Annotated in this window: 55 protein-coding genes (2 of these 55 only partly in view); 27 read left to right on the top strand and 28 right to left on the bottom strand. The window is 57.9% G+C overall.

The features are described 5' to 3' along the window. A protein-coding gene (gene trpS, locus ACR0L9_RS14600; RefSeq protein ID WP_170423755.1) for a tryptophan--tRNA ligase crosses the window boundary here: on the bottom strand, positions 1-40 show its beginning. 989 nt of this gene lie to the left of the window's left edge; the window shows 40 of its 1,029 coding nt (coding positions 1-40); it begins with the start codon at positions 38-40; its stop codon lies beyond the left edge, outside the window. A gap of 86 nt (positions 41-126) precedes the next feature. Between trpS and ACR0L9_RS14595 the strand changes: the two genes are divergently transcribed. Then, entirely contained in the window at positions 127-813 is a 687-nt protein-coding gene (locus ACR0L9_RS14595) for a rhomboid family intramembrane serine protease (protein WP_170423757.1), read from the top strand. Between the two features lie 6 nt (positions 814-819). Here ACR0L9_RS14595 and murJ read toward each other — a convergent pair whose 3' ends face one another. The 3 genes from murJ to ACR0L9_RS14580 are packed head-to-tail and all read right to left on the bottom strand — an operon-like array spanning position 820 to position 6,309. Continuing rightward, positions 820-2,361 carry a murein biosynthesis integral membrane protein MurJ gene (gene murJ, locus ACR0L9_RS14590; RefSeq protein WP_480895959.1) on the bottom strand — a complete coding sequence of 514 codons (1,542 nt, stop codon included), beginning with the start codon at positions 2,359-2,361 and terminating at the stop codon, positions 820-822. Beyond that, a complete protein-coding gene (locus tag ACR0L9_RS14585; RefSeq protein WP_480895958.1) occupies positions 2,358-5,177 on the bottom strand; it encodes a [protein-PII] uridylyltransferase in 2,820 nt (939 codons plus the stop codon). Before ACR0L9_RS14585 ends, murJ begins: the two co-directional genes overlap by 4 nt. Then, positions 5,137-6,309 (bottom strand): penicillin-binding protein activator, encoded by a 1,173-nt coding sequence (locus ACR0L9_RS14580; RefSeq protein ID WP_480895957.1) that lies wholly within the window; start codon positions 6,307-6,309, stop codon positions 5,137-5,139. The genes ACR0L9_RS14585 and ACR0L9_RS14580 overlap by 41 nt, the downstream gene beginning before the upstream one ends. 87 nt (positions 6,310-6,396) lie before the next feature. On the opposite strand from ACR0L9_RS14580, the gene rsmI reads away from it, so the two are divergent. From rsmI to gshB, 3 genes are all read left to right on the top strand, one after another. Continuing rightward, entirely contained in the window at positions 6,397-7,254 is an 858-nt protein-coding gene (rsmI, locus tag ACR0L9_RS14575) for a 16S rRNA (cytidine(1402)-2'-O)-methyltransferase (RefSeq protein ID WP_480895956.1), read from the top strand. A gap of 1 nt (position 7,255) precedes the next feature. After that, positions 7,256-7,627 carry a YraN family protein gene (locus ACR0L9_RS14570; RefSeq protein ID WP_480895955.1) on the top strand — a complete coding sequence of 124 codons (372 nt, stop codon included), beginning with the start codon at positions 7,256-7,258 and terminating at the stop codon, positions 7,625-7,627. Between the two features lie 61 nt (positions 7,628-7,688). Next, positions 7,689-8,621 carry a glutathione synthase gene (gshB, locus tag ACR0L9_RS14565; protein WP_480895954.1) on the top strand — a complete coding sequence of 311 codons (933 nt, stop codon included), beginning with the start codon at positions 7,689-7,691 and terminating at the stop codon, positions 8,619-8,621. Here the strand turns inward: gshB and ACR0L9_RS14560 are convergent. The 4 genes from ACR0L9_RS14560 to cobU are packed head-to-tail and all read right to left on the bottom strand — an operon-like array spanning position 8,618 to position 12,219. Next, complete coding sequence (locus ACR0L9_RS14560) at positions 8,618-10,132, bottom strand: YifB family Mg chelatase-like AAA ATPase (RefSeq protein ID WP_480895953.1); 1,515 nt, start codon at positions 10,130-10,132, stop codon at positions 8,618-8,620. The two genes, gshB and ACR0L9_RS14560, sit on opposite strands and share 4 nt — an antisense overlap. Before the next feature lie 47 nt (positions 10,133-10,179). Then, positions 10,180-11,064, bottom strand: coding sequence for a glutathione S-transferase (locus ACR0L9_RS14555; RefSeq protein ID WP_480895952.1), 885 nt, complete (start codon positions 11,062-11,064; stop codon positions 10,180-10,182). A 58-nt stretch (positions 11,065-11,122) separates the two neighbouring features. Next, on the bottom strand, positions 11,123-11,701 hold the full coding sequence (locus ACR0L9_RS14550; RefSeq protein WP_170664050.1) for a histidine phosphatase family protein: 579 nt from the start codon (positions 11,699-11,701) through the stop codon (positions 11,123-11,125). After that, complete coding sequence (gene cobU / locus ACR0L9_RS14545) at positions 11,698-12,219, bottom strand: bifunctional adenosylcobinamide kinase/adenosylcobinamide-phosphate guanylyltransferase (protein ID WP_170408461.1); 522 nt, start codon at positions 12,217-12,219, stop codon at positions 11,698-11,700. The genes ACR0L9_RS14550 and cobU overlap by 4 nt, the downstream gene beginning before the upstream one ends. Before the next feature lie 103 nt (positions 12,220-12,322). Between cobU and ACR0L9_RS14540 the strand changes: the two genes are divergently transcribed. The 6 genes from ACR0L9_RS14540 (at position 12,323) to ACR0L9_RS14515 (ending at position 18,898) form a co-directional block, all read left to right on the top strand. Further along, complete coding sequence (locus ACR0L9_RS14540) at positions 12,323-13,201, top strand: RNA polymerase factor sigma-32 (protein ID WP_170566354.1); 879 nt, start codon at positions 12,323-12,325, stop codon at positions 13,199-13,201. After that, a complete protein-coding gene (locus ACR0L9_RS14535; RefSeq protein WP_480895951.1) occupies positions 13,198-14,019 on the top strand; it encodes a ChaN family lipoprotein in 822 nt (273 codons plus the stop codon). The genes ACR0L9_RS14540 and ACR0L9_RS14535 overlap by 4 nt, the downstream gene beginning before the upstream one ends. A gap of 63 nt (positions 14,020-14,082) precedes the next feature. Then, positions 14,083-15,279, top strand: a complete 1,197-nt coding sequence (coaBC, locus tag ACR0L9_RS14530) for a bifunctional phosphopantothenoylcysteine decarboxylase/phosphopantothenate--cysteine ligase CoaBC (protein WP_480895950.1) — start codon at positions 14,083-14,085, stop codon at positions 15,277-15,279. 26 nt (positions 15,280-15,305) lie between these two features. Then, positions 15,306-15,761, top strand: coding sequence for a dUTP diphosphatase (gene dut / locus ACR0L9_RS14525; protein ID WP_170566362.1), 456 nt, complete (start codon positions 15,306-15,308; stop codon positions 15,759-15,761). Beyond that, positions 15,761-16,807, top strand: a complete 1,047-nt coding sequence (locus ACR0L9_RS14520) for a molybdopterin-synthase adenylyltransferase MoeB (protein WP_170465926.1) — start codon at positions 15,761-15,763, stop codon at positions 16,805-16,807. The genes dut and ACR0L9_RS14520 overlap by 1 nt, the downstream gene beginning before the upstream one ends. Before the next feature lie 75 nt (positions 16,808-16,882). Then, positions 16,883-18,898, top strand: a complete 2,016-nt coding sequence (locus tag ACR0L9_RS14515; protein ID WP_480895949.1) for a M3 family metallopeptidase — start codon at positions 16,883-16,885, stop codon at positions 18,896-18,898. Here the strand turns inward: ACR0L9_RS14515 and ACR0L9_RS14510 are convergent. From ACR0L9_RS14510 to ACR0L9_RS14485, 6 genes are read right to left on the bottom strand one after another with little or no spacing between them, the layout of a single operon-like run. Further along, on the bottom strand, positions 18,895-19,827 hold the full coding sequence (locus ACR0L9_RS14510) for a 2-hydroxyacid dehydrogenase (protein WP_480736981.1): 933 nt from the start codon (positions 19,825-19,827) through the stop codon (positions 18,895-18,897). The two genes, ACR0L9_RS14515 and ACR0L9_RS14510, sit on opposite strands and share 4 nt — an antisense overlap. Before the next feature lie 10 nt (positions 19,828-19,837). Beyond that, positions 19,838-20,977: a rod shape-determining protein RodA gene (rodA, locus tag ACR0L9_RS14505; RefSeq protein ID WP_170395892.1), complete on the bottom strand. Its 1,140-nt coding sequence runs from the start codon at positions 20,975-20,977 to the stop codon at positions 19,838-19,840. Further along, complete coding sequence (gene mrdA, locus ACR0L9_RS14500) at positions 20,974-22,923, bottom strand: penicillin-binding protein 2 (protein WP_170512994.1); 1,950 nt, start codon at positions 22,921-22,923, stop codon at positions 20,974-20,976. The genes rodA and mrdA overlap by 4 nt, the downstream gene beginning before the upstream one ends. Continuing rightward, a complete protein-coding gene (locus ACR0L9_RS14495) occupies positions 22,920-23,459 on the bottom strand; it encodes a rod shape-determining protein MreD (protein WP_480895948.1) in 540 nt (179 codons plus the stop codon). The genes mrdA and ACR0L9_RS14495 overlap by 4 nt, the downstream gene beginning before the upstream one ends. Beyond that, entirely contained in the window at positions 23,449-24,351 is a 903-nt protein-coding gene (mreC, locus tag ACR0L9_RS14490; RefSeq protein ID WP_480895947.1) for a rod shape-determining protein MreC, read from the bottom strand. The genes ACR0L9_RS14495 and mreC overlap by 11 nt, the downstream gene beginning before the upstream one ends. A 56-nt stretch (positions 24,352-24,407) precedes the next feature. Next, positions 24,408-25,454, bottom strand: coding sequence for a rod shape-determining protein (locus ACR0L9_RS14485; RefSeq protein ID WP_039523195.1), 1,047 nt, complete (start codon positions 25,452-25,454; stop codon positions 24,408-24,410). Between the two features lie 154 nt (positions 25,455-25,608). Between ACR0L9_RS14485 and ACR0L9_RS14480 the strand changes: the two genes are divergently transcribed. Beyond that, the gene (locus ACR0L9_RS14480; RefSeq protein ID WP_170423791.1) at positions 25,609-26,394 is read left to right on the top strand and encodes a 23S rRNA (adenine(2030)-N(6))-methyltransferase RlmJ; all 786 of its coding nucleotides are present in this window, start codon (positions 25,609-25,611) and stop codon (positions 26,392-26,394) included. Between the two features lie 172 nt (positions 26,395-26,566). Here ACR0L9_RS14480 and ACR0L9_RS14475 read toward each other — a convergent pair whose 3' ends face one another. Both ACR0L9_RS14475 and ACR0L9_RS14470 read right to left on the bottom strand, forming a co-directional pair. Continuing rightward, positions 26,567-28,138 carry a 2-isopropylmalate synthase gene (locus ACR0L9_RS14475; protein ID WP_170395900.1) on the bottom strand — a complete coding sequence of 524 codons (1,572 nt, stop codon included), beginning with the start codon at positions 28,136-28,138 and terminating at the stop codon, positions 26,567-26,569. 80 nt (positions 28,139-28,218) lie between these two features. Next, entirely contained in the window at positions 28,219-28,434 is a 216-nt protein-coding gene (locus ACR0L9_RS14470) for a hypothetical protein (protein ID WP_480895946.1), read from the bottom strand. Here ACR0L9_RS14470 and ACR0L9_RS14465 point away from each other — a divergent pair. Continuing rightward, positions 28,415-29,080 carry an SDR family NAD(P)-dependent oxidoreductase gene (locus ACR0L9_RS14465; RefSeq protein WP_480895945.1) on the top strand — a complete coding sequence of 222 codons (666 nt, stop codon included), beginning with the start codon at positions 28,415-28,417 and terminating at the stop codon, positions 29,078-29,080. The two genes, ACR0L9_RS14470 and ACR0L9_RS14465, sit on opposite strands and share 20 nt — an antisense overlap. A 7-nt stretch (positions 29,081-29,087) precedes the next feature. On the opposite strand, the gene ACR0L9_RS14460 is transcribed toward ACR0L9_RS14465, so the two are convergent. Further along, positions 29,088-30,593 carry an MORN repeat-containing protein gene (locus tag ACR0L9_RS14460; RefSeq protein WP_480895944.1) on the bottom strand — a complete coding sequence of 502 codons (1,506 nt, stop codon included), beginning with the start codon at positions 30,591-30,593 and terminating at the stop codon, positions 29,088-29,090. Positions 30,594-30,734: 141 nt separating this feature from the next. Here ACR0L9_RS14460 and ACR0L9_RS14455 point away from each other — a divergent pair, with 141 nt between their 5' ends. From ACR0L9_RS14455 to ACR0L9_RS14445, 3 genes are all read left to right on the top strand, one after another. Next, the gene (locus ACR0L9_RS14455; protein ID WP_480895943.1) at positions 30,735-32,393 is read left to right on the top strand and encodes an NAD+ synthase; all 1,659 of its coding nucleotides are present in this window, start codon (positions 30,735-30,737) and stop codon (positions 32,391-32,393) included. A gap of 218 nt (positions 32,394-32,611) precedes the next feature. Further along, positions 32,612-32,953, top strand: a complete 342-nt coding sequence (locus ACR0L9_RS14450; RefSeq protein WP_170395910.1) for a hypothetical protein — start codon at positions 32,612-32,614, stop codon at positions 32,951-32,953. A gap of 149 nt (positions 32,954-33,102) precedes the next feature. After that, positions 33,103-34,434: an NAD(P)/FAD-dependent oxidoreductase gene (locus tag ACR0L9_RS14445; protein ID WP_480895942.1), complete on the top strand. Its 1,332-nt coding sequence runs from the start codon at positions 33,103-33,105 to the stop codon at positions 34,432-34,434. Positions 34,435-34,437: 3 nt separating this feature from the next. Here the strand turns inward: ACR0L9_RS14445 and ACR0L9_RS14440 are convergent, their stop codons facing one another. Beyond that, entirely contained in the window at positions 34,438-35,370 is a 933-nt protein-coding gene (locus ACR0L9_RS14440; RefSeq protein ID WP_480895940.1) for an MBL fold metallo-hydrolase, read from the bottom strand. Positions 35,371-35,582: 212 nt separating this feature from the next. Here ACR0L9_RS14440 and ACR0L9_RS14435 point away from each other — a divergent pair, with 212 nt between their 5' ends. Together ACR0L9_RS14435 and gltX are read left to right on the top strand one after the other, a co-directional pair. Continuing rightward, positions 35,583-35,921: a DUF1801 domain-containing protein gene (locus tag ACR0L9_RS14435; protein WP_480895939.1), complete on the top strand. Its 339-nt coding sequence runs from the start codon at positions 35,583-35,585 to the stop codon at positions 35,919-35,921. Positions 35,922-35,981: 60 nt separating this feature from the next. Then, a complete protein-coding gene (gene gltX / locus ACR0L9_RS14430; RefSeq protein ID WP_170612951.1) occupies positions 35,982-37,307 on the top strand; it encodes a glutamate--tRNA ligase in 1,326 nt (441 codons plus the stop codon). 15 nt (positions 37,308-37,322) lie between these two features. On the opposite strand, the gene ACR0L9_RS14425 is transcribed toward gltX, so the two are convergent. Beyond that, positions 37,323-37,934, bottom strand: a complete 612-nt coding sequence (locus ACR0L9_RS14425) for a gamma-glutamylcyclotransferase family protein (protein WP_170612953.1) — start codon at positions 37,932-37,934, stop codon at positions 37,323-37,325. Between the two features lie 94 nt (positions 37,935-38,028). Here ACR0L9_RS14425 and ACR0L9_RS14420 point away from each other — a divergent pair, with 94 nt between their 5' ends. After that, positions 38,029-38,475 carry an Rrf2 family transcriptional regulator gene (locus tag ACR0L9_RS14420; RefSeq protein ID WP_170612955.1) on the top strand — a complete coding sequence of 149 codons (447 nt, stop codon included), beginning with the start codon at positions 38,029-38,031 and terminating at the stop codon, positions 38,473-38,475. 2 nt (positions 38,476-38,477) lie between these two features. Here the strand turns inward: ACR0L9_RS14420 and ACR0L9_RS14415 are convergent, their stop codons facing one another. Both ACR0L9_RS14415 and ACR0L9_RS14410 read right to left on the bottom strand, forming a co-directional pair. Then, positions 38,478-41,006, bottom strand: a complete 2,529-nt coding sequence (locus ACR0L9_RS14415) for an ABC transporter permease (protein ID WP_480895938.1) — start codon at positions 41,004-41,006, stop codon at positions 38,478-38,480. Further along, positions 41,003-41,698, bottom strand: a complete 696-nt coding sequence (locus ACR0L9_RS14410; protein ID WP_480895937.1) for an ABC transporter ATP-binding protein — start codon at positions 41,696-41,698, stop codon at positions 41,003-41,005. Before ACR0L9_RS14410 ends, ACR0L9_RS14415 begins: the two co-directional genes overlap by 4 nt. 69 nt (positions 41,699-41,767) lie before the next feature. Here ACR0L9_RS14410 and ACR0L9_RS14405 point away from each other — a divergent pair, with 69 nt between their 5' ends. Both ACR0L9_RS14405 and ACR0L9_RS14400 read left to right on the top strand, forming a co-directional pair. Continuing rightward, complete coding sequence (locus tag ACR0L9_RS14405) at positions 41,768-42,388, top strand: arylesterase (protein ID WP_170423816.1); 621 nt, start codon at positions 41,768-41,770, stop codon at positions 42,386-42,388. Positions 42,389-42,397: 9 nt separating this feature from the next. Next, entirely contained in the window at positions 42,398-43,012 is a 615-nt protein-coding gene (locus ACR0L9_RS14400) for an SOS response-associated peptidase (protein ID WP_170818629.1), read from the top strand. Here ACR0L9_RS14400 and ACR0L9_RS14395 read toward each other — a convergent pair. Together ACR0L9_RS14395 and ACR0L9_RS14390 are read right to left on the bottom strand one after the other, a co-directional pair. Beyond that, positions 43,009-43,563, bottom strand: coding sequence for a L,D-transpeptidase (locus ACR0L9_RS14395; RefSeq protein WP_170395928.1), 555 nt, complete (start codon positions 43,561-43,563; stop codon positions 43,009-43,011). The two genes, ACR0L9_RS14400 and ACR0L9_RS14395, sit on opposite strands and share 4 nt — an antisense overlap. Positions 43,564-43,730: 167 nt before the next feature. After that, a complete protein-coding gene (locus tag ACR0L9_RS14390; RefSeq protein WP_010442474.1) occupies positions 43,731-43,937 on the bottom strand; it encodes a cold-shock protein in 207 nt (68 codons plus the stop codon). Between the two features lie 327 nt (positions 43,938-44,264). Between ACR0L9_RS14390 and ACR0L9_RS14385 the strand changes: the two genes are divergently transcribed. Then, positions 44,265-44,864, top strand: coding sequence for an REP-associated tyrosine transposase (locus tag ACR0L9_RS14385; protein WP_480895936.1), 600 nt, complete (start codon positions 44,265-44,267; stop codon positions 44,862-44,864). Positions 44,865-45,002: 138 nt separating this feature from the next. Here ACR0L9_RS14385 and ACR0L9_RS14380 read toward each other — a convergent pair whose 3' ends face one another. Further along, a complete protein-coding gene (locus ACR0L9_RS14380; protein ID WP_170664062.1) occupies positions 45,003-45,773 on the bottom strand; it encodes a hypothetical protein in 771 nt (256 codons plus the stop codon). A 5-nt stretch (positions 45,774-45,778) separates the two neighbouring features. Next, on the bottom strand, positions 45,779-47,446 hold the full coding sequence (ettA, locus tag ACR0L9_RS14375; protein WP_010442471.1) for an energy-dependent translational throttle protein EttA: 1,668 nt from the start codon (positions 47,444-47,446) through the stop codon (positions 45,779-45,781). Between the two features lie 138 nt (positions 47,447-47,584). Between ettA and ACR0L9_RS14370 the strand changes: the two genes are divergently transcribed. The 3 genes from ACR0L9_RS14370 (at position 47,585) to dacB (ending at position 50,254) form a co-directional block, all read left to right on the top strand. Next, positions 47,585-48,055 (top strand): MOSC domain-containing protein, encoded by a 471-nt coding sequence (locus ACR0L9_RS14370; protein ID WP_170637512.1) that lies wholly within the window; start codon positions 47,585-47,587, stop codon positions 48,053-48,055. Positions 48,056-48,087: 32 nt separating this feature from the next. Further along, positions 48,088-48,708, top strand: a complete 621-nt coding sequence (locus tag ACR0L9_RS14365; protein WP_223117575.1) for a nicotinate-nucleotide adenylyltransferase — start codon at positions 48,088-48,090, stop codon at positions 48,706-48,708. Positions 48,709-48,775: 67 nt separating this feature from the next. After that, positions 48,776-50,254, top strand: coding sequence for a D-alanyl-D-alanine carboxypeptidase/D-alanyl-D-alanine endopeptidase (gene dacB, locus ACR0L9_RS14360; RefSeq protein ID WP_480895935.1), 1,479 nt, complete (start codon positions 48,776-48,778; stop codon positions 50,252-50,254). Here dacB and ACR0L9_RS14355 read toward each other — a convergent pair. Together ACR0L9_RS14355 and ACR0L9_RS14350 are read right to left on the bottom strand one after the other, a co-directional pair. Then, on the bottom strand, positions 50,251-50,673 hold the full coding sequence (locus tag ACR0L9_RS14355) for a tellurite resistance TerB family protein (RefSeq protein ID WP_170395941.1): 423 nt from the start codon (positions 50,671-50,673) through the stop codon (positions 50,251-50,253). The two genes, dacB and ACR0L9_RS14355, sit on opposite strands and share 4 nt — an antisense overlap. Positions 50,674-50,998: 325 nt before the next feature. Then, a complete protein-coding gene (locus ACR0L9_RS14350) occupies positions 50,999-51,898 on the bottom strand; it encodes a LysR family transcriptional regulator (protein ID WP_480895934.1) in 900 nt (299 codons plus the stop codon). 157 nt (positions 51,899-52,055) lie between these two features. Between ACR0L9_RS14350 and ACR0L9_RS14345 the strand changes: the two genes are divergently transcribed. Beyond that, a complete protein-coding gene (locus ACR0L9_RS14345; RefSeq protein ID WP_480895933.1) occupies positions 52,056-53,630 on the top strand; it encodes an arylsulfatase in 1,575 nt (524 codons plus the stop codon). A 93-nt stretch (positions 53,631-53,723) separates the two neighbouring features. Here the strand turns inward: ACR0L9_RS14345 and ACR0L9_RS14340 are convergent, their stop codons facing one another. After that, entirely contained in the window at positions 53,724-54,473 is a 750-nt protein-coding gene (locus ACR0L9_RS14340) for an SDR family oxidoreductase (RefSeq protein WP_170395947.1), read from the bottom strand. A gap of 118 nt (positions 54,474-54,591) precedes the next feature. Between ACR0L9_RS14340 and ACR0L9_RS14335 the strand changes: the two genes are divergently transcribed. Then, a complete protein-coding gene (locus ACR0L9_RS14335; protein ID WP_480895932.1) occupies positions 54,592-55,470 on the top strand; it encodes a LysR substrate-binding domain-containing protein in 879 nt (292 codons plus the stop codon). 239 nt (positions 55,471-55,709) lie between these two features. Next, positions 55,710-56,244: the 5' portion of a lysine--tRNA ligase gene (locus tag ACR0L9_RS14330; protein WP_480895931.1), read on the top strand. It continues 1,088 nt past the right edge of the window; only the first 535 of its 1,623 coding nucleotides appear in the window; it begins with the start codon at positions 55,710-55,712; the stop codon falls past the right edge of the window.

Below are 56,244 nucleotides of genomic sequence, written 5' to 3'. Positions count from 1 at the left end.
TGCCGGAAAACACGCGCGGCGTGAATTGGGTCTCGGTCATCGAAGGAAACTCCTGTCTGGAAAAATCAGCCCCCGTCGCTTACCCATGAGGCCAAGGGACGTCAACAGCCGCGAAAGGCCAGCCCAATGAGCAGTGAGCATTATACACCGCCCGTGAACCCTCTGCCGCCGGTCGTGGTGGCGCTGGTTCTGTTCATCATCGGGATTGAACTGATCTTCTTGCTTGGCAGCAGGGGCTTGGTCGGAGGGCCGACTGCTGTTGGTTGGCGCTTGGATGCGTTGCAGCAATATACGTTTTCGCCCGATATATTCGATTGGATGGTCCAGAACGGGCGCTGGCCGTTCGAACATGTGATCCGCTTTGTCACATATCCCTTTGTTCAGGCCAATTTCACACAAGCTGTGTTTGTCTGCGTGTTTGTTCTGGCGATGGGGAAGATGGTGGCTGAGGTCTTTGGCAGCGTCGCCATGCTGATCATATTCGTCTTGTCCGGTGTCGGCGGAGCGTTGGCCTATGCGGTGCTGTTGAACCCGCCATATCCACTGGTTGGTGGGTTTCCTCCGGTCTACGGGCTAATCGGTGCGTTCACGTGGTTGCTATGGCGCAAGCTTTCTCTGGTGGGTGAAAACCAATCGCGCGCATTCAGCCTGATCGCGGTTCTTATGGGCATTCAGTTGCTGTTCGGTCTGATCTTCGGTGGGACCTCGGATTGGGTCGCCGATCTGGGCGGTTTTGCCACCGGGTTTGGTTTGTCTTTCTTTCTGGCTCCGGGTGGATGGGCGCGTATCCTTAGCAAAACCCGGCGGGATTGATGCGCCTTAGCTACGGCGCAGCGCTGTGCGGAACTCCGAAATCCGGAAGGCGCCAAAGATGTGCCCCAACAGGAAGTAGGCCACCGCCGCAGTTACAATGAGCACGAGCAGCGCAAGGTAACGCCAGCCTGGTACTTCGAACATCCAGCCGAAGAGGTTAATGGCCGCAAACAACACCACCCCCATGCCAGCCGATGCCGCCACGACCCGCCAGATCCGCTGTTTGAACCGGTCATCAAATCGGGCTTCGTCGCCCATTCTGCGCGCGCCGATTGCAAGCAGCGCAACCATGGCCCAGCCAGCAGTCGACGCTGCGATTGCGGGCGCAATCCACCCGACAATGGGATAAAGCCCAAAGGCAAGTCCGGCATTCACCACCATCGCAACCACTGCGTATCGAAACGGTGATTTGGTATCTTCGCGGGCGAAGAACAAAGGTTGCAGTAGCTTCTGCAGCATGAATGCGGGCAGCCCGATACCATAGATGGCCACGGCCAAGGCGGTCGCCGCTGTATCTTCGGCGCTGAACTGACCACGTTGGAACAGGACCGAGACCAACGGGCCGGGGATGATCATAAAGGCAACCGTTGAAGGCAAGGTCAGCAGCAGAGTAAACTCTCCGGCTCTTGAAAAGGCGTTGCGTGCTCCATCTTTGTCGTCCGCGCGCAGGCGGCGTGACAGGTCGGGTAACAGCACGATGCCGACGGCGATGCCAACCACTCCGAGCGGCAGTTGATACAAACGATCTGCGGCAAACAGCCAACTGACTGCCTTTTCGGTTTTTGATGCCACAAGCTGTCCGACCACAAGATTGACTTGCGTTACGCCCATGGCCAACGCCGCAGGAACCGCGATCCGCACCATGCGGCGCATTTCCGGGCTGAGCTTTGGCCAACCGGGCCGAATGCGAATTCCCGCGCGTTCGGTCGCAATCCAGACAAGCGCTAATTGCGCGATGCCTGCGACTGGGATGACCGCGATGAGCCAGCGTATGATTTCTCCACCAGATATCGCGCCAAAGATTAACGCGGAGCAGGCGAATATGTTCAGCAGCACAGGAGCGGCGGCTGCAGCGGCGAAGCGCCCGGTAGCGTTCAATACTCCGGAAAACAGCGCAGCGAGGGACATAAACAGGATGTAGGGGAACACGACGTAACCATAATCCACCGCCAGATCGAAGCGTTCATCACCATAGAATCCTTCGGCGGTTATCCAAACCAACGCGGGCATGAAGACCATCGCCAGACCGACTAGCGCCAGCACCGCCACTGCCAACAGGTTAAACGCATCCTGTGCGAAACCTTCGGCGTCTTCACCGCCTTCAAGGCGTTTTGAAAACATTGGAACAAAGGCTGCGTTGAATGCGCCCTCGGCAAAGAAGCGGCGGAACATATTGGGTAGTCGGAAGGCTGCGACGAAAGCGTCCATCACCGGTCCGGGCCCGATATAAGCGGTCAGCAGGATTTCCCGCAAAAAGCCCAGAATGCGGCTTGCCAAGGTCCAGAACCCAACGGTGAAAAAGCCCGAAATCAGGCGGATCGGCTTCATGATGCAGCCCGCTCGGCACCTTCGGTGATGGCCGCACGCAGCTTGGCTTCCAACCCGCGTTGCTTGGCCTCAGAGTGGTATTTCAGGCCGAACATATCCTTGACATAGAACGTGTCGACCACCTGTTCGCCATAGGTGGCGATCACTGCGTTCGCGATATAGACATTGGCGGCTGCCATCGTGCGCGTCAAATCATATAACAGTCCGGGCCGGTCGCGGGTGTCGACTTCGATGATCGTGTAAATCTCTGAACCTTCGTTGTCGAAGGTGATATGGGTCGGGACGTTGAAGGCGCGTTCGCGCTTCTTGATCTTGTCGCGGGATTTCAATGCGTCCCGTGCGACAACCTCACCCCTGAGTGTCTTGTGAATCATCTGGGTCAGCCGAGGCAGGCGCGTGGCCTCGAAGGGATGGCCCTCGGCGTCCTGAACCCAGAACGCATCAGTTACATATCCGTCTTTCGTCGTATAGCTGCGGGCATCAACCACGTTGGCTCCTACAAGGGCAAGTGCCCCCGCTATGCGAGAAAAAATACCCGGATGATCACCCATGGCAAAACACGCGCGGGTGGCGTCGCGATCCTCATCCGGATGCAGACGGATTTCTACGGCACCCGGATCGCCGCTGTCCTCCAGCGATTTCAACATTTCCGCGAATTCGACATGTGTCGAAAGGTTCAGTCCCTGCCAATACGGATCATAATGCCGCCCGGTTTCGGTTTTCAGGTCAGATTTGGACCAGTTTTCCAATTCGGCCCGCAACCGCTTTTTCGCCCCATCTCCACGATTGGCTCGGTTAAGCGCCTCCATCCCGGATTCCAGTGCGTGTTTGGTGTCAGCATGCAAAGCGCGCAGCAATGTAGCCTTCCAGTTGTTCCAGGTCGTTGGTCCGACACCGCGGATGTCACAGACTGTCAGCACAGTCAGCAAGTCCAGCCGTTTGACGGTTGCAACAGCTTTCGCGAAATCGCGGATTGTGCGCGGGTCTGAGATGTCGCGTTTTTGCGCCATATCGGACATCAGCAAGTGATAGCGTACAAGCCATTCGACGGTTTCCGAATCCGCCTTGCTCAGCCCTAGTCGTGGCGCCACTTTGCGCGCGATTTGCGCACCCAGAATCGAATGATCTTCGGGGCGTCCTTTGCCGATGTCGTGCAGCAACAGAGCCACGTATAGAACCTTTCGGCTAACACCACCCTCCAGGATGGATGACGCCAAGGGCAGTTCCTCGATTAACTCTCCTCGCTCGATCTGCGCCAAATTGACGATGCACTGGATCGTATGCTCGTCCACCGTATAGCTGTGATACATATTGAACTGCATCATCGCCACGATGTGCTCAAACTCGGGCAAAAAGGCTGACAGAACCCCCAACTCGTTCATGCGTCGCAGGGCACGTTCGGGGTTGCCGTGTTTCAGCATTAGATCAAGAAAGATGCGCCGCGCCTCTTTGTCGTTGCGCATCTCATCGTCGATCAGGTTCAGGTTGGCCGTTACCAACCGCATTGCGTCGGGATGGATCAGCATACCCGTGCGCAAACCCTCTTCGAACAACCGTAACAGGTTGACCTTGTCTGACAGGAACGTGTCAGGGTCCGCGATATCCAGACGGCCATGGACCACGCGGTAACCGGCCTTGACGCGGGGGCGACGGCGGAAAATACGTTCCAGCAAGGCCGCGCCCTTCATGTGCGAGGCTTCCAGTTTGGTCAGGAAAATCCGTGTCAATTCGCCCACACGGGTGGCTTCGCGGAAATAGCGTTGCATGAACACCTCGACGGCGCGCCGACCGGCGCGGTCTTGATATCCCATACGATCGGCCACCTCGACCTGCAGATCGAAGGTCAGTTGTTCCGTCGCGCGGCCCGTCACCAGATGCAAATGAGACCTGACGGCCCAGAGGAATTCTTCGGCTTGCGCGAACTCGTCAAACTCTTCGGGCGTAAAGAGGCCCATAGGGACCAGTTCGGCCACGTCCGTTACGCCATAGATGTATTTTGCGATCCAGTAGAGCGATTGCAGGTCGCGTAAGCCGCCCTTGCCCTCTTTGACATTGGGTTCGACCATATAGCGTTCACCCTGCTTCAGGTGCCGCTCATCGCGCTCTTTCAGCTTGGCTTCGATAAATTCCCGCTCGGTGCCTTTGAAAAGATCGGTCTTCAGGCGCGCTTCAAGTTCTTGCGCAAGGGGCTGATCCCCGACGAGATACCGTTGTTCCAGCATGGCGGTACGGATGGTGAAATCATCGGCCCCCAGACGCAGGCAATCTTTGATCGTGCGTGAAGAGTGACCGACCTTCAGCCGCAGATCCCAGAGAATATAGAGCATGGATTCGATCACGCTCTCGGCCCAGGCGGTGATTTTGTACGGCGTCAGAAAAAGCAGATCTACATCGGATGACGGGGCCATCTCACCCCGGCCATAACCTCCCACTGCCAGCACAGCGATTTTCTCGCCTTGCGTTGGATTTGCCAACGGATGCAGATGCTCGCTGGCGATGCGCATTGCTGTCCCGACCATCTGATCCGTCAGATAGGTATAGGAATGCGTCAGCGGCAGTGCATCAAATGGGCGCTCGGCAAAGGCGTCCGCAATCGCCTTGCGGCCTGTCTTTTGCGCCTCTCGCAGAATGCGCACCGTCTCGGCGCGCAAGGCTGCGTTGTCCGAACTGATTTCAACAGCGGCGGACAGGTTGGCATTGACCTCGGCGTTGTTAAAAATCTCGTCAGCCGTGCAGATCAGATTGACATCGGGCGCAGAGCCCTGCGCCGGTCGATTAGAATCCGGCGCCAGAGAAGCTTTGTGGGGCAGGGTCAATCACAACCACCTGTTTGTTCTGGATCGTGGCAACAGCCAGACCGCGTTCGTTCGTACCGTTCGGCCGCAGGCGGAAAATACCGCCGACACCCTGAAAACCGGCGTTCTGGGTTAATGCTGCACCTGTCAACGCGTTCGATTTGCCCTGGCTGACCAAGGCTCCGATCGCAGCGATTCCGTCATAGGCAAGCCCGCTGATCGGGTGTGGTGCCTCACCGTAGGTGTTGTTGTAACGCTGGCGATACGCCTGTGCCTTTGCCGGATCGGGAAGTGCGAACCAGCCACCTTGTACGCCAGGCAATTCCAGCGTTTGGGCTGGAATGTCCCAACGTGTCAGGCCGATATACTGAGTTGTCGCAGGAGACACACCAGCCTCGGGCAACAACTGGCTGTAAAGCGGCAGCGCGCCTGCGGTTGTCGCGGTCAGGAAAATCGAATCTGCGCCGGTCGAATCGACCGTTGCTTTAATCGCCGAAACAGAATCGATCACGCCCTGCTGTGACCGGTCATATCCAACTGTGCCCGCATTGTTGACGCGGCTGTTGCTGAGCGCGGCAGCGATGGCAGACTGGCCTAGCTGGCCCGCTGAGTCATTGCTGTGCACAATGACAGTACTGTTTTTACCCTGCTGTCCGGCGTAGTTCACCAGCCTGTTGGCCGTGTTCTGGAAAGTGGGGCCAAGCACATAGACATTGCCGCCCGCAATGCTGGTGTTGTTCGAGAAGGACAGCACGTTCACATTGTTGTTTAGCACCGCAAGTCCTGCCGCGTTTGCGGCTTGTGCGTACACTGGCCCAAGAATGATCTTGGCCCCGTCCGCTACAGCTTGCTGTGCAACCGCCGAGGCCGTTCCGGCATTGCCGGCCGTGTCGTAGACGCGCAGATCAATCTTGACGTTCGGCAAATCCGCTATAGCCAGCCGCGCTGCGTTCTCAAGGCTACGGGCAAGGGCCGCATCGCCAGACTGAGGTGATCCGCTTGGGACCAACAGGGCCACCGGAACCGGGTTAGAGGTGTCGATCGAAGGCCCTCCGCTGATGCCGCCGACTTCACAGGCGGCCAGAAAAGCGGCCGTGGCCAGTACAATGGCGGATTTCGCCAGTTTGCGTGCGGGCTTGCAAACGGTAAACATCTAAAAGAAAACTCCCTGATCCGGCGTCTGAGGGCACCTTGGTCTATTGAACCGCGATAATAAACGTCACGCTGTGAGGGTCCAGCTTTGAATTTCCAAAAGATCAGATTGGCCACTGGGCTGTACTTTATTGCCACCCCAATCGGGACGGCACGCGATATTACGCTCAGGGCGCTCGATGTTTTGGCCTCGGCAGACATGATTGCTGCCGAAGATACACGCAGCTTGCGACGTTTGATGGAAATCCATGGCGTGCCGCTCGAAGGGCGCCGCATATTGGCCTACCACGATCACAGCGGTGCGGGCGCGCGGGGCAAAATACTTGAGGCGCTGGAACAAGGGCAATCGGTGGCTTACGCGTCCGAGGCGGGAATGCCGCTGATCGCCGATCCCGGCTATGATTTGGGCCGTCAGGCGGCTGAGGCTGGGCACAACGTGACATGTGCACCGGGACCGTCTGCTGTTTTGACGGCGCTGACATTGGCGGGGCTTCCCACGGATGCATTTTTCTTTGCCGGGTTCTTGCCCAATGCCTCTGGCGCACGGCGTTCACGAATCGAATCCCTGCGCAGCGTCCCCGGAACGCTTGTCTTCTATGAATCGCCGAAGCGCGTGGCTGCCTGCCTCTCTGATCTCGCGGATATTTTGGGTGGAGACCGACAGGCGGCCCTGTGCCGTGAACTCACGAAGAAGTTTGAAGAAACTCGCCGAGGGACGCTCGCTGATCTGGCAACAGAGTACGAGGGCGCATCGGTAAAGGGCGAGGTGGTTCTGCTTGTGGATCGCGCCCATTCGCAATCTGTTAAGGACTCTGACGTAGAAGAGGCATTGATAAAAGCATTGCAAACGCATTCGGTGCGGGATGCGGCAGATTTGGTGTCAGAGATGTTCAGCCTGCCGCGCCGCCCGATCTATCAGATGGCTCTGAAGCTGGGAAAGGGATGATATGGCACAGAGATCCGTTCGGGGTTCTGTATCTTATCACGCTGGACAATCCGCCGAACTTTGCGCGGCCGCCGAATACGCGCGACGGGGTTATTCAATCGCAGGACGCAGGTGGCGCGGTGCTGGCGGTGAAATAGATCTGATCGCGCGCAACGCAGATGGGTTGGTCTTCATTGAAGTTAAGAAAAGCCGTAGTTTTGACCGCGCAGCCGCCCGGATTAGTCGCCGACAGATGGATCGAATTTGCGCATCCGCTGCCCAGTTTCTTGAACAGGAGCCTGCTGGTCAGCTGACGAATACTCGGTTTGATGCGGCACTGGTTGATGACACTGGAACTGTTCAAATCATCGAAAACGCCTTTGGTTTGGACTGACCCCCATTGAACCCGTCAAGCCTCTGCGCCATGTATCGAGCGTGGAATTGAGGGATACACCATGAAGATCGCCTTTCAGATGGACCCAATCGGGGCCGTGGATATCAACGCCGACAGCTCTTTCCGTCTGGCAGAAGAGGCTCAGGTGCGCGGCCACCAGCTGTTTTTTTATGGCCCGGATCAACTGGCTTACCAGGAAGGCAAGATCACGGCGCGCGGCCATGACATGACGGTGCAACGAGTCGCTGGCAACCCGGCAGTGTTGGGCCCTGAGCGTGAAGTGGACCTTGCTGAATTTGATGTCGTCTGGCTGCGCCAAGACCCCCCGTTTGACATGCACTACATCACCTCGACCCATTTGCTTGACCGGCTAAAGGGGCAGGCCCTGGTGGTTAACGATCCGTTTTGGGTGCGAAACTATCCCGAAAAGCTGCTGGTTCTGGATTTCCCTGAACTGACTCCGCCCACCACGATTGCGCGGGATTTGCGAACCATCAAGGCGTTCAAGGAAAAGCATGGCGATATCATCCTCAAGCCGCTTTACGGCAACGGAGGTGCTGGCGTGTTCCGTCTTGATGCGAATGACCGCAACCTGACATCGCTCCATGAGCTGTTCACCGGCTTTTCTCGTGAGCCATTGATTGCGCAGAAATTCCTGCCGGACGTGCGCAATGGCGACAAGCGGGTCATACTTGTCGATGGTGAGCCGGTGGGCGCCATCAACCGCGTTCCGGCTGAGGGCGAGACCCGCTCGAACATGCATGTGGGCGGGCGCCCCGAGAAAATCGGCCTGTCCGAGCGAGATATGGAAATCTGCGCTGCGATTGGACCGTTATTGAGGGAACGTGGTCAGATCTTTGTGGGGATCGATGTAATTGGCGACTACCTGACCGAGATCAACGTGACCTCACCCACTGGTATTCAGGAGCTTGAGCGCTTCAATGGCGTGAACATCGCCGAGAAAATCTGGCAAGCGATTGAGGCGAAACTTTAAGCTCCTGCTTTGGCGCTGATGCGAAAGCTCAGCGCCTCTGCGACATGGGGGCGGCGCACATCCGGCTCACCTTCGAGGTCGGCAATGGTGCGGGCCACGCGTAGGATGCGGTGAAAGGCGCGGGCCGACAGGCCAAAGCGTTCCGCGGCTTTCAGTAATAGTTCTTTGCCCTGGGCATCAGGGGCGGCGATTTCTTCCAGCACATTGCCTTCGACATCTGCGTTTTGACGGATATTTGGCGTGTCGCGAAAGCGATCTGCTTGTATGGCGCGCGCCGCTTCAACCCGCTCTGCGACGGTCGCAGAGCTGTCGCCGGTAGGCGGCAGGTCGAGATCGGTAAATCCGACCGGAGGGACTTCGATGCGCAAATCGAACCGGTCCATCAACGGCCCTGAGATACGCCCCAAGTAATCCTCGCCACAGACCGGTGCGCGTGAACAGGCGCGGGACGGGTCCGTCAGGTATCCGCATTTGCACGGGTTCGCGGCGGCTACCAGCATAAAGCGGCATGGGTATTTCACATGGGCGTTGGCACGGGCGACCATGACTTCGCCGGTTTCAATCGGCTGTCGCAGGGTTTCCAGCACGGTGCGCGGAAATTCGGGAAACTCGTCCATGAACAGGACGCCGTTATGCGCCAGTGAAATCTCACCGGGTTTCGCGCCTTTGCCACCGCCCACGATCGCCGCCATGGAAGCGGTATGGTGCGGCTCGCGAAACGGTCTGGCGCGGCTGATGCCCCCTTCGTCCAGTAAGCCGCAAAGCGACTGGATCATCGATGTCTCTAAAGCTTCGACCGGGCTCAGAGGCGGCAATATACCTGGCAGACGCGCCGCCAGCATGGATTTGCCGGAACCCGGTGTCCCGATCATGATCAGGTGATGCCGCCCGGCTGCGGCGATTTCCAAGGCGCGTTTGGCGCGCTCTTGCCCCTTCACGTCCCGCAGGTCCCGTGCGTTGAGTGATAGTTTCACTTCGCCCGGTGTCGCAGCGGGCAGCGCAGACTGACCGGTAAAGTGCCGCACCACATCCCCCAACGAGCCCGCTCCGATCACCTGAGTGGCGTCAACCCACGCGGCTTCGGCGCTAGAGGCGCTGGGACAAAGCAAGCTGCGATCATCGGCGGCTGCTGTCATGGCAGCGGGCAGCGCGCCGACGACGGGTACCAGAGAACCATCCAAAGACAACTCGCCCAACGCGACAGCGCCCTCGGCAGCATCCGCTGGGATGATTTCCAACGCAGTCAACAAAGCGACGGCGATAGGCAGGTCGAAATGGCTGCCCTCTTTGGGCAGATCGGCAGGCGAAAGGTTAATCGTGATCCGTTTCGACGGCAGCGCGATCGCCATCGAACTTAGCGCACTACGAACACGGTCCCGTGCTTCGGAGACTGCCTTGTCCGGCAATCCCACGATGGAAAAGGCCGGAAGGCCCGGTGAGACGGCGCATTGCACCTCGACCGGGCGGGCATCGACCCCTTGAAAGGCAACGGTGTGGGCGCGGGCGACCATGGCAATCCTGTTCTTGGTTAACAGGACGTTGCTGCCATGGCTGCGGTTTAGGAATCGTTAACGTCAGCAACCATCGCTGTAAATTTCGGCCACGCCTCGGGGTCGGCAACGGTTTTGTCCCGGCAAAACGGGTTACACAGGCCCCAAATCTTTCCATCGAGTTCCAGATAGTCTTGCACAGGCTTGCCGGAGTAGGGGCAGGCTGAATTGACCGAGGGGCCGGTGCTGACCGCGGAGGCTTGTGAAACTCCGCCGACAGGCCAGCTTAGGGCCGGCAGGTCTTGCGGATACGGGAAGGGTTCATACGCGACCGTCATGCCCATGGCGCGCCATTGTCGAACGGCGATATCTGAGAGCAGGTGCATGCTATACGCACGATTGACCTCGGACACAGGCAGGCCATAGCCGATAATGCGTGCCGCGACCGGCGTGTAGAAGACATCAGCCAGAGAGTATGCACCAAACAGCGGGCCCGACGTGGCGCCAGAGACCTTCCGTGCATGGGCCCAGAGGGTTTCGATCCGCTCCAAATCAGCCATCGTTTCAGATGACGGGCGGAACCCTTCCCAGCGATGTTTCAACTGCATAGGGCATTGCCCCCGCAGCGCTGTGAAACCGGCAACCATTTCAGTACATAGCCACCGTGCTGTGGCGCGGGCGGCAGGGTCTGACGGCCAAAGCCCTGCTTTGGGGTGGTGTTCGGCCAATGTCTCTGCCATCGCAAGGCTTTCGCCGACCACGGTTCCATCTGGCAAGCGCAGTGTGGGAACAAAGCGCGCCGGGGCCAGTGGTTCCATATCCGCCGCCATGGTGCCGGAATATAGGCCAATCATATGGGTGCGGTATGGCAGGCCGAATTTCTCAAGCATCAGCCATCCGCGCATGGACCAGCTGGAAAATAACCGGTCACCGATAAAGAGATCATATGTCATGCGGCAACGATGTCGGACAGAGGCCCATCGGTAAATCAGAGATTTGTGCGCACACCTATCACGGTCGGTGATTAATCCGACCTACAGTCCATCCATCGTTATGGCGCGTGATCTCGGTGACGGACAGGTTGTCGATGCGGTGACCAAACGCGTGTTGGGCGTCCACGTCCAGAGCGCGTTGGACCTGAGTCAGGATCACTCCGAAATGGGCGACCAGGACTAGGTCACATCCGGTATGGGCCGCGATCAGGGTGTCGACGACCCTATCGACACGCGCGCGGACCTCATTCCAGCTTTCCCCGTTTGGAGGCCTGGCCTCGCCCGGATTATCCCAGTAGGCAAAGCAAAGCTCGGGGTCTTCCGCCTCGATCTCGGCGAAGGGGCGCATCTCCCAGTTGCCGAAATTAATTTCGCGCAGATCGCGGTGGTGCGGAAGGCGGAGTCGCGTGCCTTGAATGGCGCTGGCCGTATCGCTGGCGCGTGACAAGTCTGATGAGATTACGACGGCATTGGAAGGCAGATGCGCATCAAGCCGTGCAATCGCGGCCTTATCACTCAAGTCGGCAGGAAGGTCGGACCAGCCTACCATAGTTTTAGCATGGGTGGGGCCGTGCCGTACCAAATGCAGGCGCGTCATAGGGGTTGCCCTTTGAGAACCAGCGGCAGCCCGGCCGTAACCTGCACCACCCGATCTGCCTGCGCAGCCAGAGCGATGTTCAGCCGTCCCTGCGCCTCGCGGAATCGACGGGACAAGGCGTTGTCGGGGACGATCCCGTGGCCGACTTCGTTTGATACCACGACGATCTGGGCGGCACAGGTCTTCATCGCCTCAAGCAGCCCGGCCTGTGCTTCCTCTAGGTTATTCTCTGCCAGCAGGTGATTTGTCAGCCACATGGTTGCACAATCGATCAGGCAAATCTGATCATTTGTCAGCTTGGCGAGTTCCGGCGATAGATCAAATGGCGCTTCGATCGTCGTCCACCCGCTGCCGCGTTGTGCAATATGTTGCCTGATTTTTAGGCGCATCTCGTCATCAAACACTTGTGATGTCGCAAGGTAAACGCGACTTTTCCCAGTTGAAACAGCAAGTTGCTCCGCAAAAGCAGATTTTCCGGATGCAGCGCCGCCTAGGATAAAGGTTAAATCGGCATGCACTTTTATTACCTTTCTGGTGATCCACCCGGTTTTGTCCTGCGTATCGACCACAAGTCGGCAAGGCAAGCCCGGCCCATCGCCTGTGATAAAAGGGGAGAATTGCATGGCACTCGACAACGCACATGATTTTTCGATGTCCCGTAAGGCAATGAAGGCCGAGTTGCTGGATGCCGAGACAGAACTGAAACTGGCCTATGCCTGGCGCGATGAACGCGATGAACAGGCGCTGCATCGCCTCATTACGGCTTACATGCGGCTGGCGATATCAATGGCGGCGAAATTCAAACGCTACGGCGCGCCGATGAATGATCTGATTCAGGAGGCGGGACTGGGCTTGATGAAAGCCGCCGACAAGTTCGATCCGGATCGGGGTGTGCGGTTTTCAACGTATGCAGTGTGGTGGATCAAGGCCAGCATTCAGGATTACGTGATGCGCAATTGGTCGATGGTGCGCACTGGTTCGACCTCTTCCCAGAAATCGCTGTTCTTCAACATGCGTCGGGTACAGGCGCGTCTGGAGCGCGAAGCCGCGACTGAGGGGCTGGAGCTGGATCGCCATCAGTTGCATCAGAAGATTGCCGCCGAAATCGGAGTCCCGCTGCGTGATGTCGAGATGATGGAAGGCCGTCTGGCAGGGTCCGATTTCTCGCTGAATGCGGTTCAGTCTGCAGATGAGGACGGGCGCGAGTGGATTGATGCGCTGGAAGATGACAGCGAACAAGCCGCCGAGGTAGTAGAGAACAGCCACGACAACCAGCAACTGCGCGAATGGCTGGTGGCGGCGATGCAAGCTTTGAACGATCGCGAGCGGTTTATCGTTCGCGAAAGAAAACTGCGTGAGCCTGCCCGGACGCTGGAAAGTCTTGGGAAAGAGCTTGGCCTGTCGAAAGAGCGTGTGCGCCAGCTCGAGGCGGCAGCGTTCACAAAGATGCGCAAGAATCTTGAAGCGCAATCGCGCGAGGTGCAACACTTCTTCGCATGAAACCTCTTGCGATTCTTACAGCTTTTGTGTTGCTCGCCACTTTGCCTCAAAAGGTTCGAGCTGCTGAATTTATCCCTCAGGACGTGTTGGCCGACATGCGGGCCGCGGATGTCGTCATTCTGGGCGAGATTCATGACAACCCTCTGCATCATCTGGTCCAAGCCGAAGCAGTTGAGGCAATCACGCCCACGGCGGTTGTCTGGGAGATGGTGACCGAAGAAGGTGCTCAGCGGTTGGCTCAAAAAGCGGCAACCAATCCCGAGGAGCTGTCCCGAATTCTGCGCTGGGCAGAATCCGGTTGGCCGCCTCTCAGAATGTACTACCCCATTTTTCAGGCCGCGGATGTGCCGGTGTATGGCGCGATGGTTCCGCGTGAAGCGGCCCGCGCTGCTATGGAACGCGGGGCGGCCACAGCGTTGGGGGCTGATGCGGCCAGATATGGATTGACTGTACCTCTGTCGGATGAAGATCAAGCCGCACGCGAGGCTGATCAACTGGCGGCACATTGCGACGCATTGCCCGCTGAAGTTCTACCGCAGATGGTAGCCATTCAACGTCTGAGGGACGCTGTGTTGACCCGAGCCATTCTGCGCGCCACCGTCGAAACTGGTGGGCCTGTCGCGGTTATCACTGGCAATGGCCATGCCCGTAAGGATCGCGGAATTCCGACTTTTCTGTCGCGACTGCGCCCCGGTTTGAAGGTCTTTGTACTGGGACAATCCGAAGATGGGGTCGTGAGCGGGGATTTTGATGCTGTTATCGATAGCCCCACAGTCGAGCGAGAAGACCCCTGCAAAGCCTTTGAGGTGCAGAATTAACTGCTGGAACTGCCCGCCAGCGTTGCCTAATGTCAGGGCCGACCGGGAGGGGAAGGGCGAGCCATGCTGTCATCGAAACGTATTCTGCTGATCATCGGCGGTGGGATTGCGGCCTACAAGTCGCTGGACCTGATCCGGCGGTTGCGGGAACGTGGTGCAGCGGTCACGCCGGTTTTGACCCGTGCTGCCGAAGAATTCGTAACTCCGTTATCCGTGTCTGCCCTGGCCGGTGAAAAGGTCTATCGAGATCTCTTTGATCTGACCGATGAAGCTGAGATGGGTCATATTCAGCTTTCCCGTTCGGCTGATCTGATCGTGGTTGCTCCGGCAACGGCCGATCTGATGGGTAAGATGGCAGGCGGGTTAGCTAATGATCTGGCCTCGACCCTTTTGATGGCGACCGATACGCCGGTTCTGTGTGCGCCTGCGATGAATGTCCGCATGTGGGAGCATCCCGCAACCCGGCGTAACCATGCGCAACTGGAAGCAGACGGCGTGCGTTTTGTCGGCCCGAACGAAGGCGATATGGCTTGCGGTGAATACGGTCCGGGCCGCATGTCGGAGCCACTTGAAATTGTCGCGGCGATCGAGGCGCAGTTCGGGGATGGGCCTTTGGCTGGCAAACGTATTCTGGTGACATCGGGTCCGACACATGAACCAATTGATCCGGTACGTTACATTGCCAACCGATCGTCGGGCGCGCAGGGGACAGCTGTCGCACGCGCGCTATCTGCATTGGGGGCCGATGTTACATTTATTACGGGTCCGGCTGACGTGCCTCCTCCAGACGGCGTGAAGGTCGTGCGTGTAGAGACCGCGCTGCAAATGTCGGATGCGGTCGACGCAGCGCTTCCGGTGGATGCGGGGGTATTTGCAGCTGCAGTGGCCGATTGGCGGGTATCCAGTGCCTCGGACCGGAAGCTGAAGAAAAGCCGCGACGGGGTGCCTGCGCTAGAGTTTGCCGAGAATCCCGACATTTTGAAGCGCATCGCGCGAATGGGAAGTGGCAGGCCCGTTTTGGTGGTGGGTTTTGCCGCCGAAACAGACAACGTGATCGAACATGCTACGGCCAAACGTGCCCGCAAGGGCTGTGACTGGATCGTTGCGAATGATGTCAGCCCCGCGACAGGTATCATGGGCGGTTCTGAGAATGCGGTGATCCTGATCTCAGAGCAAGGTGCCGAAGAATGGCCGCGTATGGGCAAGGATGATGTGGCAAAGCGGTTGGCAACCAAGATCGCCGGCGCGCTGACCAGATAACAGCCATAACGACAAGAGGTACAGGTATGGTGGCAATTCGCGTGATCCGAGAGGAGGGGGCTGACCCGTTGGTGCCCTTGCCTTCATACGAAACCGCGGGTGCTGCCGGGGCGGATGTGCGCGCCAATCTGCCGGATGGTACGTCTATTATTCTGGAACCGGGCCGTCGTGCGCTGATACCGACAGGCCTTAGGATCGAAATTCCGCAGGGGTTCGAGGTTCAGGTGCGTCCACGATCGGGCCTTGCCTTGAAACACGGGATCACCTTGCCCAACACTCCGGGTACAATCGACAGCGACTATCGCGGGCCATTGGGCGTGATCGTGATGAACGCGGGTCAGGACCCCTTCGAGATTGCGCATGGCGAACGTATCGCGCAACTGATCGTTGCACCGGTGGTGCAGGCCATGTTCCAGGACGTTGAGGCTCTGACCGAGACTGATCGCGGCGCGGGCGGGTTCGGTTCAACCGGGCGGGGCTGATGCTGCTGGTTCTGATCCTTGCTGCCGGGCTTTGGGGTGTTGGCTATATTGCCGGGGTGTCGCGCAGCGCGCGGCTGGTTTCTGTTGGCGCGCTCTTGACAGGCGTGATTATTGCTCAACTTCTGCTGCCTGAGGGAAACCCGTTGCGTCAGGCGACCGGTGGGTCGGCAGCGATGTGGCTGATCCTCGCTGGAGCGGCTGTGCTGGTGCTGCTTTATGGGCGGGGTTTGAAGGCGTTGCGAAATCGCGCCGCGTCCGGCCAGACGTCGGAGCCCGCCAAGCCATCCGAACAGTTCAGCGAGACCGAGCTTGAACGCTATGCCCGCCACATCGTTCTGCGTGAACTGGGCGGTCCCGGCCAAAAGCGAATGAAACAGGCGCGCGTGCTGGTAATCGGTGCGGGGGGGCTCGGCGCGCCCGCCCTGCAATATTTGGCTGCCGCCGGAGTGGGAACAATCGGCGTGATCGACGATGACGTGGTCGAGAACGCCAACCTACAGCGGCAGGTGATCCACCGCGATGCTGATATCGGTATGCCCAAGGTGTTTTCAGCCCAGCAGTCTATGTTGGCGCAGAATCCCAACGTGGTCGTCTTGCCGTACCACCGTCGCCTGACCGAAGAGATTGCAGCAGATCTGTTTGCTGATTTTGATCTGATCCTCGACGGCACTGACAATTTCGACACCCGCTACCTTGCAAACCGTACGGCGGTTGCACTGGGAAAACCCTTGATATCTGGCGCGCTGTCGCAGTGGGAAGGGCAGCTCAGCGTCTTTGACCCTGCCACCACCGGCCCATGTTATCAGTGCATTTTCCCCGAAGCACCCGCCCCCGGCCTTGCGCCTTCTTGCGCCGAGGCTGGAGTAATCGGCCCACTGCCGGGTGTGGTCGGCTCGATGATGGCGGTTGAGGCGATCAAGGTGATCACCGGCGCCGGGCAGGCATTGCGAGGTGAGATGTTGATCTACGATGCGCTATACGGCGAAAGCCGCAAGATCACCCTGGCGCGTCGCACCGATTGCCCGATCTGCGGGGCATCTCATTAAGGCGGGCTCAAATTCTCGGGTAGCTCTGGATCATTTCGACGGACGGTCTTAGCTATGAGGTCAAAGGAGACCTCAATGACCAACCCGATCCTGTCCGACTGGAACACGCCCTTCGAAATCGCGCCCTTTGCAACGATCACGGATGATGACTTTGCCCCTGCGCTGGATCAGGCGATGCACGCACATGATGCCGAGATTGAGGCGATAGCAGCGAGTCCGGACACGCCCACATTCGCCAATACGATCGAAGCGCTGGAGGCTGCAGGCGAGCAGTTGGATAAGGTTCTGTCGGTCTTTTTCACCGTTGCAGGTGCGGACAGCAACCCCAAGCGTGAAGAACTGCAACGCGAATTTTCGCCCAAGCTGGCGGCACACTACTCGCGCATCTCATCAAACAAAGCACTGTTTAAGCGCGTGGCGGATTTATGGGACCGGCGCGATAATCTAGACCTGACCGATGAACAGGCGCGCGTTTTGATGCTGTCTCATCGCGGGTTCATGCGGGCGGGGGCGGCGTTGACCGGCGCCGACGATGCGAGAATGCAAGAGATCAAGGCCCGTTTGGCGTCTCTGGGCACGTCCTTCACGCAGAACTTGCTGGCGGATGAACGCGACTGGTTCATGGATTTGACCGAAGAAGACCTGCAAGGCTTGCCGGATTTTGTTATCGATGCAGCGCGCGCAGCGGGTCAGGAAAAGGGAGCGGATGGCCCGGTGGTAACCCTTTCTCGGTCGATTATCGTGCCCTTTCTGCAATTCTTGCCCCGCCGGGATTTGCGTGCAAAGGCTTATCGCGCGTGGACTGCACGGGGGGCAAATGGAGGTGAGACCGACAACCGCGAGATTGCGGCGGACATCCTGCGCCTGCGCGAAGAACGCGCCAAGCTGCTGGGGTATGCCAGCTTCGCCGCCTACAAGCTTGAGACCGAGATGGCCCGCACACCAGATCGCGTGCGAGAGCTGCTGCTGGATGTGTGGGAGCCCGCCAAATCCCGCGCCGACGCAGATGCTGAGGTGCTGACGGCAATGATGCAAGAGGATGGCGTAAATGGCCCGCTGGAGGCGTGGGATTGGCGCTACTATGCCGAGAAACGCCGCAAGGCCGAACATGATCTCGATGAAGCGGCGCTGAAGCCGTACCTGCAACTGGACCGGATGATCGAGGCTTCTTTCGCCTGCGCCACACGGCTGTTCGGGCTGGAGTTCGCGCCGCTTGATGTGCCGCTCTATCATCCCGATTGCCGTGCATGGGAGGTGACCCGTGAAGGGCAGCATATTGCGGTGTTCATCGGTGACTACTTTGCGCGCGGATCGAAACGGTCGGGTGCATGGTGCAGCGCAATGCGCGGGCAGGCGAAATACCCGAAAGAACAGGCTCCGGTCGTGATCAACGTCTGTAACTTTGCCAAAGGTGAACCAGCGCTTTTGTCCTATGATGACGCCCGAACGTTGTTTCACGAGTTCGGCCATGCCCTGCACCAGATGCTGTCCAATGTGACCTATGAGAGTATCTCGGGCACCTCGGTGGCGCGTGATTTCGTTGAACTGCCCAGCCAGCTTTACGAACACTGGCTGGAAGTGCCCGAGGTATTGGCTGAGTTCGCTACTCACGCCGAAACCGGCGCACCGATGCCGCAGGAGATGTTGCAGAAGGTGCTACAGGCCGCCAATTTCGATCAGGGGTTCCAGACGGTGGAATATGTCGCCTCGGCCCTGGTCGATCTGGCGTTTCATGAGGGGGCTGCCCCCGCTGATCCGATGGAGAAACAGGCCGAGGTGCTGGCCGAAATCGGCATGCCTCGGGCCATTGGAATGCGCCACGCCACCCCGCATTTCGCCCATGTCTTTGCGGGCGACGGTTATAGCTCGGGCTATTACAGTTATATGTGGTCCGAAGTCATGGATGCCGACGCCTTTGCTGCCTTTGAAGAAGCGGGCGGTGCGTTTGATCCCGAACGCGCCAAGGCACTGGAGGAACACATCCTTTCAACTGGCGGATCCCGCGAGGCGGAAGAGCTGTATCTGGCCTTCCGTGGACGTCTGCCTGGCGTCGAAGCCTTGCTGAAAGGCCGCGGGCTGATCGCGGCCTAGTACCCAAGCTTTCGGTCGACGAGGTGGAGAAAGGGTTCACCCGCTTCACCTCGGCGAATGTTCTCGCAGATCACCTGAGCTGCGGTAACAGGTCTGGTTTCCGAGGCGATATGCGGCGTCACCGTCACATTGGGATGTGCCCAATAGGGATGTTCGGTCGGCAGGGGTTCGGTGCGGAAGACATCCAGCGTGGCGTGCCCGACCTGCCCTGAATTCAGCGCGGCCAGCAGGGCTTCATCATCGATAAGCGGCCCGCGACCCGGATTGATGATCTTGGCCCCTTCCGGCAACAGCGCCAGTGTTTCGGCGTTGAGCGTGTTTTCGGTCGCCGGAGTATCTGGCAGCAGCAAAACCACTATCTCGGCCTGGGACAGTGCATCGCGCAGCCCGTTCTTACCATGCAGACAGGTCACGCCGGGAATAGTCTTGGCGGTACGGCTCCAACCGATGACATGGAAATTCAACGCTGCCAACGCGTGGGCCGATGCTTCACCCAATGCGCCCAAACCCAAGATGCAGACGGTGCGTTGCTGGGCCAGTGGTGGCGCATCAGGTGTCCAGACCCCATCCTGTAGCGTAATGTGTTGGTCCATCCCAAGGTGATAGCGCAGCACATGGCCCACCACCCATTCCGTCATGCCTTGCGTTAACCCCCCGTCAACCATACGCGCCAGCGGAACGGTCAAGGTTTCATTGCCCGAGATTTTCTCAACCCCAGCCCAGAGGCTCAGCACCGCCTTGAGCCGTGTAAAGGGGGTGAAATCCTGTACCCCTCCGTTCGGGGCGTAAACGATGTAGTCGACCTGATCTGCAGGGATGTCCGTGGCCAGATGAAAATCTAGCCCTGCGTCCGACAAGTATTGATGCATCAGAGCTTCATACTCGGGCCACAACTCAGGGCGCGCGGAAAACAGGACATTCACAGGCATGGGAAACCTTTCAGCGGGGACGATGTATATGGGCGCTTTGAACGATGCCAAAGGCGGCCATCAGGACCAGCATGGCCGAGCCGCCATAACTGACCATCGGCAGGGGTACTCCGACCACTGGGGCCAGCCCCATCACCATCGACATATTGACGGCAAAGAACAGGAAGAAATTCAGCGCGATCCCAAGTGTCACCAGAGACGAGAAACGATCCTTGGTCGACAGCGCCGTGACCATGCAGAAGATCAGGATCAGACCGTAAAGGATCAACAGTGTGATGCCGCCGACAAAGCCGAACTCTTCGGCCAAGGTGGTGAAGATGAAATCGGTGTGTTTTTCGGGCAGGAAGTTAAGACGTGATTGCGTTCCCTGCATGAAACCGCGCCCATTCCAGCCCCCCGAACCCAGAGCGATCTTCGATTGCGTGATGTGATATCCCGCTCCCAACGGATCGGTTGAAGGATCCAGAAACGTATCGATGCGTCGGAACTGGTAATCTTTGAGCAACTGCCATTCAGTCCCTCGGCTGTTGAACACCGCAGCAATCAGGCCAACCCCCGCTGCAATCACGGCAGCGAAATAGGCCCAATGCACCCCGGCAAGGAACATCAGACCACCACCAGCAGCCAATAACAGGATCGATGTGCCTAAGTCGGGCTGGCGCAGCACCATGAATGTCGGGATCAGGATCAGAATGACCGGGATAATCACCCAGAGCGGGCGCGAGGTTTTGTGCGCCGGAAGCCAGTCGTAATAAGCGGCCAGCACCATCACCAACGCCACTTTCATTACTTCTGAGGGTTGCAGCCGCATGAAGCCCAGATCAATCCAGCGCTGCGCCCCCATGCCGATCGTTCCAAACAGTTCGACCACGATCAGTAGACCGATCGCGCCCAGATAGGCTACAACCGACATGTTCCGCCAGAACCAGATGGGCACCAGCGCAATGATAAACATGGCTGCCAAGCCCAGACCGAACCGTTCCATTTGCGGTTCCGCCCACGGCATCCAGGATCCACCCGCGACCGAGTAGAGCATCAGGAATCCCGCGCTTGCCACGCTGATCAGCAATAGGGTGAGCGGCCAGTTCATATAAAGGAACTTGCGAAACCCCGACGGCGTGGATTTGACGGCATATTCAAGATAGCTCATGCGCGGTCCTTCTCGTCAGGACGCGCTTTGGGGCGACGGTCACCCTCCAGCCGTTTCTGTTGTTCTTTGATGCGCTCTCGGTCTCCGGCCGGATACGCCTCGAGCGGTGGCGTGCCATCGTAGAGTGCCTGCAGCATGATATCGCGCGCCACTGGCGCCGCGGCTTTGGAGCCGCCGCCGCCGTGTTCCACCACCACAGCCACAGCGTATTTCGGATTGTCATAGGGGGCGAAGCTGACGAACAGGGCATGGTCTCGACGCTCCCATGGCAGGTCTTCGTTTCGGATCACACCTGCGGCGCGTTCTGCCTTGGTAATATTGCGCACCTGACTGGTGCCGGTTTTGCCTGCCATGCGGAACTCATCGGCGATGATGCGACTGCGATACGCGGTGCCACGCCTGTTATTCGAGACTGTGAACATGGCTTTGCGCACTTGCTCAAGGTTGTTACGGTTCACCTGCAGCGGCTCACCCGCGCCCGAGGGCTGCTCAACCCCATTGATTGATCGAACAAGGCGTGGTTGCACGGCGCGACCTGTCGCCAAACGCGCCGTCATCACGGCCAATTGAAGCGGTGAGGCAAGCATGAACCCCTGACCGATCGAAGCGTTTGCAGTGTCACCCACCAGCCAGTCCTGTCCGTGAACCCGCTGCTTCCATTCCTGATTGGGGGCAAGCCCGGCAGCAACGGCAGACATCGGAATGTCATGTTTGATACCCAGTCCGAAGGTGCGTGCCATCTCGGAAATCCTGTCGATCCCGACACGTATTGCCACGTCGTAATAGTAGACGTCGCAACTGCGCTTCAGCGAAGTTTCAAGGTCGACCGTCCCGTGCCCGCCGCGTTTCCAGCAGTGAAAGCGGCGGCTGCCCACTTTCATGTGACCCGGACAGTACACCGTGCTGGAAGGGCTGATCACCCCGGCTTCGAGCGCAGCCATGGCGGTGATCATTTTGAAAGTCGATCCAGGAGGGTAGGTGCCCTGTACTGTCTTATTGGCAAGCGGGCGATACTTGTCCTGCGTCAGCATCTGGTAGTCCGCCACCGAGATCCCACGCACGAACAGGTTCGGATCGAAGCTGGGGGCCGAGCTGATGGCGCGGATGTCGCCGGTTTCGCAATCGATCACGACCGCAGCGGCGCTTTCCCCAGCCAATCGCGCCTGCGCGTATTGCTGCAGATTGGCGTCGACTGACAATTGCAAATCTGCCCCGGCTTCGCCGACCTGGCGGTCCAGCTCGCGCATCACCCGGCCTGTGGCGTTGACCTCAACCCGCTTGGCCCCGGCCTTGCCGCGCAAGGTGATCTCTTGCTTGGCTTCCAGCCCGACCTTGCCGATCTGGAACCGTGGGATGCGCAGTACCGGCTCGGGGTCTTCAATCTGGCTCAGATCATAGTCGCTGACCGGGCCGACATAGCCGACCACATGGGCGAAATCTTCATAGCGCGGATACTGGCGTGTCATGCCGACCTCGGGCGTGACACCAGGCAGTGCGGGGGCATTGACCGCGACTTTCGAGATATCCTCCCACGTTACTTGATCGGCCAGCGTGACCGGCAGAAACGGGGCCGATCGGCGCATTTCGGTTTTGGCACGCTCGATTTCGTCCCCGGTCAACGGGATCAGTTCCGAAAGCTTGGCGATGACCTTGTCGATATCGCCTGCATCCTCGCGCACGATGACGATGCGATAGGACTGAGAGTTTAATCCTATGATCTGCCCGTTTCGGTCATATATCCGGCCCCGGGTTGGTGGGATCAGACGGATGTTGATCCGGTTTTCTTCGGCCAGCAGACGGTATTCATCCGCTTGATCCACCTGCATGAACCGCATCCGGGCTGCCAGCCCCCCGATAAAGGCCGCTTGTAGCCCACCGAGGATCAAGGCGCGGCGCGGCAAACGTTTGTAAGCAAGGCCCTTGGGCTTTGGTTTGCGCTGCTTCATGGCCGCACCCGTGGCATCGTACTGTCGGCAACAGATTTGCGCCTTACGCCAAACACAGTTTGGCTCATCAAAACCATCACAGGATAGATTGCGATTGTCAGAATAACTTGCACCACTACCGGTCCCAGAGTTGCCTGTTGCACCGAGAGGATAGCAAGAATGAGTCGATTGAGCACAAACACAACCGTGATCACTGCCCCGACGGTTGCCCATTCGCCCACAAACCCACTGTCTCTCATGCCAGCCGCAGCGGAATGCAGATAGGCTGCACCCAGAACCACCAACGCAGCAAGCAACCCCGGTGGGCGTTGCAAAAGCAGATCGGCCATGAACATGACGATGGCAATGATCAGGATCGGAATATATTCCGGCCGCCGCAGCACCCATGCGTAGGTAAGAGCGATCAGTGTGTCAGGAAAGGGCAGGCGATCAGGTTTTGTATCCAGCGGCAACAGGTGCAGAAACACCACAAATACCGCCAGAGCGACATAGAGACCGCGCTTGGCCCAAAGATATGAGACCGACCTATCCATCATTGACCTCGGATGGGGTCAAGGATGCTTCGGGTAGACGGGGGCCGACGATATCACCGGATTCCGTGATTGGTGGGGCCGACTGATAGCGTAGTACGCGCAGAAACTCGAGCCGCTCGAAATCTGCCGACAGCCGCACGCGCAACCTGCCACCGGGATCAACCGTGATTTGACCGATCAGCAAGCCACCGGGGAACACGCCACCATCGCCTGATGTAACGACCCGGTCGCCCGGTCGCACGAGTTCCCGGTTTTCCAGAAACTCCACTGCAGGGGCCGAAGTATTGTCACCTGCGATCAGCGCCGTCTGCCCCGAAGGCTGGATCGTCGCCGGGATCGCGCTTGAGGCATCGGTCATCAGGATCACGCGCGCGGTATCCGGGCCAACACCCGATATGCGCCCGACCACTCCGATCCCGTCCATCGTTGCCCAACCATCCACGATCCCGTCACGCTCCCCCACGTTCAGCAGCACAGATTGCCGAAAGGGTGAGCCGCTATCCGCCATCACCACCCCGGTGACATAGGTCAGGCGCGGATCGAGCCGAACATTGTTAAGGTCCAGCAGGCGGGCGTTTTCCTGTTCCAGCTGCAGCGCGGCCTCTTTCCAGGCGCGCATCAGGCGCAGCTCGCTGCGCAATTCCTGGTTCTGCTCGCTGAGCCGCTGATAGCTTTGGAAATCACGAGACAGGTTCACCAGCGCAGTGACCGGGACCATTGCCCACTCCATCGAGGGGACAACCTTGTCCACCACCTGTGCGCGGAACCTTTCGACGCGCGGGCTGTCGATGCGCCAGACCAGAAAGATACCAAGCAGGCACAGTACAACAATCCCCAGCAACAGTCGACGCAGAGGTGTCGTGTATTCATCGCGCTGTGATCGGTCCTTTGCCACAGGTTACCTTCCCGTGCTGCTCGTGCCCGAGTTTTCACCCCATCAGGGTGCGCGCCTTAGCTTTCGTAGTCAATCGCGTGGCGCAGTTGTTTTTCGTATTCGAGTGCTTTGCCCGTGCCCAAAGCCACACAATTCAGGCTTTCATCAGCAATAGAAACTGCCAAACCGGTTTGCTCGCGCAGCGCCAGATCCAGATCACCCAGCAGCGCACCGCCACCGGTCAGCATCACGCCCCGGTCCACGATGTCCGCCGCCAGATCGGGCGGCGTGGTTTCCAGCGCGGTCATCACCGCCTCGCAAATCTGCTGCACGGGTTCAGACAGCGCTTCGGCCACCTGAGCCTGACTGATCTCGATTTCCTTCGGTACACCATTCAACAAGTCGCGCCCGCGAATATGCATCGACTGGCCACGCCCGTCGTCTGGCATCCGTGCGGTACCGATGGTGGTCTTGATCCGTTCCGCAGTTGATTCACCCACCAGCAGGTTCTGTTGACGCCGCAGGTACGAGATGATCGCCTCATCCATCCGGTCGCCACCAACGCGGACCGAGCGGGCATAGACGATATCGCCCAGCGACAGAACCGCGACCTCGGTGGTACCGCCGCCGATATCGACAACCATGTTGCCGGTCGGATCGGTTATCGGCATCCCCGCGCCAATCGCAGCCGCAATTGGTTCGGCAATCAGGCCCGCGCGGCGCGCGCCTGCAGACAGAACCGATTGGCGAATTGCGCGTTTTTCAACCGGGGTTGCACCGTGGGGGACACAGACGATGATCTTGGGTTTCGAGAAGGTCGAGCGTTTATGCACCTTGCGGATGAAATGCTTGATCATCTCTTCGGCGGTGTCGAAATCAGCGATGACGCCTTCACGCATCGGGCGGATCGCCTCGATCGAACCGGGCGTCCGGCCCAGCATCAGTTTGGCATCTTCGCCAACGGCCAGCACCTTCTTGACGCCATCCTTGACGTGATAGGCCACAACAGACGGTTCCGACAGGATGACACCGCGCCCTTTGACATAAACCAGCGTGTTTGCTGTCCCAAGGTCGATAGCCATGTCCGCTGTGAACAGGCCGCCCAGATTGCCAAAGATGCCCATATTTCCCTGATCCCGTTTGTCAGAATTTCCACTGCCCGCGACTCGACGGTTCCGGGACGGATGCCTTATAGGGTGCCAACTCGCCCGGTTAAAGGGCTGATTCCGCGACAATCAGCACCTTTCCGCCTTATTGATGGGGACTTTAGAAGGCATAATGCTCTCATATCAACACATTTACCACGCTGGAAATCTGGCTGATGTGCAAAAGCACGCTTTATTGGCGTGGACGCTGCGTTATTTGACCCAAAAGGACAAACCCCTCAGCTATATCGAAACGCACTCCGGGCGTGGACTATATCACCTTGACGCGGCTGAGGCGGTTCGAACGGGTGAAGCTGTCGCCGGGATCGGGCGCGTCAGGCGCGAAGGTTGGTTTGATTCCGATCATCCAATGGCGCGGGTGCTGGATACCATACAGGCCAGTCACGGCGTGCAAGCGTATCCCGGTTCACCTCTGATTGCGGCCAACCTGTTGCGAAAACAGGATAGCCTGCATTTCGCCGAGCTGCATCCGCAGGAACATACGGCACTTTCACTGGCGCTGTCGCCTTTCGGGGCGAAGGTCTATCGGCAGGATGGGATTGAGTTGGCCCAATCATTGCTGCCTCCGACCCCGAGGCGGGGCATGATGCTGATCGATCCCAGTTATGAAGTGAAAGCCGAGTATGACCGTTTGCCTGGGGTGATCGCGAAGCTGCACCGCAAATGGAATGTGGGAGTGATCGCACTTTGGTATCCAATCCTGACGGATGCACGTCACAAGGCTATGATTTCGTCTCTGAAATCCGCTGGATATCCCAAAACGATTTGCCATGAGGTCACGTTCCCTCCGGCGCGGGAAGGTCATCGCATGGTCGGATCAGGTATGTTCATGTTGAATGCACCCTTCGGGATCGAAGACGAAACGCGCCGCTTGTCGGAGCTGTTCGCTCAGCTTTGAAAAGCAAGAATTACACAGGGAAAGCTCCCGCTCCGTTTGCCTGCATCAAAGATGCCGTCAAACGCGTTGGGCCCGGCAGCGCGCCAGTGGCGCACTGCCGGACCCAAAACCCAAGAAGGGTCGGCAAAGCCGGGCCGCAGCGGGCGCGGGAGCCATTCGCCTTACCCTTCGATCAGGTCAGGTCTTTGTAGCTGATCTCGCGTGTATCTGCCCCCGGACCGGCCTTTTCACGACGCATGATCAGGCGGTTCAGCGCGTGGATATAGGCTTTGGCCGACGCAACCACCGTATCGGTATTTGCAGACTGACCGGTGGCGATCATACCATCCTCTTCAAGACGGACCGAAACCGTGGCTTGCGCGTCGGTGCCTTCGGTTACCGCATGCACCTGATACAGTTGCAGCCGCGCAGTGTTGGGATAGATCGCCCGGATCGCCCGGAAGGTTGCGTCGACTGGGCCGTCACCGTTTTCCGTGGCGATCCTGTCTGCACCCTCTACTTCCAGCTCGACCGTCGCTTCGGCCTGACCTCCGGTACCGCAGGTCACTTTCATCGACACCAGTTGCAGGTGATCGTCCGCTTCGTCGTCGACGCTCATTAACGCGATGAGGTCATCGTCAAAGACTTCTTTCTTGCGGTCGGCCAGATCCTTGAAGCGCACAAAAATGTCTTTGAGCTGGTTGTCACCAACCTCATACCCCAGCGTTTCGAGCTTATCGCGCAGCGCAGCGCGGCCCGAATGCTTGCCCAGCGGCAAAGAGGTGCCAGAGAGCCCAATGTCTTCAGGGCGCATGATCTCGAAGTTTTCGCGGTTCTTCAGCATGCCATCCTGATGGATGCCGCTTTCATGGGCAAAAGCGTTCTTGCCGACAATGGCCTTGTTGAACTGCACCGGAAATCCGGCCACGGTCGCGACCCGTCGCGAAATATGCATGATCTTGGTGGTGTCGATGCCAGTATGCCACGGCATGATGTCGTTGCGTGTGCGCAACGCCATCACAACTTCTTCCAGAGCGGTGTTGCCTGCGCGTTCACCCAACCCGTTTATGGTGCATTCGATCTGACGCGCACCACCTGCGACCGCTGCCAGAGAGTTCGCTGTCGCCATGCCAAGGTCGTTGTGGCAGTGGGTGGCAAAGATTACCTCATCCGCGCCGGGAACCGTCTCGATCAGGCGCTTGATCAGATCTGCAGACTCGACCGGGGCAGTATAACCGACAGTATCGGGGATATTGATCGTGGTTGCGCCAGCCTTGATCGCAATCTCGATCACACGGCACAGATAATCCCATTCGGTCCGGGTCGCATCCATCGGCGACCACTGCACGTTTTCGCAAAGGTTGCGCGCGTGGCTGACCGTTTCGTGGATCTTGTCGGCCATCTCGTCTTGCGTCAGATTTGGTATCGCCCGGTGCAGCGGAGAGGTTCCGATAAAGGTGTGGATCCGGTTCTTCTCGGCGTGTTTCACCGCCTCCCAACATCGGTCGATATCGGCGAAATTGGCGCGGGCCAGACCACAGATGCGGCTGTTCTTCGACCGCTCGGCAATCTCGGACACCGCTTTGAAGTCGCCTTCCGATGCAATGGGGAATCCGGCTTCGATGATGTCGACGCCCATCTCATCCAGAAGCTCGGCAATTTCGAGCTTTTCGTTGTGGGTCATGGTCGCGCCGGGGCTCTGCTCGCCGTCGCGCAAGGTGGTGTCGAAGATCACGACGCGGTCTTGGTCGGTCACGTTTGTCATGGGGTTCTCTTTCTTCTTCTGTCCTAAAGCCTCTTGGCGCGCGGGCGTCCTCCTCTGAGCGGGCGCGCCGGATGGCACGCTCAGAGGCGGATTAGGATCAGTAGACCACGCAGCAACGCGCCGCTGAGTGCGGCGTTTGCAAAAGCGATATCTGCGCGGTTGATCATGGGGATCAGCTTATACAGGGCGCGCGGCGAATGAAAAGCGGGAAATTTACGGGGGATCAAAAATGACGGTGGAGTTGAAGAGATGAAGCTTTCGGCTAACTTCTCGAGCATGAAAACAGCATTAATCATCGGAGCTTCTGGCGGTATCGGGCGCGCTTTGAACGATCACCTGACAACGGATGGTGTCAAAGTCACCCGACTGGCCAGATCAACGGATGGGTTTGACCTGACCGACCCGGATGGCGCAGAGCGTATGCTGGCGTCCCTTTCTGATCCGTTTGATCTGATCATGGTGGCCTCAGGGGCGCTTGAGATTAACGGTATGGGTCCGGAAAAATCTATGCGCGCCTTGTCCGCGAAGGCGATGATGGACCAGTTTGCACTGAACGCAGTTGGCCCGGCCTTGGTGTTGAAGCACGTGCACCGCCTGCTGCCACGCGACCGCAGATCGGTGATCGCCGTGCTGTCGGCCCGGGTTGGTTCAATCGGGGACAACCGGCTGGGTGGGTGGGTCAGTTATCGTGCGGCCAAGGCGGCTGTGAATCAGATAGTACATACGGCTGCCATCGAATTGGCGCGCACGCACAAACAGGCCATATGTGTCGCTTTGCACCCCGGAACAGTCAAAACGGCCTTTACCGAAAAGTACCTTGCCCGCCACCCGGCTGTTGAACCCAATGAGGCCGCAGCCAATCTGCTGTCCGTCATCAATGGACTCACCCCCGCTGACTCGGGCAGTTTTTACGATTGGGCTGGCAAGCGCGTGCCTTGGTAGGGCTGATTTAGCCGTCGTTTATATCCGGGTCTGTCGCGTCAGGGGCGGGCGCGTCGGGGCTAGAGTCTGGCTCAGTGGTTTCAGCACCCGCAGCGGGGGTTTCGGGGGCAGTCTCTGTTTCGGTCGCCAGCGTGTCATTTTCCCAGACGCCGGTCTCAACCTCGCCGCCCGCGAAACGCATCGTGCCGTCACCATGGCGTTTGTTTTCCAGGAAATTGCCCTCATAGACATCCCCGGTCTCATAGGTGGCGGTTCCAAAGCCAGTGATCTTGCCGTCGGCCCAGTCGCCTGTGTAGCTGTATCCGCCCGGTCGGGTCAGTGTTCCCTTGCCGTGACGCTTGCCATTCAGAAAATCGCCTTCGTAAATGATCCCGTCCGGAAACGTAGCCTTGCCCTTCCCCTGTCGGACGCCGTCTACCCAATCGCCATCATAGCGATAGCCATTTGCAAAGGTCAGAATACCTTTGCCGTCGAAGCGGGCGTTTTTGAACTGGCCCGTATAAGCCGTTCCGTTGGGATAGGTTGCCGTGCCGGTGCCCTCAAAAATCCCGGCGATCCAGTTGCCGTCGTAAACTGATCCGTCGGGGTATGTCGTTTGCCCCTTGCCATGAGGCAGGTCATCCAGAAAGTCGCCGATATAGACCGAACCATCGGGATAGAGCATCTCGCCCAGGCCCTCAATCTGGCCCTTTTGCCAGGCACCTGTGTACGCAAACCCGTCGCTGCCCTTGTAGGTGCCCTGACCATGGCGCTGGTCGTCAGAATAGTCGCCTTCATAGGTCGCACCGTTGGCGTATATGGACTTGCCTTTGCCCTGTCGGCGATTTTCGACCATTTCGCCTTCGTAGACATCTCCGTTTGGTTGAACCAAACGGCCTGTTCCGGCCATCTGGTCGTTGGCCCAGGACCCAGCATAAGTCATGCCGTCGACCCAGACCTGACTGCCCTGACCATGCCGTTGCCCGCCATTCAAGCCGCCCTCATAGGTACTTCCATCGGCGTAGGTGATCTTGGCGCTGCCGGTTTTCTGGCCGTTTACCCAGTCGCCCTCATAAACCGAGCCATCCGGGCCGGTCAGCACTCCGTGACCGTGATATCTGGCGTCCTTGAAGCCGCCCTCGTATTTTGAGCCGTTGGAATATGTCGCGATACCGGTACCGTTTATCGTGCCGTTGGCCCACTCGCCCTCGTAGGACTGGCCATCAGAATAGACGATTTTGCCGCGCCCTTCTGGTTGGCCCTTGGTGAATGTCCCTTCATAGACAGAGCCATTGGCGTAGCGCGCGGTGCCTTGCCCTTGAATCTCGCCCTCGACCCATTGACCGGAATATTCAAAACCGTTCGGCAGGCGGTAAGTGCCGGTGCCATGGCGCAGCCCGTTTTCGAACGTGCCCTCGTAAACACCTCCGACATCATCATCAGCGATGACAATCTGACCGTCCTGTTGGGCGATCGCAAAAGACGCCAGCATTGTAAGCGTTGCAGCGGTAAGGGATGTGCGGATCGCTTTCATTTTTGTACCTGCCTGCGGTGTTTGTGTTGGCGCAAAACTAAGATACCGCCGAGGGCAGAGCAACGGCTTTTGGCGCATTTGCCTTTCACTCGCGGTGTGATCTGCTAAATCCCTGAAAGACATGAGGGCAAGAGGGCAAAAATGGCCGATCGTTTCCGCATCACTCTGGCGCAATTGAACCCAACGGTTGGGGATATCGACGGTAATGCCGCCAAGGCTGCTGCAGCCTGGCAGCAAGGGCGCGCGGCGCAGGCCGATCTTGTGGCGCTGCCCGAGATGTTCATAACCGGCTACAATACCCAGGATCTGGTGATGAAGCCCGCGTTTCATCGGGCCGCGATGAATGCGGTGCAGGCGTTGGCTGAAGACTGTGCCGGCGGCCCGGCGTTGGCCATCGGCGGTCCTTGGGTTGAAGATGGGAAGCTTTATAACGCCTACCTGATCCTTAAAGGTGGGCGGATTGTCAGCAAAGTTCTTAAACATCATTTGCCCAATGAAACCGTCTTTGATGAAGTACGCCTTTATGATGCGGGTCCTATGGGCGGCCCTTATGCGGTTGGAAATGTTCGTATCGGTAGCCCGATTTGCGAGGATGGCTGGCACGAGGATGTCGCCGAGACACTGGAAGAAACCGGGGCCGAGTTTCTGCTGATCCCCAACGGCTCGCCCTATTTTCGAAACAAATACGATATCCGGTTGAACCACATGGTGGCTCGCACGGTCGAAACGGGTCTGCCGGTAATCTACCTGAACATGGTCGGCGGGCAGGATGATCAGGTTTTCGACGGTGCTACGTTTGGATTGAACCCGGGTGGAGAGCTTGCGTTCCGCATGCCCGTCTTCGATGAGGCCGTCAGCCATATCGATCTGTCGCGCCAAGATGACGGATGGCGTATTGTGGCTGGTGAAGTCGTGCCGCAACCCGACGAATGGGAGCAGGACTATCGCGCGATGGTGCAATCTCTGAGCGATTACATGGGCAAGACGGGGTTTGGCAAAGCTGTGCTGGGGTTGTCGGGTGGTGTCGACTCGGCGCTGGTGGCCGCAATAGCCGTGGATGCCATCGGGGCGGAAAATGTACGCTGCGTAATGCTGCCTTCGGAATATACAAGCCGAAGTTCTTTGGATGATGCCGAAGCCGTCGCCAAGGCGCTGGGCGTGCACTACGACTTTGTGCCGATCTCTGAGGGACGCGCAGCGGTAACCAACACTTTGGCTCCGCTTTTTGCGGGGCTGAATGAGGACCTGACCGAAGAAAATGTCCAGTCTCGCCTGCGCGGTCTTCTGCTAATGGCGATTTCGAACAAGTTTGGCGAGATGCTGCTGACCACCGGCAACAAGTCCGAGGTCGCAGTTGGCTACGCCACTATCTATGGTGACATGAACGGTGGCTATAACCCGATCAAAGATCTGTACAAAACTCGCGTGTTCGAGACCTGCCGCTGGCGCAACGCCAATCATCGCGACTGGATGATGGGTCCCGAGGGTGAGGTCATACGCCCTTCGGTGATCGACAAGCCGCCAAGTGCTGAATTGCGTGAAGACCAGAAAGACAGCGACAGCCTGCCGGACTACCCCGTTCTCGATGCGATTCTTGATATTTTGGTGGATCAGGATGGCTCAATCGCCGACTGCGTTGCAGCCGGATTTGACGAGGCCGAGGCCCGGCGGGTCGAACATCTGATTTACATTAGTGAATACAAGCGCTTCCAGTCCGCGCCTGGCACACGGTTGACACCGCGGGCCTTCTGGCTGGATCGCCGCTATCCGATTGTAAATCGCTGGCGGGATAGAACGTAAGCACCGCTCTGATTGAAGAATTTACCATTGTTTCGAAAGTGCATGGTAATGCGGATTTCTGCGGCAGTTTGTTTATCCATTTCAGCCAGTTGTGCGATGAAAAGACTATGTTTCGCTTGTACGCGCGTCCTTTTTTTGCCACATTTACGACAGGGGTCTGCCTCATATGGGGCGGATGTGACGCAATCCGGTAGGTTGGCCTGCCATTTTCAGAGCCGATGACCGGGATTGTGGAACTGGGAAAAGGCATCCGTGTTTGGGATGTCAGTAAAGGTATTGGTGGTCAAATGACGAATGGATACGATAAGCCGCTTCATTCTCCGTTGCAGTTGAAGCCTATGGAATCAGCGCCGCGCAAGTTGGATGAACAGGCGCTGGATGCTGCGATTGCAGACATTATGAGCCAGGAAGAGCCGACGCCCGGCGCGGTGGCAGGCCCGGTTCCGTTGCGATCGGAATTTCCGGTGTTGCAGCCACAGGAATCGCTTGCATCAAAGTCCGATCCCAAGCTCAGCACTGTACTGCGCCAGAAATGGGCGCAACTTTCCGGGGCGGCGTAATCTGAACGCATCTGCGCGGCGTAATTCGCCGCGCATTGGCCAATTGGCCACAGGTTCCGGCAATTGCCCGGGACCAACCGTTTTCTACATTGCCAGTGAAATCGCCTTCAGGCTGGATGTCGCTCCGATGAACGAGCACCGAGCGGTTAATGCCAGGCCCCACACCGACACCCGTCGAATCTGATCTCACACTTCCCAAGCACGTAGATGTTGTCGTCATAGGTGGTGGAATCATCGGGGCTTCGGCAGCCTTCGAGCTTGCTGAGCGAGGTGTTTCCGTTCTGTTGTGCGAGAAGGGCCGGATTGCGGGCGAGCAAAGCTCGCGCAATTGGGGCTGGGTGCGCCTTGGGACACGTGATCCGCGCGAGATCCCCCTGATGCAAGAGGCGCTTAGAATCTGGCAAGGGCTGGATGCGCGATTGGGACGCGCCACAGGCTATGTTCAATCAGGAATCGTGTTTGGCGCATCTGGCGCACGAGACGATGAAAACCTGACGCGATGGCTGGACCATGTTGAAGGGCTGCAAACAGGTGCTCGCATGGTATCCGGCCCTGAACTGGACGGGTTGCTGTCGGATAACAGTATGAAACTGCGCTCAGCGCTTTACCTGCCGCAGGACGGGCGCGCCGAGCCGCAATGGGCGGCCCCCGCAATCGCCGAGGCGGCGCGCGACCGTGGTGCCGCGATCATGACGCAATGCGCGGTGCGAAGTGTCGATGTTGCTGCGGGCCGGATCGCAGGTGTTTTCACCGAACGCGGCCGCGTAAGGTGTAGTCAAGTCGTACTTGCAGGCGGAGCCTGGTCTCGGCTGTTTGCGGGGAACGCGGGAATCGCTCTGCCACAGCTCAAAGTGCTCAATACGGTCATGCGGACCTCTCCGGTTGCAGCAGGGCCAGAGGTGTCGCTTTGGAGTGATGATTTTGCCATTCGAAAGCGCTCGGACGGGGGATACACCATAGCTTCGGGTCACGAGAATACAGTGGATATCGTTCCTGACAGTTTCCGACTCGGGTTGCAGTTTCTGCCCGCATTCCGGCAAGAGTGGCGGTCCTTAAGGTTTCGCCTTTCGAGACGCTGGATGGTCGAGGCGAATGAAGACCGAAGCTGGCTGCCGACCGATGTGACACCGTTTGAACATTGCCGAGTACTCGACCCGGAACCTTCCCAGAAAGTGTTGCGAAGAGCGTGGGCCAACGCCCGCAAGGCGTTGCCTGCGCTTGATAGTGCGGAGATCGTGCAAAGCTGGGCCGGCCTGATCGATGTGACCCCGGATGCGATCCCGGTCATCTCGAAAGTGGACGCGGTGCAGGGCCTGCATATTGCGACCGGTTTCTCTGGCCACGGTTTTGGCATCGGTCCTGCCGCCGGTCGATTAGTGGCGGACCTTGTTACGGAAAGCACGCCTTGCGTTGATCCGACCGCCTTTCGCCTGTCCCGTTTCACGGATGGGTCAAAAGTGCGGCCGGATGCTGGTTTTTAGCCTCTAACCCATCATTTGATAGCTGACCGGCACGAACCGGAACCCGTCGCCACGGGATTCGACATACCCAGCGGCCGGGAAAGGCATGTGATAGCCGATCATAGGCACTTTGTCCGCAGCCAACATGCCCAGCACATTCCGGCGCGATTCCGTTGCAGCGGCTTTGTCCATGTCGAATCGCACTTCCCATTCAGGATGTGCAAATGACCAGACATAGTGATTTGCAAGATCCGCCGTCAGGACCAGACGCTGACCGTTACTTTCTAGGTGATAGACCATATGGCCCGGAGTATGACCAAACGCTGCCATACCGGTGACGCCGGATGTGACTTCACCACCATCCCCGATAAAGGTCATCTTCTCTGCCATCGGGGTGACTTTGGCTGCAACCATATCACCCACTCGGTTGCCCGCGTCTTGCGCTGACCAAAAGTCGTATTCGGGTGCTGCTGTTACATAACGCGCATTGGCAAAAGTCGCGGCATCATTGGTTATCATACCACCGATATGATCGGGATGCATGTGGGTAATGACCACCACATCGATCTGATCAGGCGTTACGCCGGCGTCGGCCAACGCGGCCTGAATTCCACCTTGGCCAAGCCCAGTATCAAACAGGATCATCTCGGACCCCGTATTAACCAGCGTTGGTGTGAAGAAGAACTGTGCAACATCTGGCGAGATGAAGTTGTCAGCCGATACACGGGCGAAATCTTCATCCGAGGCGCCGCCGCCGAAAATGTCTTGCGCACCATCACGAGGCAGGCTGCCATCCAACAAGGTGGTGACGGTGAAATCGCCCAGTTGAAACGATTTTGCTATTGTAGAGTTGGCTTTGGTCTCGGTACCCGCGGCCAGAACAGGCGAAGTAGCTGCCGCAAGCGGCAGAGCCGCAACCGTTCCAAGCGCCGCCCGGCGAGTCAATCTGATGGTCATGGTCGTTCTCCCTGTCAGAGCATGTTTGACTGAATTAGGTCAGTCTGGGCCTGTGGCCATACTATGGCACTGTTATATGGGCTGCGTGGTTGAACATTACGTGTTAATTTTTGTTCATGCCGCGATCTGCGAATAAAACCGTACCCACCGAGCAAAACGTTGCTGATTTTCTGGCGAGTATTCAGCCGACCCGCAAGGCGGAGGAGGCGCACGTGCTGGACAGGCTGTTTCGTGAAACCACAGGTTATGCGCCAGTAATGTGGGGGCCGTCGATCATTGGCTATGGTCGATATCACTATCGCTATGCGTCAGGGCGCGAGGGCGACTTTCTCGCAACTGGGTTCTCTCCGCGCAAGGCGGCGCATTCCATCTATATCATGCCCGGGTATGCTGACTTCGGAGATGTCTTATCAAGACTGGGCAAGCACAAGCTGGGTAAATCCTGCCTCTATATGAATAAGCTACCGGATATCGATCTCGACGTGCTTCGTGAACTCAACAAAGCCGGGCTCGAACGCTTAGATGGCATTTGGCCGGTTGAACCAACCTGAAAGCCTCTTCTGGACAAAAACGCGCCCATGTGAGATGAGCCGCGCCAACAGGAGACTTCCATGACCACGACCCGTTTTGCCCCGTCGCCCACCGGTTACATCCATGTGGGCAACCTGCGCACCGCCCTGATGAACTATTTGATCGCCCGCAAAGCCGGCGGTACGTTCATCTTGCGTATCGATGACACCGATCCTGAGCGGTCGAAGGAAGAATATGTCGACGCTATCAAGCAGGATCTGGAGTGGTTGGGCCTGCATTGGGACCGGGTTGAGCGACAGTCGGAGCGTCTGGACCGCTACGCCGAGGCCGCCGACAAGCTGCGCGAGATGGGCCGGTTTTATGAGGCGTTCGAAACGCCGACCGAGCTGGACCTGAAGCGCAAGAAACAGCTGAACATGGGCAAGCCGCCGGTCTATGATCGTGCGGCGTTGAATCTGTCGGATGCCGAGAAAGAAGCCCTGCGTGCCGAACGCGGCAACGGCGTCTGGCGGTTCAAGCTGAACCACGAGCGGATCGAATGGAACGATGGCATTCTGGGCGATATCTCGATTGATGCGGCCTCGGTCTCTGATCCGGTGCTGATCCGAGGAGATGGTCAGGTTCTCTACACGATTGCCTCTGTGGTCGATGACACCGAAATGGGCGTAACCGATGTCGTGCGCGGCTCGGACCATGTCACCAACACCGCAACGCAGATTCAGATCATCGAGGCCTTGGGCGGGACCTGTCCGCGTTTTGCGCACCACTCGTTGCTGACTGGCCCGCAGGGAGAGGCGTTGTCGAAACGCTTGGGCACTCTGGCCTTGCGCGATCTGCGAGAGCAGGGCGTGCAGCCAATGGCCTTACTGAGCCTGATGGCGCGTCTGGGGTCGTCAGATCCGGTTGAGTTGCGCTCGGATATGTCAGAGTTGATCGACGGCTTTGATGTTACACGCTTCGGTGCGGCCCCAACCAAGTTCGACGTGCAGGACCTGTTCCCGCTGACCGCGAAGCACCTGCAATCGCTACCGCTGGCCGATGTGGCCGATGCCGTTGCTAAAGCAGGTGTACCTGCTGAACTGGCCGAGCCTTTCTGGACCATGGCGCGCGAAAACATCACGACGCTGAGCGATCTCGAGGGATGGTGGGAATTGTGTCGTGATGGGGCCGAACCCCTGATCGCTGACGAGGACCGTGAGTTCATCGCTCAGGCTGTCTCATTGCTGCCCGAAGGCCCATTCGATGGGGAAACTTGGGGCATATGGACCAAGGCCGTGAAAGAGGCCACAGGCCGCAAGGGCAAAGGCCTGTTCATGCCGCTGCGCAAAGCGCTAACGGGGATGGAGCGCGGGCCCGAAATGGCGACCTTGCTGCCGCTGTTGCAGGTGATCCGCGCTCGCGGCTGACTTCAGGGTCAGTGCTTAGAATACGAAGGAGGCAGGTAAATCACCTGCCTTTCTTTGTTCTCCGGGTCGCAAAACTTGCGCCGAAACGCGTTGCAGGCGGTCATCCACGAATTCGGTCTCGGCCTGCTTCAATTGTTGGTGACGGGGATAACGGGGCTCGGCGCGGTCGTTCAAAATCGGAGCATCCCAACCATCGGTTGTTGCAAAGAAGCGATCGGCGCCCTCTGGTCCAAAAGCCCGCAGATATCCTTGCACGACAACATCAATATAGCTGAGCAATAGGGGATGGTGATTGCTGGGCGCGGTGTGTCGATCATGCGGGACTGCGTAGACAGCGATTTCCACCTCTTGCGTCAGCGTGTGCGTGACCGACCGTGTGGCTGGAACGCGATCATAAGCCCATTCTCTTTCATCCAACGCGGCCCAGTCGTTTTTAGGAACATGGGCGATCATACCATCGATCTCGGAATCAGCATCCGGCACAGCGGTCAAAAACGCCACCGGGCGCAGATCCGTGTGCCGCCATGCGCGTCGCCAACCTTTCAGTTGCGCTGGGCGCGGGTCGGGGAAATCATGCGTCGACAGGTTCACGAGGCTGCCATAGCCGAAGAAATAAGGGTCTGCCATGCGGGTCGCGTCCTTCTTTGACGATTGATGTATGTCAAACAGTCTTTTTACGAGACATGCAATAAAGCTTCACCTTGAGATTCGGGAGGTCCTAATGCGGATTACCAAACGGACGAATATCGCGGTGCGTGTTTTGATGTATTGCGCCGCACATCAAGAACGGCTGGTCACGAAGGCCGAGATCGCCGATGTCTGTAATATTTCAGAAAACCATCTGGCACAGGTGATCAACCAACTGAGCCAGCTGGACTATCTCAGCACACAACGCGGCCGCAATGGCGGCATGACCCTGGCGCACCCGGCGGATCAGATCCGGGTCGGGTCCGTGTTTCGCCATGTCGAAGGCGGGTTGCCGATTGCCGAGTGTTTTGCGGATGCTGACAACACCTGCCCACTGACCGATGCCTGCCGCCTCCGGTTGGCGCTGCAGGATGCGGCTGAGGTGTTTTATGCGTCACTGGACGAAATCACGCTCGATGCGTTGGTGTGCGACAATGACCAATTGCTGAAAATATTGCAGCCTGTCGCTTGTATGCGCTGAACTCAGTCGCTGGCGCGCAGTATGCGCGCAGGGCGTACTGAAAGCGGGCGCAGGGCAAAGATCATCCCCGCGCCTAAGGTAACGCCAACACCGGCGATGACGATCCCAAGCGCGGATGGCCAGATGACCGCGAACTCTGTGTCGAATATATAAGTAGCCACCGCCCAACCGCCCAGAATTCCGGTCAGCAAAGCAACGCAACCTGCGGCTGCTCCCAAAAGGATTGCCCGCAGGGCAAAGCTGCGCAATATGCGCCCACGGTTGGCACCCAGAGTCTTGAGGATCGCTGCCTCGTACCTACGCGCCGGTTCGCCCGCTGCCGCCGCACCGATCAACACTAAAAACCCGGTCAACAGAGAAACCCCTGCGCCATATGACGTGGCTGCCGCAAGCCCTGCCAGCAGGCCTGATACCCGGTCGATGGCGTCTCTGACCCGGACTGCCGTGATGTTGGGGAATTGACCGGCCAAATCACGCAGAATGGCGGCCTCGGCCTGTTCTTCGGCATAAACGGTAGCGATGAAGCTATGTGGGGCACCAGCCAGTGCAGAGGGGTTCATCGACATGACAAAACCCATTCCTGCAGTAGAGAAATCAACCTCGCGCAGCGATGTGAGTTCAGCTGTGATATCGCGGCCCAGGATATTAACGGTCAGCTCATCGCCCAGTTTCAGGCCCATCTCGTCGGCCTCTTCTGCGGCAAAGCTGACTTGCGGTGGGCCGCTGTAGTCCTCTGGCCACCAAACCCCGTCAGTCACGCGGGCATTCCGTGGGGGGCGGGCAGAGTAGGTTACGCCTCGGTCGCCGTCCAGAACCCAGTGATCGCCTGCAATCTCGCGCGCGGGTCGGCCATTGATTTTGGTAATGATCCCACGCAGCATCGGAGCGCTTTCTACCCGACTGACGGCAGGGTCGGTGTCGAGACGTTCGCTGAACCCGGGCATCTGATCCTTCTGGATATCGACGAAGAAATACGAGGGTGCGACCTCGGGCAAGTTGCCCGAAATCGCATTGCGTAGCGTGCCGTCGATCTGCCCCACCGCCGCAAGGACCGAAAGGCCGAGCCCAAGGGACAGGACCACCGATGCTGCGCCTTCGCGTGGGTCAGAGATTGCGGACAACGCCCACCGCAGTGCTGGACGCCCTCTGGCCCAAGGAGCGCCCGCGCGGGCCAATTTGCGAATGGCAATGGCAGAAAAGGTCAGCAAAGTGAGCGCCCCCGCCAGACCTGCGCTTGTCCAGAGGGTCAACCGGGTTGAACCGCTGAACCAAGCGGCGGCTCCGATCAGTACGGCCAGGCCAATTGCAGTCGCAATTACATAGATCAAGCGCGGGAAGCGGCTTGCCGAAGTCAGCGCATCCCGGAACAATGTTGCCGCACGCACCTCCTCGGTTCTGGCCAGAGGCCAAAGCGTAAACAGGAACGCGGTTAGCACACCATAAAGTGCGGCCTCGAACAGGGGCTGCGGATATAGCGAGAATACAGCAGGGATCGGCAGTTGGGTTTCGATAACCGGTGCCAGCAGCATTGGAAGCGCCGCGCCCAGGGTCAAACCCATGACGATACCAACGCCTGAAAGAACGGCGATCTGGATCATGTATGTCTGAAAGATTGTGGCCCGATCAGCGCCCAAAGTCCGCAATGTCGCAATGGTTTCCGTTTTCTGGGATAGATAGGCGCGCACGGCAGCCGATACTCCGATCCCCCCAACCGCCAATCCGGATAGACCAACCAGCACCAGAAACGCGCTGAGGCGCCCTACAAACTCGGATATCCCCGGTGCACCATTGCGGGCATCAGTCCAGCGCATACCGGTTCCCTCGAAGGCCTGCCTGGCCTGCTGCGACAGCGCCTCCAACTCGGCGGTTTGCGGCAAGTTCATCCTGTATTTAGTGGAAAACAAAGTACCCGGAGCCAGCAGGCCCGATGATTGCAAATCCTCGGTTCGAACCAACGTGCGCGGTCCCAGCGAGAACCCATCTGCCGCACCATCCGGTTCGTGTTCCAGCGAGGCCATCAAAACGAACCTCTGCGTGCCGAGATCAAATTGGTCCCCAATCGCAAGGTTCAGGCGGTCAATCAGGGACGGAGCCATCACGGCGCCGGGCAGACCATTGGCGCCCGCCAAGGCCTCGGGCAAAGAAACTGCGGGTTCCAGAGCCACCGATCCCAACAGCGGATAGGCCCCGTCCACGGCCTTCACCTGAGTTAACGCCCGTTGCGCGCCTGCGCCATCACCCGTGACGGCCATGGACCTGAAATCGACGACCTCCGACACTGCTTGCGCAGTGTCCGCCATCCAGTCACGTTCCTCATCGTTTGCAAAGCGATAGGTGAACTCCAGCTGGGCATCGCCGCCTAAGAGCGACGCGCCCTCTTGTTGCAATCCGGTCTGAATGGCTTGGCGCACCATGCCAACCGCAGCAATTGCTGCGACACCCAAAGCCAGGCAGGCCAGAAACACTCGAAACCCGCGCAACCCACCGCGCAGTTCGCGCCGGGCCAGGCGACCGGCCAGACGCAGGCTCATTCGGCGGCCTCACGCTGGGATTCCTCGGCGATACGCCCATCGCGCAAGCGCACAACGCGGTCGCATTTCTGAGCCAGCGTATGGCTGTGCGTGACCAGAACCAGAGTTGCCCCGTGACGGTCCCGCAGTCCGAATAACAGATCAATGATTGCTGAACCGTTGGTTTCATCCAGATTTCCCGTTGGTTCATCTGCTAGTAATATATGCGGGCGCGGGGCCGAAGCGCGGGCCAGCGCCACACGCTGTTGCTCGCCGCCTGACAACTGCGCCGGGTAGTGATCGATACGATGTGAAAGGCCCACGGCCTCCAACTCGGCCGCGGCGCGCTGGAAAGCATCTTTGTGTCCCGCGAGTTCTAACGGGGTCGCCACGTTCTCAAGCGCGGTCATCGTCGGAATCAAGTGGAAATTCTGAAACACTACGCCCATGGCATCTCTTCTGAACCGTGCCAGCGCATCCTCGCTCAATTTCGTCAAATCTTGGCCCAATGCGGTAACGCGTCCACCAGTTGCCTGTTCTAAGCCGCCCATCAGCATCAGTAGCGACGACTTTCCGGAACCAGAGGGACCGATAAGCCCCAGAGTTTCACCCTTGCTCACAGTCAAAGTGATGTCGTGCAGGATATCCACTCTTCCGGCATTGCCATCCAGCGATAATGCGGCATCTTGGAGGGTGAGAGCGGGTGTCGTCATCGATCAGGCCATCAAGAGGGGTACAGTCCATTGGGATATGGCGCGATACAGAAGCTGCGCAAGGGTTTGATGTCAGGCGTGTTCATCTGTTGCGGATTTGCCGCGACGGCTGAGCCGGTGGTGATTGCGGCGCTCGGAGATTCCCTGACACAAGGATATGGACTTCCGCAACAAGACGGGTTTGTGCCGCAACTGCAACGCTGGTTGCAGGAGGAAGGGGCGGATATTCAGCTTATCAACGCCGGTGTTTCCGGGGATACGACCGCAGGAGGAGCCTCCCGCGTTGATTGGACTCTGACGCCAGAGGTCGATGGCATGATTGTAGCCCTCGGCGGCAATGATCTGTTACGCGGTATCGATCCGGATGTGTCGCGCGCCAATCTTGAGGCAATCCTGAACACCGCTGAAGCTGCGAATGTCGAAGTTCTGCTGATCGGCATGCAAGCCCCCGGGAACTATGGGACGGATTACAAGCAAAGTTTCGATGCCATGTATCCGGAACTGGCGCAGCAGTATGGCGCGATCTATGCGGAAAGCTTCTTTGACGGGCTCACGACCGAGGGCGATCCTGCAGTCGCGCGCCAGTTCATGCAATCTGATGGCATCCATCCAAATGCCCAAGGCGTTGCGCTGATCGTTGACGCGCTGGGACCTTTTGTACTGGCTTTAGCGGAGCGCGCTGCCGATTAGGAGGGTCCTATGCCAGGCCGGTTTTTTCTCACACGACCAATTGGCGAGATTGCTAAGTTCCTGAACGTGAAAGATAACGTAGGGCCTCAACCCCCGCGCAGAAATATTCAACCGGGTCAGGAGGTGACGGTATTGACCGGTGAAGGCTTGAAGATGATGCGATGGGGGATGATCCCGGTCGGCAGGGTCAATGCGCGCGGACGTCCGGTGATGGAGACCATTATCAACGCTCGCTCTGAAACGGTTTTTGACAAAAGCGCATTTGAAGGTGTTGGGCGCGCAGTTATACCAGTTGATGGCTGGTACGAGTGGACCGGAGAGAAACGGCGCAAAACTGCATGGCGTATCGCAGCGAAGGATGGCATACCGCTGTTATTTGCTGCAATTACGGATAGTTGGGAGGCCCCTGGTGGGCAGCGTGTGGATCAGGTCGCCGCAGTCACCTGCGAGCCAAATGCCGATGTAAAGCCGATCCACCACCGTATGGGTGTGTTGCTGGGGTCGCAGGATGTGGATTGCTGGTTACATGGATCCGAAGAAGAGGCGCAGAAGCTGATGCGCCCATGGCCAGAAGGTCGCCTGAGGATTGAACAAGCCGACGATGTGGATTGGTCGGCGGCTTAGACCACGGTCACCACGGTTCCAATCGGCACCCGGTTGTACAGATCGATTACATGCTCATTCAGCATCCGTATGCAGCCGTTCGAGGCCGCGCGACCGATGGTTTGCGGTTGTGTGGTGCCATGGATGCGGAAATAGGTGTCGACTCCGTTTTGGAACAGATACAAAGCGCGCGCGCCCAGTGGATTATCGCTCCCTCCGGGTTGGACATAGTCGTTGTCCTTGAACCGACCATAGGCCACCGGGTCGCGTTCGATCATCTCATCGGTCGGTCGCCAGGTGGGCCATTCCTTCTTGACGTCGATAGTTGCGGTTCCTGTGAACTCCAGTCCGGCCTTGCCGACGCCGCAGCCATAACGGATCGCTTTGCGGGGTTCGGTTATATAGTAAAGGTAGAAGGAACGGGGAACGACCAGCAGCTGACCGGGTAGGAATTGCTTTTTGACCCGCACGAATTGTGGCGTGGGATCATATTCGACCGCTTTCTTGGCGCTGACAACGCCCGGAAGCAGGCTGACGGCAGTACCGGCCAGAAATACGCGGCGTGTGAACATGGTGACATCCCTCAAATGACCAAAGAAATCATAACGCTAGTTTTGAAATGATAGCGGATTTGGTCAATCACCGGGGAGGAATAACCCGATTGTGATGTATTCACTATGCCACACACGGGGCGCGGGCATAGCGGAGAGGGCGGGAAAAATCCCGCCCTTTGAATGGCTTAGGCCAGTTCGATATTGTCGGCGCTTTCGCGGCCGTCACGACCAGCGCGCAGCTCGTACGTGACCTTCTGGTTGTCGGCCAGACCGGTGAGGCCCGAACGCTCGACAGCCGAGATGTGTACGAAGATGTCTTTGCCGCCATCTTCAGGTGCGATAAAGCCGTAGCCTTTGGTGGTGTTGAACCATTTTACGGTGCCTGCGGGCATATCCGTTGTCTCCTGTTTAGTGCTGCCCACGTGGATGCGGCAGCCCGGCGTCGTTGTCTGGATCGATAGACTGAGCGCCGTAGAAGGAGACTGCAGGTCGAAATAGAAAAACGTAAGCCTCATGGATATGGCATCGGTCAGGCGGTGTGGCAAGGGCGGATTGTACGGTTTGTACAGGGGTTTGAGGGGCAATCGTCCGACTTGTACAAGAATCCGCCGATGGTTTTGGTTATTGGTTTGCGTGCCAATGATAAGGCCCGGTTATTTGTCTGGCGCGTCGGAGTGGCATTCAGAATCCGTTAACCCTGGTCATGATCAAGTTGCAGCATGAGCGATTATCGACGCGTCCGCATTCCCGGTGCCAAGTATTTTTTCACCGTGTCTTTGGCCGACCGGTCGTCGGATTTGTTAGTGCGAGAGGTGGCGCATTTGCGGGCCGCCTTTGCAGTGACCCAGAGGGAGCGGCCGTTCTGGTGCGATGCGTTTGTTGTGTTGCCGGATCATTTGCACGCGGTTTGGACCTTGCCGCCGGGGGATGCGGATTATTCGACACGGTGGGGTGCGATTAAGGCGCGGTTTACCATGCGGGTCAGAGAAGCAATGCGTAGGCCGGGCTTCAGCCCGGCACCCGCCCCCGAACACCTGCCCGTTGTGACATCCGGCAGATATGCCGGGCTGAAGCCCGGCCTACGGGCCGACAGACGCGAAGCGCCTGTTTGGCAGCGCCGTTTTTGGGAGCACACCATTCGGGACGAACAGGATTACCGCAATCATATGGCGTATTGTTGGCGGAATCCGGTGAAGCACGGGTTGGTCGAGCGCCCGACCGATTGGCCGTATTCGTCAATCCATCGCGATATTCGTGCGGGTCGGGTTGATCCGGAGTGGAGTGGTGCGGTCACCGAGGGACCGTTCGGAGAGCCGTAGGATGGGGTTTCACCCCATCATTTGAGAGGTTGGATTTTGGAATTGATTTGGTGTGCGGGAACAGATCGTGCGAGTGTTCGGGTATTATCGTTGAGTGAGTGATGGGGTGAAACCCCATCCTACGCTTGCTAAGTTTGCTTATTTCGGCGGTGCATACTTGTTGTGGTTAGCAATCAAGGAAACAAGTTGGGTGGTTGTGCCTAATAGGTCTTGAGCTTCGTCAATCGTATAAAACTTGTCGGGGTGCGCCACCGGGTTTCTAAACCCGCTCCTGAAATTGTCCAAAGTTCCGCTCAACGCATCGTCAAGCGCTTTTCGACCTTCTAGTGCCTTTACCATTGGGCCCCACATCGGTTTGTCCAGTCTTTTCTGTTTGATAACAGAAAAGTACAGTTGTTTTAGGCAACATTCGGAGCCGCGCATGAGGTGATATGCAGCCGCCGTGCCGCGCCCAAGGACTAGGCACATTCCAGCTTCTTGGAAGTCATTTCGGGCGTTTTCTGGCAAGCGCGCAAAAGTTTCTCGGCCAAATATGCCAGAGATATCTTCGAACAATAGGTCGGTATTGTATCTTCTCTCATCTGGAAAGAACGCGGATAGTTCTTCTGCTTCTGCTAATATAACTCTTTGTAGAACATTGATCTCCTCAAATAGTGCCTTGCCGTCGGGAGCCTCTAAGTTCGAACCATCTTTATATTTGTTGTCAAATTCCGCCTTCATTTCTTTGAGTTTTTTTGACGCATTGTTTGAAACTTTGAGATTTAGTTCTTCGATGTAACTAAATACTCGTTCCAAATTTTGTTGGATATATCCCTCTCCGATGTAGGGCAAACTATCCTCTGCATTGCTTCGAACGAAAAGCAATACTGCGCCAAAATGGATGTATTTTCTTAGATTGTTTTTTTCCAATCAAATCACCGCGCAAACTTCTTGTGCTTCAACCGCTTGGGCTCCAGCGCGTCCGGTCCCAGACGGCGTTTTTTGTCCTCTTCGTAGTCCTCGAAGTTGCCCTCGAACCACTCCACATGGGCATCGCCCTCGAAGGCCAGAATATGCGTACAAATCCGGTCGAGGAAGAAGCGGTCGTGGGAAATGACAACGGCGCAGCCGGCGAAATCGACTAGGGCGTCTTCCAGTGCGCGCAGGGTTTCGACGTCGAGGTCGTTGGTGGGTTCGTCGAGTAGCAGGACGTTGCCGCCCTCCTTCAGCAGGCGGGCCATGTGGACGCGGTTGCGTTCACCGCCGGATAGCAGCGAGACCTTTTTCTGCTGGTCGCCGCCCTTGAAGTTGAAGGACGAGCAATAGGCACGGGAATTGACCTGCGCGTCACCCAGTTGGATGATCTCGGCACCGCCGGTGATCGCCTCCCACACGGTGTCGTTGTCTTTCAGGTCGTCGCGGGACTGGTCGACATAGGACAGCTCGACCGTGTCGCCCAGCGTGATGGTGCCGCTGTCGGGCTGCTCCTGACCGGTGAGCATCTTGAACAGGGTCGATTTACCGGCGCCGTTGGGGCCGATGACTCCGACGATGCCGCCGGGGGGCAGGGCGAAGTCCAACCCTTCGATCAGTTGCTTGTCGCCCATGTGTTTCGACAGGCCCTCGACCTCGATCACCTTGCCACCAAGGCGCTGGCCGTTGGGGATGACGATCTGGGCGCGGGTCAGCTTTTCGCGTTCGGACTGTTCGGCCAGTTCGTTATAGGCGTTGATCCGGGCCTTGGATTTGGCCTGACGGGCCTTTTGGCCCTGACGCATCCATTCCAGTTCGCGTTGCAGGGTCTTCTGCTTGGACTTGTCTTCGCGGGCTTCCTGCTCCAGCCGTTTGGCTTTTTGTTCCAGCCATGCGGAATAGTTCCCCTCGTACGGAATGCCGCGACCGCGGTCGAGTTCGAGGATCCAGCCGGTGATGTCATCCAGGAAATAGCGGTCGTGGGTGACGATCAGGATGGTGCCCTTGTAGTCGATCAGGTGCTGTTGCAGCCAGGCGATGGTCTCGGCGTCCAGGTGGTTGGTCGGTTCGTCGAGCAGAAGCATGTCGGGCGCTTCGAGCAGCAGTTTGCAGAGCGCCACGCGGCGTTTCTCACCGCCCGAAAGGTTGGCGATGTTTGCATCGTCTGGCGGGCAGCGCAGCGCTTCCATCGAGACATCGATCTGACTGTCGAGGTCCCACAGGTTTTCCGCGTCGATCGCGTCCTGCAGGGTGGTCATTTCCTCCATCAGCTCATCCGAGTAGTTCTCGGCGATCTCCATGGCGATTTCGTTGAAGCGGTCGACCTTGGCCTTTTTCGCGGCCACGCCCAGCATGACGTTTTCTCGGACGGTCAGCGATTCATCCAGCTGAGGTTCCTGCGGCAGATAGCCGACCTTGGCGCCCTCGGCCGCCCATGCCTCACCGGTGAAGTCGGTGTCGAGGCCGGCCATGATCTTCATCAGCGTCGATTTACCCGCGCCGTTGACACCGACAACACCGATTTTCACACCGGGCAGAAAGCTCAGGTGGATGTTTTCAAAGCACTTCTTGCCACCGGGATAGGTCTTGGAGACACCCTGCATGTGGTAGACATATTGATAGGCGGCCATGTCGCGTCCTCTGGGTCGGGGAAATCAAGTTGGAACGCTGGATATCCGAGGCGAGCGGGCGGGGCAAGCTGGTGGTTTTGTGAATTTTCTGTGGTCGTTTGATCCGGTAGAACCAACACGACAAGGAGTGGTGGGGTTTTGGCAGAACTTGCGGAACTGATTGCCGGTTGGGCGCAACCGGGCCGGGTGACATGGATCGGTTTACGTCCCGGCCGCAGAGCGGAATTGGATGGGCGCAACGAGGTTTGGGTCTCAGCCGATGGGCTCGACGGCGACCGCAGCCGGGCGGGCAAGCGGGCGGTGACTTTGATCCAGCAGGAACATCTGGCGGCGATTGGCTCTTATCTGGGGCAGGGATCGGTTATGCCTGAGATCCTGCGGCGCAATCTGGTGGTTTCGGGGATCAATCTGGCGGCGCTAAAGGGGCGGGAGGTGCAGGTCGGGGAGGCCGTTTTGCGCTTTACCGTGATATGCGCTCCGTGCAGTCGGATGGAGGAGGCGTTGGGCAAAGGCGGCTATTCTGCTGTGCGGGGGCATGGGGGTTGGTGTGCCGAAGTAGTGCAGCCGGGGCAAGTCAGGCTTGGCGATGTGGTGCAGCCGATTGATTGACAACACCTCTCAGTTCTGAACATCAGCAGAGGATGGAACGCAGTACCATTCCATATGCGGGGCCCGGGCAGGTCGTGGGGTTGTTCGGAGGGTCATTTGATCCTCCGCATCAAGGTCATGTGCATGTGACGCGCGAGGCGATGAAGGCGTTCGGGCTGGATCGGGTGTGGTGGCTGGTGTCGCCGGGCAATCCGTTGAAGGAGCGGGGGCCTGCGCCTTTGGAGCGGCGGGTTGCGGCGGCGCGGGACGTGATGCAGCATCCGCGCGTTGATGTGACGGATATTGAGGCGCTGACGGGGACGCGGGCGACGGCGGATACACTGGCGGCACTGCGGCGGCTTTATCCGCAGGTTCGGTTTGTATGGCTGATGGGGGCCGACAATCTGGCGCAGTTTCACCGCTGGAAAGACTGGCGACAGATCATGGACAGCGTGCCTGTGGGCGTTGTGGCGCGGCCTGGGGACCGGATTTCTGCTCGGATGTCTCCGGCGGCTCGGCTTTATGCCAAGTACCGTATCGATGGGCAGGCGCGGCATTTGCTGGGGCGGGCGGAGGCTCCGGCGTGGTGTTTTGTGAACGTGCCGATGGTTGACGTCAGTTCGACCGAGTTGCGCAATCGCGGGAATTGGAGCGATGGGGTGTTGCCCGAATGACTCCACTTGGCGCATAATCTTAATCAAGTGATTGTCTGCATTTAAGCTCTGGGATTCTAATAGACCCATGGTCGATCGAATTTCGCGTCGTTTGTTTCTGGGTGGATTAGGGGCGTCTCTGGTTCCGGGCACAGGTCTGGCCGAGGCGCCTTTGGTGTCTCTGCGCCCTGTGCTGCGTGGCCCGCAACCCAGCGGGGCTGAGCGGCTGGTTAAGGCGGCGGGGCTGAGGGGCGAGGTTGTTTTTGCCGTGGCCGACGTGGAATCCGGAACACCGCTGGAGGTGTTCGGCGAGGGCCAAAGCCTACCACCAGCCAGCGTCGCCAAGGCGCTGACCGCGCTTTATGCGCTGGATGTGCTGGGTCCGGAGTATCGGTTCGAAACGCGCTTGATCGCGGATGGACCGGTCGAGAATGGCATTCTGAAAGGCGACCTGATCCTTGCGGGTGGCGGTGATCCGCTGCTGGATACAGACGCGCTGGCCACAATGGCAGCCAATCTGCGCAAGGCCGGGATCACCGAGGTGAAGGGCGCGTTCAAGGTCTATGATGGTGCGCTGCCCTACGTCTTCAGCATTGATCCGGGGCAGCCGGATCATCTGGGCTATAGCCCGTCGATCAGCGGGATTTCCCTGAATTTCAACCGTGTGCATTTCGAGTGGAAACGCGAGGGCACCGGCTATGACGTGACCATGGATGCGCGCAGCGCAAGTTACAGGCCGTCGGTGGATATGGCATCAATGCGGGTCGAGAACCGCAGCCTGCCGATCTACACCTATCAGCCAAGCGCGCGGCAGGATCGCTGGACCGTGGCCAAAGGCGCGCTAGGCAATGGCGGGGCACGCTGGCTGCCGGTACGCAAGCCTGCGCTTTATGCCGGAGATGTGTTCCGCACGCTGGCACGCGTGAATGGGATCGTGCTGGGCCGGGTGCAGGTGACGCGGCAAGCACCGCAAGGGACCGAACTGGTGGTGCATCAGAGCGATCCGTTGGAAAGCATCCTGAAGGGGATGCTGAGATATTCGACCAATATAACCGCCGAAATGGTGGGTTTGGCGGCCACCAAGGCCCGCGGGGTTGCGCCGCAGAGCCTTGAGGACTCGGCCGCAGAAATGAACCTGTGGGCGGCAGAGCGTTTTGGCGCAGATGGGATCGCGATGGTCGATCATTCCGGACTTAGCGGTTCCTCACGTATGGCCCCCTTCGGTCTGGTCAATACGCTGGTGGCGGCGGGGCAATCAGAGGAGCTGCGGCCGTTGCTTCGGTCCTTCACGCTGGCCGACAAAAATGGGCAGCCGGTCAAGGATCATCCGATCAAGGTCGACGCAAAAACGGGTACTTTGAACTTCGTCTCGGGTCTTGGCGGTTACATGACAACGGCAGATGGAGTGGATCTGGCGTTTGCGATCTTCACCGCCGACACCGCGCACCGCGCCACGATCCCGCGCGCGTCGCGCGAGCGCCCGGACGGCGCGCGGGCTTGGAACCGGCGGTCTCGCAAATTGCAACGCAATCTGATTGAGCGTTGGGGTGCGCTCTACGGTAGCTAGGTTGTATGCCGCGCCCGTGCCCCGCGTTCGATAGCGGCAGCGTGCAGGCGGTCGATGCTGAGCTCGTACCGGATTTCTTCCAGCAGACGCAGTTCGGTTTCGGCCAGAGTGCCGTCAGCGGCGGCGACATCACAGGCCAGCGCGTAGGCGGTTTCGTTCAGGCGTTCGGGCAGGTTGTCACGGATCAGTCCGAACAGGGCATCCAGCCCGTCAACCTGCTCAAACAAATCAAACACGATCTGCGAGACGCGGCGGGTTCGGTCGATGTCGTAGCCTGCAAACACCGGCAGCATGTTGACCGCGCCTTCAATCTTGACCAGCTCTGCAGTTCGGATGTTCTCGTCCGAGGCGGAAATCGCCACCATGATCGCCACAAGGCAATCCTGCGGGGACATCGGATGTGGGGTTTGCTCGGTCATGGTGTCGTCCTGAATGAAACGTTTGTTGCCGCACGATAGGAGCGGGTGCAAGGAGGTTCAACTGGTAGTTTTGGGGTGCAATGAATGCGATCGATGAAGGTGGGTGATTTCGGCTGTGATGTAAACGTCCGTTGAGAGCTTATACCTGCCGTCGACCAGGCTTCTATTCTTTGCATGTGCTGCGCGTCGCGAACCAAGCATTTCGGACTTTCACCGCCAGCATTCCAAAGCAGAACTTCGCCAAGTTAATTGGCCATACGGAAACGACCAGGCACTAGCTAAGATGCGTTTCAGTTGGGCGTTTTTCTATGCCTTGCACCGCCGGTCATGCCCGATATTTAGCAAGCTCACTCCAGAATAATTCTACAGCATCCGAAGTGTTCTGTGACTTACGCGCTGCGCAGATGTTCCACGTAAGGTTCTGTGCCATAGACACGGGTTTCACCGTCTTTGCATGGATCAGATCCGCAAATGTGTCCGCCATCCCTCCCACGATGTAGTCCGGTTCTGCCAACAATCCGGTCAGGAGGTTGTAGTCGTCGCATTCGATATGCGGCTGTGCATTCACCTTTTCGACGGCTTCAGCACCGCCACCAAGTGCTTTTGTCAAAGCGGCTTTCCAGTGTTTGTGGAGATGCGGAGATGCAAAGGGAAAATCGAATATGCCTGCCATCGTTTGCGGGCCACGCTGATGAATCTTATGGTCGCGATGTGCCACAAACTGGATTTGTTGTTTCTCCATCACCATAATCTCGACGTTGTCAGCTTCGGGTGTGTAGGTCAGGTCACCGAGGAACATGTCGAACTTTCCCGCCTGCAACAAATCAAGCGGTCGTGCGTAGGCGCTTACCAGAATTCGGAAACGAAGATCAGGCATCACTTGCCGCACTGATCGCAGGGCGGGCAGGATCAGGGTTCTCGTGGTCAGAGGCCCGCAACCGATCAGCAAAGTGCCCGGCCCGGTTTCGCGCAAAGCGGCCACGCGCGTTGCATACTGGTTCAGGTCTTCGCGCAGCGCCTGGGCGATTGGCAAGAACTCCTGCCCTGCGCGTGTCAGAGTGCTGCTGTTTCGGCTTCGATGAAACAAAACAAGCCCCGTATAGTCCTCGGCCTGCCCGACATAGCGGGACAATGATGCGTTGGACACACCCATCGCACGGGCAGCATTTTGGAAACTGCCGATTTCAGCCAATGTAAGAAAAGCGGTCAAAGAGTTTTCGTTCATCATGCCGTCAACCACATTTCAGGTTTTGTTCTTTAGATTTCACAATATGAAATTCCGGTAAAGCTCTGTTGCGACGCGAAAGTTTCGACCGCTATCCCTGATCGGACTTTCGATACTCCCTTCACCGGTATCGTCTTCTACGTTCGCAGAGGTAAAAATGTTCATTTTTCGATCTATTGTGGTTTCCGCCACGCTGGCTACAGCTTCGGTCTGTGCCCTGCCAGTTTTGGCCGAAACCGACCAGCCCAATATCCTTGTCATCATGGCCGACGATGTCGGCTGGGCCAGTCTGGGCAGCTATCATCAGGGTGTGAAAAGTATCAAAACCCCCAACCTTGACCAGCTTGCTGCGGATGGTATGCGCCTTACGGACTACTATGCACAGCCAAGCTGCACCGCAGGGCGATCTGCCTTTATCACCGGACAATTGCCAGTTCGGACGGGGATGCACACAGTCGGGCTGCCCGGAGATCCGGAAAAAGGTCTGAATGAAAAAGACCCTACTCTGGCAAACATCCTTAAATCTCTAGGCTACACCACCGGGCAATTCGGCAAAAATCACTTGGGCGATATGAACAAGTTTCTGCCAACTGTGAAAGGTTTCGATGAATATTGGGGCTGGCTCTACCACCTGAATGCGATGGAATACACCTCTGACCCCGATTGGCCCAAAGATCAGAAATTCAACGACACATTTGGCCCACGGAACATCATCCACGCCTATGCCACTGATACAATTGATGAAACCGTAGATCCACGCTGGGGGCTGGTTGGAAAGCAGCGTATAATAGACGATGGCCCAGCTCCGCCTGAACGGCAAAAAACGCTCGACGATGAGGTGACGGCCCATACTCTGGACTTCATCAACCGCGCGGTCGATAGCGACACGCCCTTCTTTGTCTGGATGGCCCCGGCCCGAGCGCATGTCTGGACACATCTGAGCCCCGAATACGAGGCAATGCTGGGCGACGGGCGCGGTTTGCAGGATGTCGTAATGAAAGAGCTTGACGACAACGTGGGCAAGGTCATGGCCCGTCTGGACGAACTTGGCATCTCGGACAACACTATTGTAGTCTTCACCTCGGATAACGGCCCCGAAACCATGACTTGGCCTGATGGTGGAACAACACCGTTCCGAGGCGAAAAAGGTACGACATGGGAAGGCGGCTTCCGCGTTCCTGCTATCATTCGCTGGCCCGGAAGAGTTTCCGCCGGGACCGTAAGCAACGGTATTTTTGCCGGTCTTGATTGGATGCCTACCCTCGTCGCCGCCGCCGGAGGACCTGACGATCTGCCTGGATCACTACTGAAGGGCTATGAGGGCTATCAGGTGCATCTGGATGGTTACAACCAACTGCCTTTCCTGACTGGCGAGGGTGAGAGCAACCGGGACGAGATTATCTACTACGAAGGTCCGGACCTGCAAGCTGTACGCCATGGTGATTGGAAAGCACATTTCACGATACAAACCGAAGGATGGGCAGGTCCAAAAGAGGAACTGAACGCGCCCCTGCTGTTCAACCTGCGCCGCGATCCCTATGAAAAGGCAGCTGAGGAGTCGGGGATGTATACCCGTTGGATGGGCAACAAAATGTGGGCCTTTGGCCCTGCTGCCAAAATCGTCCAAAACCACCTGTCTACCTTCAATGACTATCCTCCGCGGGGGTCGGACATAACCAACCAGGGCCATGTCGAAGAGCAGATATCGACCGAAGGTGGGATGTCGCAGTAGAAATCAAACCTCGGGGGGCATCACCTGTTGCCTCCCGATCTGTGTCAAGGATTTCATCGAGGGCCGCGAAAATCACGCTTCACCGCCTCTTTGCTATCGCACTGCCCTGTTCATCCCGCCGTCGGACAGTATACTCTGACCGTTGATATACCGGGCTGCATCGCTGGCGAGAAACACGCAAGCCTGCCCAATTTCTTCGAACGTTGCGGGCCGCTGAGCGGGGATTTCCCGGCGTGCCTGTTCGGACAGGTTCACGTTTTCGCAGAACCCCGGCAGCAGGTTGTTCATGCGAATGTTGTGCCGTGCATATCGGTCCCCGTAAAGCTTTGAGAAACTATGCAATGCTCCACGCAGCATGCTCATGGGATAGGGCGCACGTGGCTCGATTGTGTTCATGGATGAGATATTTACGAATGCACCGCCGCCTTGTTCGATCAGAATGGGCGTGACGATACGGGCGATCTTGACGACATTTAGCACATACATGTCCAGACTTTCGTGCCATAACTCGTCGCTGAGTTCCAATAGCGGTCCGTCAAAGTCAGGATCGAAACCGACGGTTTTGATGGCTTCAGGCACCGTTCCACCGTGACCCATATTACTGACGATTGCATCAATCCGTCCATATTTGCTCATGGTGTCGTCGACCATCGCTTGCAAATCATCGACATCTAATACAGAGCCGCGACGGCCAATGCCCTCAAGTTCCTCCGCCAATTCAACCGAGCGGTTGGAAGGAGACATAAGCGAAACCTTATAGCCGGCTTTCGCCATTTCAATGGCGCAACCCCGGCCAATTCCCTGTCCTGTACCTGTCATCAAAGCAACTTTGGTATCGGGCATGGTATGTCCTTTCTTTGGGCGCACAGTGTGTGAGGTTTATTGATCTGTGGTCAGTGTAACTACCGGGAACAAAGCAGACCTATCGAGTTTTTGGGACAATGCTGTTAGGTTTTCTCACATGCCGGGGAACCTTAGACATCTACGTGCCCTTCAGGCCTTTGATGAAACCGCAACCCACTCCAGCCTGTCCAAGGCAGCAGATGTTCTGAACGTCACCCACGGGGCGATCAGTCGGCAAATTAAGCTGCTGGAACTGCATCTTGGCGTAACGCTTTTTCATCGCCGCCCAAATGGGGTTGAACTGACCAGTGCCGGGGAGCTTCTGCATCAATCGACGCGCGGGGCATTTTCGGCGTTGCAACTGGGCGTGATGGAGGTGAAGCGGCTGCATCACCGCCAGTCGATTACGGTGTCGTTGTCAACATCGCTGGCGCTTAAATGGCTTGTCCCGTTGCTCAGTTCATTTCAGCAAGAACATCCGGGTATCGCGTTGCTGCTGGACACAAATGATCGATTTGCGGATTTTGATGCGTCTGAGGTCGATGTCGCCCTGCGGTTCGGGGAACCCGGTTGGGACGGGCTCTATCATGAGCAGATAAGACAAGAGGACCTGATTGTTGTAGCAGCGCCATCCCTTGTTGGTAAAACCCGACTGCCGATGCCCGCCGAGAATGTGGCTGATCTTCCACTCTTGCATGATGCCTACAACGTCGGATGGGAAAGCTGGGCTGCGCAGGTCGGGCTGGGCGCTGACCGGATCAATTCGCAGAGCATCAAGTACGTGGACAGCGCGGTTCTGTTGGAGGCTGCGATTGACGGGCAAGGTGTAGCGTTGGCAAGACATCTCTTGGCGGAGAGGGATTTGGAACTTGGTCGCTTGATCCGCCTCGATGAAAGCCGGGTTCCATTGGATCGGGGGCTCTACTTCGTCTGCCACCCCGGCGATCAGGAACGGGTCACCGTGAGAATTTTCAGGAAATGGCTTATGTCGATTTAATCTTTTTTTGCCTTGCTTGCAAATCCGCGAGAGCGATCAACAGACTACGTTTTTCAGAATGCCGCAATGCCCCGTGCTGCGGACACTTGTAACCAAGACCAGATATGGATTGCACGCCGTTCATGCGCATAGAGGCATGAAAATCACCACCCTTTATTGACTCATACTGCACCTGCACAATAACAGGGGCCGGTCCGGGCGCATGGGGTGTCTGGCACGTTTCCCGATGGAGTATCCAAATGTCTGACCTGCGTGAAACCGCGATGACGTCCAAGGCGTGGCCGTTTGAAGAGGCGCGGCGGTTGCTCAAACGGTATAAGCAGGGCGCTCCGGAAAAGGGATATGTGCTGTTTGAGACTGGTTATGGCCCCTCGGGTCTGCCGCATATCGGGACCTTTGGTGAGGTGGCGCGAACCACGATGGTCAAGCGCGCGTTTGAGGCGCTGTCGGATATCCCGACCAAGCTGATCTGTTTCTCGGACGATCTGGATGGGATGCGGAAAGTGCCCAGCAATGTGCCGAACCCCGAGGCGCTGCAGGATTATCTGCAATGTCCGCTGACCTCGGTGCCGGACCCGTTTGGTGAATATGACAGCTTTGGTGAGCATAACAATGCGATGCTGCGCCGGTTCCTCGATACTTTCGGGTTCGAGTATGAGTTCTATTCGGCGCGTGAGTTTTACCGCTCGGGCCAGTTCGACGAGATCCTGAAGCGCGCCGTTGACAAGTATGACGACGTGATGGCCATCATGCTGAAAAGCCTGCGGGAAGAAC

This window comes from Ruegeria sp. I3 (assembly GCF_056532525.1).
The sequence above is the reverse complement of the archived record's forward strand: the minus strand, read 5'-3'. Positions and strand labels throughout refer to the sequence as shown.

Bases quoted from the DNA above. Each gene is read 5' to 3' on its own strand.
- ACR0L9_RS14595 (WP_170423757.1), top strand. From the start codon at position 127: ATGAGCAGTGAGCATTATACACCGCCCGTGAACCCTCTGCCGCCGGTC.
- murJ (WP_480895959.1), bottom strand. From the start codon at position 2,361: ATGAAGCCGATCCGCCTGATTTCGGGCTTTTTCACCGTTGGGTTCTGG.
- ACR0L9_RS14580 (WP_480895957.1), bottom strand. From the start codon at position 6,309: ATGTTTACCGTTTGCAAGCCCGCACGCAAACTGGCGAAATCCGCCATT.
- ACR0L9_RS14570 (WP_480895955.1), top strand. From the start codon at position 7,256: ATGGCACAGAGATCCGTTCGGGGTTCTGTATCTTATCACGCTGGACAA.
- gshB (WP_480895954.1), top strand. From the start codon at position 7,689: ATGAAGATCGCCTTTCAGATGGACCCAATCGGGGCCGTGGATATCAAC.
- ACR0L9_RS14560 (WP_480895953.1), bottom strand. From the start codon at position 10,132: ATGGTCGCCCGCGCCCACACCGTTGCCTTTCAAGGGGTCGATGCCCGC.
- ACR0L9_RS14555 (WP_480895952.1), bottom strand. From the start codon at position 11,064: ATGACATATGATCTCTTTATCGGTGACCGGTTATTTTCCAGCTGGTCC.
- ACR0L9_RS14550 (WP_170664050.1), bottom strand. From the start codon at position 11,701: ATGACGCGCCTGCATTTGGTACGGCACGGCCCCACCCATGCTAAAACT.
- ACR0L9_RS14540 (WP_170566354.1), top strand. From the start codon at position 12,323: ATGGCACTCGACAACGCACATGATTTTTCGATGTCCCGTAAGGCAATG.
- ACR0L9_RS14535 (WP_480895951.1), top strand. From the start codon at position 13,198: ATGAAACCTCTTGCGATTCTTACAGCTTTTGTGTTGCTCGCCACTTTG.
- coaBC (WP_480895950.1), top strand. From the start codon at position 14,083: ATGCTGTCATCGAAACGTATTCTGCTGATCATCGGCGGTGGGATTGCG.
- dut (WP_170566362.1), top strand. From the start codon at position 15,306: ATGGTGGCAATTCGCGTGATCCGAGAGGAGGGGGCTGACCCGTTGGTG.
- ACR0L9_RS14520 (WP_170465926.1), top strand. From the start codon at position 15,761: ATGCTGCTGGTTCTGATCCTTGCTGCCGGGCTTTGGGGTGTTGGCTAT.
- ACR0L9_RS14515 (WP_480895949.1), top strand. From the start codon at position 16,883: ATGACCAACCCGATCCTGTCCGACTGGAACACGCCCTTCGAAATCGCG.
- ACR0L9_RS14510 (WP_480736981.1), bottom strand. From the start codon at position 19,827: ATGCCTGTGAATGTCCTGTTTTCCGCGCGCCCTGAGTTGTGGCCCGAG.
- rodA (WP_170395892.1), bottom strand. From the start codon at position 20,977: ATGAGCTATCTTGAATATGCCGTCAAATCCACGCCGTCGGGGTTTCGC.
- mrdA (WP_170512994.1), bottom strand. From the start codon at position 22,923: ATGAAGCAGCGCAAACCAAAGCCCAAGGGCCTTGCTTACAAACGTTTG.
- ACR0L9_RS14495 (WP_480895948.1), bottom strand. From the start codon at position 23,459: ATGATGGATAGGTCGGTCTCATATCTTTGGGCCAAGCGCGGTCTCTAT.
- ACR0L9_RS14485 (WP_039523195.1), bottom strand. From the start codon at position 25,454: ATGGGCATCTTTGGCAATCTGGGCGGCCTGTTCACAGCGGACATGGCT.
- ACR0L9_RS14480 (WP_170423791.1), top strand. From the start codon at position 25,609: ATGCTCTCATATCAACACATTTACCACGCTGGAAATCTGGCTGATGTG.
- ACR0L9_RS14475 (WP_170395900.1), bottom strand. From the start codon at position 28,138: ATGACAAACGTGACCGACCAAGACCGCGTCGTGATCTTCGACACCACC.
- ACR0L9_RS14465 (WP_480895945.1), top strand. From the start codon at position 28,415: ATGAAAACAGCATTAATCATCGGAGCTTCTGGCGGTATCGGGCGCGCT.
- ACR0L9_RS14470 (WP_480895946.1), bottom strand. From the start codon at position 28,434: ATGATTAATGCTGTTTTCATGCTCGAGAAGTTAGCCGAAAGCTTCATC.
- ACR0L9_RS14460 (WP_480895944.1), bottom strand. From the start codon at position 30,593: ATGAAAGCGATCCGCACATCCCTTACCGCTGCAACGCTTACAATGCTG.
- ACR0L9_RS14455 (WP_480895943.1), top strand. From the start codon at position 30,735: ATGGCCGATCGTTTCCGCATCACTCTGGCGCAATTGAACCCAACGGTT.
- ACR0L9_RS14450 (WP_170395910.1), top strand. From the start codon at position 32,612: ATGACCGGGATTGTGGAACTGGGAAAAGGCATCCGTGTTTGGGATGTC.
- ACR0L9_RS14445 (WP_480895942.1), top strand. From the start codon at position 33,103: ATGCCAGGCCCCACACCGACACCCGTCGAATCTGATCTCACACTTCCC.
- ACR0L9_RS14440 (WP_480895940.1), bottom strand. From the start codon at position 35,370: ATGACCATCAGATTGACTCGCCGGGCGGCGCTTGGAACGGTTGCGGCT.
- gltX (WP_170612951.1), top strand. From the start codon at position 35,982: ATGACCACGACCCGTTTTGCCCCGTCGCCCACCGGTTACATCCATGTG.
- ACR0L9_RS14425 (WP_170612953.1), bottom strand. From the start codon at position 37,934: ATGGCAGACCCTTATTTCTTCGGCTATGGCAGCCTCGTGAACCTGTCG.
- ACR0L9_RS14420 (WP_170612955.1), top strand. From the start codon at position 38,029: ATGCGGATTACCAAACGGACGAATATCGCGGTGCGTGTTTTGATGTAT.
- ACR0L9_RS14415 (WP_480895938.1), bottom strand. From the start codon at position 41,006: ATGAGCCTGCGTCTGGCCGGTCGCCTGGCCCGGCGCGAACTGCGCGGT.
- ACR0L9_RS14410 (WP_480895937.1), bottom strand. From the start codon at position 41,698: ATGACGACACCCGCTCTCACCCTCCAAGATGCCGCATTATCGCTGGAT.
- ACR0L9_RS14405 (WP_170423816.1), top strand. From the start codon at position 41,768: ATGTCAGGCGTGTTCATCTGTTGCGGATTTGCCGCGACGGCTGAGCCG.
- ACR0L9_RS14400 (WP_170818629.1), top strand. From the start codon at position 42,398: ATGCCAGGCCGGTTTTTTCTCACACGACCAATTGGCGAGATTGCTAAG.
- ACR0L9_RS14395 (WP_170395928.1), bottom strand. From the start codon at position 43,563: ATGTTCACACGCCGCGTATTTCTGGCCGGTACTGCCGTCAGCCTGCTT.
- ACR0L9_RS14390 (WP_010442474.1), bottom strand. From the start codon at position 43,937: ATGCCCGCAGGCACCGTAAAATGGTTCAACACCACCAAAGGCTACGGC.
- ACR0L9_RS14385 (WP_480895936.1), top strand. From the start codon at position 44,265: ATGAGCGATTATCGACGCGTCCGCATTCCCGGTGCCAAGTATTTTTTC.
- ettA (WP_010442471.1), bottom strand. From the start codon at position 47,446: ATGGCCGCCTATCAATATGTCTACCACATGCAGGGTGTCTCCAAGACC.
- ACR0L9_RS14365 (WP_223117575.1), top strand. From the start codon at position 48,088: ATGGAACGCAGTACCATTCCATATGCGGGGCCCGGGCAGGTCGTGGGG.
- dacB (WP_480895935.1), top strand. From the start codon at position 48,776: ATGGTCGATCGAATTTCGCGTCGTTTGTTTCTGGGTGGATTAGGGGCG.
- ACR0L9_RS14355 (WP_170395941.1), bottom strand. From the start codon at position 50,673: ATGACCGAGCAAACCCCACATCCGATGTCCCCGCAGGATTGCCTTGTG.
- ACR0L9_RS14350 (WP_480895934.1), bottom strand. From the start codon at position 51,898: ATGAACGAAAACTCTTTGACCGCTTTTCTTACATTGGCTGAAATCGGC.
- ACR0L9_RS14345 (WP_480895933.1), top strand. From the start codon at position 52,056: ATGTTCATTTTTCGATCTATTGTGGTTTCCGCCACGCTGGCTACAGCT.
- ACR0L9_RS14340 (WP_170395947.1), bottom strand. From the start codon at position 54,473: ATGCCCGATACCAAAGTTGCTTTGATGACAGGTACAGGACAGGGAATT.
- ACR0L9_RS14335 (WP_480895932.1), top strand. From the start codon at position 54,592: ATGCCGGGGAACCTTAGACATCTACGTGCCCTTCAGGCCTTTGATGAA.